We start from the raw sequence: 56,179 nt of genomic DNA on the forward strand, positions 1-56,179 counted from the left end.
TGAAGACTCCGAAATTGAATCTTAGAAGTGGCTTTCTCGGCGTAGCATCCCAACATTCGCATGCCACTCCACGGGGTTTCGCATCGAGAGAACTGGTTTTCGAGATGTGCACACGGGATCGGGGAATCCTGTGTGAACAAGGCGTTGGGTAGATTGGCGGCTTCACTCATTCAGACGCTGTTTTGCGATGATACTGTGTTGCGAACAGGACTTGTTCACATGACAGGGAAGACTGCGAGTAGTTCAGCCACCATTACCTTAACCAACACTCATGGGTAGAAATCCCAGTTGTTGGTTAGCTAAGGCACCGGAATAGAACCGGAGCGTGTGGCTAAGGTTACCGGTCCAAAACACCCCGTACCACCTTTCAACCATCTTAACGAAATCAGGGACAGGCCGAGCGAGATTTACTGAAATCCAATTGTAGTAAAGCCCCGACAAATATTAGCGGGTTTCTCGTGTATCTGGGGTAGCGACACATGATCACTAGAGATAATTTAGAGAAACTACCCGATCATACGGAGCAGGTTGAACAGATCGCTTCAAGATCTAATGTCCAAAAAGTCATCCCGCAACACATGGGCGGTGACGAGAAAGGGCGATTCTGCATCTCATTCTTTGTTGTGCTCGAAAATAGCGTGAATGTGTTCTCTCTTACAGAAGAGGACGCGAGTCCCGGATTTGAGAAGGTTTATTCATTCCCCCTCCAGAGCGATGTTGACCTCTCCGGTGAAGTCTGGGACGCTTACGCAGTATTCCAGTGGGAAGACCGAGTTGAAGCAGACAAGGCGAAAAAGACCAGTAATCTGTACGCTCGACAGTTCACTCTTGACGAAAAAGTTCCTGAGTCACGGATTCCAGACATTGTTGAGAATGCCTCATGGGGGGAGGAGAAGGAAACGCTTCCAGAGTGTGACTGCCACCAGCAACCGACGACAGAGAAGCAAATTGACCAGTTAGGACTGACTGTCGGGGTTTGCTCAAACTGCCAGCGGGCGTACCGCCTCCAATTACCTCAGGGAAGTGCGTCAACGTATGAATCTTCACTGGACTTCGAGTGGTTAGACGGGCCGTTCGCGCCCGGAACCACACCGTATGCGGACGAAAATCTACGATTCTACGAAACTTCGCCTGGGTCTGAAACGGTAGGTGCTGATGCCACCTTACACGGACTATCTCGTGAATCTCATGCCGAGTTCCCGAACTTTGGATTTTACCCCGGCGAGGGAAGTTCTGGCCTGCTAATTGGAGACCAGGAAATTGAGCGCGTTGTTGGGTATCTACTGTGGAACCGTCCCAGGGAAGTAGATCATCCCTGCCTTCAGCAACTATACATCCGCCCGGACCATCGTGGGGAGGGATATGGAAAAGCACTCCTCACAACGTGGTTTGAAGAATTTATCTCGGAGAGTCGGTACTATGCGATTGAAGTGAGCGACCGAGGCGAGCAATTCCTTCGGCAAGTTGGTCATCTCTCTGATGGCAAAGACTGCTCGGCGATCCCCGCCCGCCCGGTCGGTGCTTGGGACACAGAAGGCTCTGAGATTAGCGACCGAGCGGTGACCGAGAGAATGCGAAAACAGGGGTATTAGGCAAGTTAATCCAAGTAAACACGCTTTGAACATCTTACCCCTCTGACCCACGGGTTTGCGCGTCGTTGCCAGCGATTTCTGGTATGTACACACGAAACCACGAGTTTCGTGTGAACGAGGTACCTCGTAGATCGTCCTGAGGATACGCCGTAACTCCTGTTTTTACGTTGTCAGCGATGGCGCGGTGGAGATCAAGGCCGCCAACGGCGAACTCGAACTGTCGTTCGTCACCGACGGTGGTCGTGAGGTCACAGTTGAGTTCCAAGGGGACGCGCGGGAAGCCATCGAGGATCGACTGAACGAGTAGCCGCGTTACTCCGTAATCCAGTCGTCTAAGTATTCCGTCCGAGATTGGAACGCTTCTCGTGACGGATACGCTTCGACGATATTCTCTATTGCTTCGGCGACAGCGTGCGGTGGGTGGGCGTGGTCAGCGATGAGCACAATTCCGCGGTGGTCGTCTGCATCGATGGCCGAGAAGTCAGAGTAGTCCTTCGTGACGATTACGTGACCACGCTCGTGCGCGTAGGGGAGGACATCCGGGAGGTCATCGACCCCTGGATTTAGGACGTCAACGACGAGCTCCACGAGATAGCCGCGACTGTCTAACTCGCGTGCGACGTCGCGGCTAACGTTCTCGTCCAGGAGAAAGCTCCACTGCGAGGCGCCCATATCAGGACGGCGGATTGATGCCGTCTGGGCGGTTCGAGGCGATATTATCGCGCAGGTCCCGCAGGTCGCTTTCACGACGTGCTCGGGCAGCCTGCATCTCTTCCGGGTTCTCGTAGTAGTACGCTAACGCCCGGTAGACGTCAGCAACGTCCAGAGCGTATTCGTCGGCGACGTCCTCCGGGTCCGCCCCGAGCTCCTTGACGCGGTCGTGCAGCTGGAGCACCGAGATTCGGCGACCCTCGATGTGGGGTTCATCGAGGAGCTCCTGTGTGACACGTGGGGCGTGCTGAGGCATCTGTACATCCACGCTTTGGGTGCCGACACATATAATTCCTGAGGCTCCGCACACGGCGGTGTTCACATAAGGATGAAGAGTGAGGCGGAACGATTTTTGAGTGGTCTATGCTCGAAATCGCCCGCCTCGACGGTGGTAGCGACTGCTTCGAGTTAGATTTTCTGGAGCGAGAGGCGACACCCGAGCCGGCGATGAAGCTCGGTATCCGACTCCACCTGGCCGGACTATCACTTTCGGATACCGTTTCAATTCTCGATAGGTTGGGTGTCGAACGCTGTCGAACCACCGTTCACAACTGGGTGCAGAAGGCCGACCTACAGCCCCTCAATGGTGCGAACCCGGATCACGTCGCGGTCGACGAGACCGTGATCCAACTCAACGACGAACGATTCTGGCTGTACGCCGCAGTCAATCCCGACACCAACCGCTTGCTGCACGTCACGCTCGCTCCGACGAGAAATCAAGCGATCACCGAGATGTTTCTTGCGGAACTCCGCGAGAAACATCTCGTCGATGACGCAGTCTTTCTCGTCGATTCTGCACCGTGGCTCCAAGCAGCACTCCATCGACACGGCCTCGATTACCGATACGAAAAACACGGTAATCGGAACAGCATCGAACGTGTTTTCCGAGAACTAAAACGCCGAACCAACCAGTTCTCAAACTGTTTCAGTCACGCCGAAGCAGATACTGTCGAAAATTGGCTGCAAGCGTTCGCCTTCGCATGGAATCAGCTAATCTGAACACTACCCCGCACACACTCGATACGTAGCCTACGTCCCGGCCGAGAAGGCGTGTCTACTCCTCGGCTGGCTCCTCTAAGGGGAGGTGGCGCTTGTGGACAATCGCGAGTTTTGAGTCGGTGTCCTCCGCTGTCTCTATCCGGTCGATAATCGCACGTACCGCCTCAAATTCAGGAATTGCTTCAAACTCATCACCGTCTATGTCTGCCCGCGTCTCGCAACGAGTCAGGTAAAACTCCAGTGTGTACGACGTCCCGACGGTCGCCCATACGGTATCTGTCGAGGCGGTCAGTTGACTTTCCCACAACTCCAGGATGCGGCGAATTTCAGCCCGTTGCTCCTCCGGTGACGGTAACTTGCCGCCCTCAGCAACGGACCCTTTGTTGGCGATTTTCCTGAGATCGTCTCGGTCGAGAAGGGGGCTTTTCTCCCAGCCGTCCGGCGTGTCACGTTCTGTTTCGAGTAGTGTGAAGAAGTCCTCGAGCTCGCTCCGATGAAGGACAATCGGGTAGCCCGGTCCGTAGGTGTCACGGGGGAATCGTTCGTTGGAATCCTGTTCAAGAGTGTCTGGTTCGGTATTGTTCGTTGTGAGGAGATCTCGAATCCAACCCATTATTTCGGGCAACACTGGTCCGATATATCAGTCTTCTGTAGGTCGCTATCCGCCGTCATCGGTGTAGGTTAGGTAAATTCTATGCAGTTTGGAATTCTTACAGTGTACGAAAATTACATAATTCCCACACACTACGAAGGGTTTATAATGTCTACAATTTCTATAAATCTGGCGATTTAGGAGCCACACCACCATAATTTCCAAAAATTATGCAAACTCCAAAATTCCCCAAAATCGCGCAAAGTTTTAAGATGGAAGGAATTATAGAAATTACCACGATGGGCAAGCCAACACCCCGCGCCGTCTCATTCGCGATGCTCAAAGGCGGCTTCGGCAAATCAATCTGTGCAAACACCCTTGGCGGCGTTCTCGGCGATCGCGGCCACAACGTCCTCGTCGCAGACCTTGACCCAGCAGGCCACCTCTCCACCGGCCTTGGCTACTACACACGCGAAGACGAAGACAAAGTCGATCTCGGAGACGTCCTCCTCAACGACGCTACCGCCGACGAAATCATCAAACACCCCGGCTACGGATTCGACTTCATCCCCGCACTCAACCTCGAACGCGTCAACGACGACCTCGCCCGCGAGGACGTCTTCGCGAGCGATATGAAACTCAAAAACGAGCTCGTCGACGTGCTGCTCGGCGACGACTACGACTACATCCTTTTCGACGTCCCCGGCTCCCGGAACAAGCTCGTGAACAACGCAGTCGTCGGCGCACCGAACGCGATTCTCCCCCTCATGCCGGCTCCAGAAGCCCTGAACGGCCTGCGGGAGACGTCGAAGAAGCTCGTGATGGACATTCGGCAAGCCTTCGATTTCGAGATTCTCGCAACCATCCCGAACAACCTCTCCCAACGGATCGACCAGCGGACGAAGGACCGCAACCTGCTTGAGTCGATGAACACTGACCCTACGTTCGCCGCCTACCTTGAAGCTGGCCGCCGCGCCTCTTGGGAAGGCAGTCAGCCCGAGCTCCACGATGGCGTCGACGTCGAGGAAGTCCTGGACGAACACATCCCGTCGTTCGCGCGAATCACACCCGACCAGTGGGAACAGATCGATAACGGGGACCTCCATCTCAAGCCGGGCATCCGGCATTCCAGCGAGTTCGGGGACGCCTACGAGGAACGCCAGCCCCTGACGGCGTACAACCCAGAGAATCCACAGCTAGAGCATTTCGAGACGCTTGCTGATATCGTCGAGAACGGAGGGATTCAGGCATGAGTGGGTTTGACCTCGGCGAGAGTGCGGAGGATGCAGACGACGACCCGGCCGAGCAAGAGCCGACCGAAGACCCGGAGCAGACGGAGGCGCCGGCAGAGGACGCCACCAGCGAGGAAGAGGAGGAAGTGAACCCGAAAGAGGAACCACAGTTCGGGACTGAGGACGTTCGCCAGTATTCGACGTACCCGCGCGAGGATACTCTTGAAGAGTTCCAGCGGGTTGATACGGCGGAGGTGCAGCCGTTTCTCGTCTCAGAAGGTGTCAAGAACGTTGAAACGCGGGAAATCCATGATGCGCTCTATCGGATGGCCATCGAGAATCCCGAGCGCCTTGGGGAGTTGATTATGGAGGGACGTGGCCTGGACGCAGACGACGAGGAGAATTAAGGGAATCGGCCAGATAGCGTTTGTATGGGCCATCCCTAACCAGCATTTGATTTTATTAGAGCACTCCCAAACGCAGAGGTAGGCGATTCAGTTTTCGTCGATTGGTGGGTGCGCACATCACTTGAAGTGGATAAATCAGACAATCTTGGGGAGCACCCTGAGGCGTGGAATCACGGACTAACACTTCCACCAGTGTTAACGGAGCTTTCTGAAGAGGAGTTCGTCAGTATTCTACCAGCGGACGACCGTCTAAACCTGAATGCGTTTGCGATTGGTCTTGGATTAGAAGATATAGAATACGAGCCAGAGAAGTTCTCTGGCGCAATATACTACCCTCAAGGGTTAGAAGCGAAGATAATCCTTTTCCCGAGGGTTGTCTTCTCCGTAGCAGATGATGAAGAAGAGAGTGTCAGAGCAATCAATAAAATTCTTGAGAAACTTGAGGGGCTTGGATTAGCCGAATTTTCGGATGTTAGTACGCAAACAGGGCGGATAGCGGACTTCATTTAGCACGATTTCGGACCGGTTCCCGCGACTGAATGACGACCTGCAGGAGAAGGAATCCCGAGCGCCTTGGAGAGTTGATTCTGGAAGGACGCGGGCGTGATCCGGACAGTGAAAGTTGTGGTCAGTAGCTAAATGCTATTGAAATATTGACGGACGTCGCCTGTACCACGGTTTAGAGTTATCATCGGCCTCTTCGTCGTTGATATGACTATTGGGGCTCGTTTCCTCTTCCTCTGAGTCGACCTCTGAGACGACATGAATCTGTTCGATGTCATCTTCAAAAAAGAGAATCTTTTCCAGACCCATCTTTGACCAGTCACTCCCATCCCATTCGGCAGGACGGCCCAGAGCAAGCTGGCGTTCATCCCCCGACTCACTCCACTCAACAATATATCCCTGATACCACGAATCAGTAGTTAATACTCGAACGACGAACGCTGTCCTCAGCGAGCCCTCCCAGGGTTGGTGTGGGTGGCTATTCACGTCAAACCGTCGCTGAAGTCTATTGCGAGCGGCATAGGTGAAATCGCCACTAATAGCAATAGCCCCCAGAATTCCGACCACTACGGAGAGAAGTGCGAGTATGAGAACACGCTCTGGTCGAAATCCGCCTTCAAAGAATAATCCGACTGCTGCTGTTGGGTCGGTGATTTCCCCGCCAAACAGTGTGTAACCCCAGAAGAATAGTGGATCGATGATGAACGCTGCTGCAATACTCGCACCGAGTAGTCGCCCATCGGAGAGGGTCTCTCTGAGACCGCCAAATATGATAAGGGTATAGACTGCGATGAAACCGGGTGCAACAACGATTAACGATAAAAGGACATTCTCCGGGGAAATTGCTGGCATTAGGGCAGGTCTCTACTCGTCTTCAGTACTCGACTTGTCGTCTGTTTCCATCTGCGTCGGGATGTGTTCCGGAGACATCGTGACGTGGTCTGCGTCTTCAGGGATTTCCCGCTCACCACCGAGAGCTTCTTGCTCACCGCGAGAACGGGAGTTAGCAATTATTTCAGAACGGTTTGTTTGTTCGTCAGTATCCTGATTTTTGCCGTCATTACTCATGCAGGGTATTTTATTACCAGTCTGGGATATTAGTTTCCCCGCTGTTGCAGAAATTTTGTATAGCGAGATGTACTTTATACCTCTGCTTATTCAGTCATAGTAGGCGTTTCAGGGCTCGAGGGTCGTGATTTCGCTCCGACGGAGTTGGTTTGGTTTAGGACAGTAAAACAAACCAGAACTAAGGGGGTGGCCGCCCTCCGGTCAACACGAACGATGGACATCCCACAGCGAGCGTCTATCTCCCACCAAAACGTCGATGCTGGCCCAATCGCGAAACGCGCCGTCGTAAACAACAGCGAAGTCGTCGCCTGTGATGGCTGCGACGAGGACCTCGATACCAGCAACTACCATCTCCATACGACCCTCAGATTCGGCGCTGGCGGTGGCCGAGGCGTCCGCTACAAATCCTTCGTACTCCACGATGCGGAGTGTTTCAACGCGTGGAAGCGTGATTTAGATGTCTAACAACGACGCTACTCCTGGGGTTCGCGACCTCGAAACCCTCCTCGACGACCGGATGGTCAGCCTCGAAAGCCCACAGACCCAGCAAATCACGAGGGTCGCCGTCAACAACCTGTTCCAGTTCCTCACCGAGAACAACGACGTCGACGCCGTCGAGGACGTCGACGAACAGGACGCCCGAGATTGGGTTATCCACCTCGTGAAAGACGACGAGCTCGCCGCGAACTCCATCCGGACGTATTTCGCGCTCGCTCGCGCCACCTTCGGCTGGTGGCAACGCAGCGGCGAAATCGACCAGAACCCGCTCGCGACGACCACCGCCGAAGAAGTACTCCCATCGAAGAGCAACGACGTCGAGCAACAATTCTGGAATGCGGACGCCCGCGAACGATTGCTCAACTACGTCGACGAACGCGCCCATGCCGCCCTTGAGGACAACGCCAGCAACGCCGCACGCGCGTTTCGGGACCGCTCCCTCGTCTACATCCTTGCGGATACCGGCGTCCGTGGCGCGGAGGTCTGTAGCGTCAGTCGCGACGACCGACGCAACGGCCTCCGGTGGGAGGACGTCGACCTTGAGAAGGGGATGATGACGGTCCTCGGGAAGTCAGGGGACGAAGAAACGGTATCGCTGCCAGGGGTGACTGCGGAGAAGCTGGGGCGCTATCGGCGGCTCATCGACGCTCCCGACGAGTGGCCCGTCATCTCGACCGGGGACGCAACCTCGAAATACCGGGCCGTTCGCGAGCAGCTACGCGAGCGTGGGTACGAGGACGAGGAAATCGAGGGCGTCCTGGAAGACTGCGAAATCGACGAGGTGCTGCGCGAGTACGAGATTGCGCCGCCCGCGTTAACTACGGAGGGCGCGAGAACGCTCTTGAAGCGGCTTTGCAAGGAGGCAGACGTCGATATTGACGGGGATTATTTGAAGCCCCACGGCGGCCGGCGTGGGCTCGGAGACGAACTCTACGGCGAGGTCGCCGCCGAAAGCGCACAGGAGGTCCTGCGACACAAGTCCATCGAGACAACGCATGCCTCCTATCGAGATCGGCACCCAGAGGACTTAGCAGCAGATATCGAGAAGGTCCGTTACAAGAGCGAGTAAGTTGGGTTGAGGGAGTGGTCTAATCTTGAAGGCACCCTTCTACTGGATTGAATAAGTCCACTCTGATATCCTATAGTAGACGTTAGAAGTAATTGCTTACTTTTGGGACGGAGAGCTGATTGAGAGCGGAGTCGATCGCTGTTGTTAGCTCGCTGAGCGAGTCAAAGAAGCGGTTACTAAGTGCCTTTTGCAGCTGTCTCCAGCATTCTTCGACCGGATTCAACTCCGGTGAATACGAGGGTAACGTGGCGAAGGCGAGGTCGTCACGGGCCGTCAGGTCCGTAACAGCCGACGCCTGAAAATACGGCGCACCGTCCAACACGACGATCAAGTCATCTTCGAATTCTTTGCATACTGCTAAAATGAAATGCTTTGCGTGTTCGGCCGTGACGTACTCGGTAAATCGAGAGAAGAAGCGATCACCGTCCTCGATGATCGCGCCCAACAGACACGTCCACTCACGTTGGCCAGACAAATCGACCGAGGGCCGCGCGCCCTGTGGAAACCACGCGGCACGCGGCTCAACTTGCACGGATTTCTTGGTTTGATCGATACAGACTACGGTGGCGTCCATTTCCCGCCGCTTTTTTGAGCTCGTCGTGGAACGCTTCGTGCTCGTCTTCATCGGCTTCGGCGGCTGAACGGCGTGGTTTCTGATAGCTCAATCCCGCTTCTTTCAGCAACCGCCGACAACTCGGGATTGAATACTGGACGCCGTAGGTTTCTTCGAGATACTGTTGGGCAAGCGCCGGCGTCCACGCCGGCGCGTCGATCCCGACGCTTCAGGTGGATCGTGAACGGTTGCTTCGAATTCTTCTTGCTGTGATTCTGAGAGTTTCCGTTTTCTCCCAGTTCGTTTATCGTCAGAAACCGCTTGCTCAAGCGAGTTGTCGGTGTCGAGTCGCTTGAGCCAGCTGTAGATGGTCCGTCGCTGCACGTCGTACCACTCGGCTAGCTCGGTCTGCGTGACACCATTCTTGTATGCGATTGCCGCTAAGAGCCGTTGTGTCGGCTTCTTTCCGTCCACGTTGTCGAGAGCGTCTTGCAATTCCTCGACGGCGATCTCGTCGAGATGATCCACTACCACTTACAACAGTCTCCGAGCGAAAAGTTCTAGCGGTTACTATATTGTATCCCTCCGTTAGTTCGGGTCTCAGGTAATACTACGTACTAACCATTCAATGCGGTTGTGCCTTCGACAGACCCTTTCTGTCGGCCGCCCTTCTTTTGAATCCCTACTTAGAACGGTCCCGAACCGAATTACCCGAAGGACAACGGGGGGTGGAATGACCTCTTCTACACTGACCGATCGTGGCGTCGGTCATTCCCTATTGCGGGTTAATTCGACATAGTCGGGTGATCTTCACCACTGCGTTCCCCGCTGCCGACTGAATCTTGTTTGTGGAGCCAGTAGAGGAACGCGAAGAACGCCGTCGCGAGGACATTCAACACGAGCTTGTAGTTGAGCTCGATGGACACTTCGGCAATCTGGGCGGAGGCTCGCGAGGGGATGAGGCCCAGGCTCAGGAACAAGAAGTGAACCACGAACCCGGCGATAACGGCGCTGACGAAGATCATCAGGGACAGCACCGCCGCGAACGTTGTTCCGTAGTACTCGTCGTAGGCCTTCATGATGGGCGGGACGATGAGGTCTGCAAAGATGTACGAGAGCACCGACCCGAAGGGATGCCCTCGCGTCCACAGAACGGTCCCGAACGGGACGTTGCCGACCGAACAGACGAAGGTGACGACGCCGATAATCGCTCCCAGCGTGGCTGTCCAGAGGACGTACACGGGTAAGCCGAGGACAGCCCCGGAGAAGGCGCTGGTCCAGACGGACTCGGGGATGAACCCGGCGATGAGACCGTCTATGCACGCATTGAGAATCGTAGTACCTTATCCAACGTTAACTAAATAGCAATACAAACAACATAAGTGCGAGGACTAATACAATAATGGCAATTGATTGGCCAATGCCTGCTCTAAAAGTACCTGGTGTTACATCTTTGTCCAGAGGCTTAGCAGTGTCTGATTGTTTCACAAAGGCTGTAATACGTCTGACTCCTAACTCGGGATTAGTAAGGAGCCATCGAGTCCCTGTGGTGAGACGCACCATAAATTGATCGATGCGAGCAAATGAGTTGGTGACTCCGCGTACTATTGCTTTGGTCCCAAAGAAAACAGCGGGATTGTAAATATCGTCGAAATCTGGAATGCGGCCAATTCGCTTGAGTGGCCGACGTAAGATAGCAAATCCAAGAATACCTACTATCGCAAGCTCAAGACCCTCACTGATATGACCCAAGGTGAATGTTTCATAATGAATCTCTGACCCAAAGGGGATGATACTGAACAATCCACTGGGGTACACTCCGAAGATCACACACAGGCCTGCTACTATCGCCATCGCAACTTTCTGTCCCCGGGTTGCGTCGTAGATCTCCCCGTCGTAGTCGCCGTGGAAAAACACATAATAGCCCAGTTTGATAAACGATAGGAACGTTCCTACGCCGCCCAGTATCAATAACCACCAGAGAGTCTCCATCTCCTCGTACTCGGCGGCTGATAGAACCATCCCTTTGCTGACGAACCCGTTAAAGCCTGGGAATCCTGCGATTGAAAGTGCCGCGATAGAAAAGGCTACCGTCGTTACTGGTAACTTTCTCGCGAGCCCGCCGACGCGTTTCAGACTTTCTTCGCCAGTTCGATAAATTACGACGCCGACGGTCATAAACAAGAGGCTCTTGTAGAGGATGTGATTGAAGACGTGACCGAATGCACCAGCGGTGGCGAGTGTTGTTCCAATTCCAACCCCTGCTATCATGTACCCGACCTGTGATTGAATATGATAGGAGAGAAGCCGTCGCATATCACTCTGCATCAGAGCCATAAATGCCCCGAAGACGGCCATTCCGCCACCCATATAGGCAACTGCGAGCTGTCCGTCCGGAAAAATTCGATACATCACATAGACTCCCGTTTTCGTCGTATAAACACAGAGAAAAACGCTCGCAGCGATGTGGGGCTTAGGATATGTGTCAGGGAGCCACGTGTGGAGGCCAATAAATCCGACCATAGTGCCGACACCCACGACAGCCAGCACTTGAGGGACAGTACCGACGATGCCATCAGCCGCAGTAAACAAAAACGAATTAACAGTTGCGTATTGCCAAGCGATCGCTGCCAATAACAGGCTCCCACCAATTCCATGCCAGAGTGCATACCGGAAGCCCGCTCGAACCGCCCGGCCGCCGTAATACCAGACAAGTAGCGTACTTCCGACCGACATTAACTCCACAAAGAAAACAAGCGTCAACCAATCACCTGCGAACACGGCCCCAATGCTAGTTCCGACGTAACTGAGGGCAAATGCTGTCTGAACGGTATCGGCATCACTCGCATATGAATAGATAATGCCGATTGAGCCAATGAATGCGAAGATACCGCCCATCAATCGAGTAAATGAGTCGACGTACAGGAAAATGGTCGAAAAGCCGAATAAACTTCCAGATATAAGTGCACCCTCTGGGAGGAGCCAAACGTACGGTACAACGACAGCAGTCGCGACCAGACCGAGAGCATGACTCGTCCGACGGGAGAACACTAGCGAAAGAATCGCAACGAGCAATATAGGCACGAACGGTGGTACTAGTGGTAATACCATTAGTTAGAACAGTCTCGATTGGCTGGGCGCGACTCGTGTACTTCATTGAAGGCGATCGTGTGCATCCTCGCCCAACGGGAGTTGGCTAAGCTCACCATTATCTTATTTTTACTTGTATATGACATGGCGTTCAATTAATTCATTTACATTATAGAAAAGAACTCCGACCGAAATAAGCGTTGTGACGAGGTAGGCAATCAGACTGAGCGGCCCACCAACTGCTGTCCCAAGGGTTCCACCTGTGAGGCCAACGATTGTGAGTTGGATCCACGTTACGGTGATCCGAGACAATAGTTGCGGTTCGGGAGAGGAATGCGTTGCAGTCATCGCACTCGTCCCCGGTTGAGCGCAATCCAATCGTTGTAGTCCCTGGGCACCATTTTGTTCCGCGATACACTGGCCGTTCGTTGGATCTGAAGTCGCCTCATTAGTATGTTTCCTCGATATTTATCGGTCCGCTGAACGCTGAATAGAGCACGACAAAGTACACGAGAACGATCGGGAGCAGCACGCTCGCCATGATCGACATGAGATTGAGCGGCAGCGTGGAGATGATCGCCTCTCGGATAGTGAGTCCCACGGTTCGATCAACGAAGGGGAACAGAAGGGTTGCGACGAGCCCGACGAGTCCGAAGACGAGTGCGGCTGTCGCTGCGAACGCTGCATAATACCGACGTCTACGGAGCGCGACGACGTAGATTCCCGTCAGGGTAGCAGTGAGCATCACAAGTGCGACGACGGTGATCGAATGGAACGAGGAGCGCAGCCCTGGCTCAGTGGCATATATCACTCCGAGAGTAATGATCGCGATACCAAGATAACCCACAGCAGCTCGGATACCGTAGTCTCGCATCTCATCTCGCAGAGCGCCACGGGTTTTCAGGCCGAGGAACGCCGCACCATCGACAATCGTGAGGACAAGGACTGTGACACCACCGAGGACCCCCACTGGGGTGATGAGGCCGGTCGCTCCGACCAGCCAGTTCATCACGAACAGCCCCAGCAGAAACGGCGTAACGGCACTCCCAATAACGAACGAATAACCCCAGAACGTTCGCCAGCGGTCATCCTCACGTTCCTCATACATCTCTGGGGCGAGTCCTCGGAGGCCAAGTCCCGCGAGAATCGCGAACATCAGCAGGTAGTACCGGCTAAAGAGGTTCGCGTACACGGACGGAAACGCCGCGAATAATGCCCCACCGAAGACGACGAGCCAGACCTCGTTTCCGTCCCAGAATGGCCCGATAGCGGCCAACAGCTGTTCTTTCTCGTGATCGTTGTCACGGGTCGCAAACAGTACACCCACGCCGAAGTCGAAGCCGTCGAGGAAGAGGAACATCCCGAAGATGAAAAACAGGAGTCCGAACCAGAGTTCGGCGAGCGGCAATCCAAATAGCGGCTTCGTGGCCAGCGACCCAACGCTAGTCACCGGATGTCACCTCTGCCTCTGGGACGCGGTCGGTATCACTCTGCGTGAGTTCGTCCCGGGATGGTGGCCCCTCACGAATGATCCGGCCGACCACGTACGTGTAGAGACCCAATAGCAGGATGTACCCGGTAACGAACCCGAGGAGTGTGAACGTTGCTTCTGTACCCGTGAGATTTGGCGACACGCCGGCACTCGTCTTCATTACTCCCTGAATGACCCATGGTTGTCTGCCGACCTCGGTGACGATCCATCCGACTTCGACTGCGACAAACCCCAGCAGTGAGGAGGCCATCAGCGCTTTGTGCAGTAAGTCGTCTTCGAAGAGTTCGCCGCGCCACCATCGATAGACGCCCCAGACGGCCAACAGAATGAACCAGAAGCCGAGTGCGACCATGATTCGGAACGCCCAGAAGACGATCGCCACAGGTGGGGCTTTCGTCGAGAAGGACTCGAGTCCTCGTATCGTTGCCTGTGGGTTTCCACCGCTCGCGAGCCAGGATGCGCCACCTGGGATGCCGATTCCGAAGAGATCTTTTGTACGGGGGTTCAGCAGGTCATTAACGTCCGTGGGGAACGCGACGATATACTCGGGGACGTAGGAGTCAGTTTCCCAAACGGCTTCCATCGCGGCGAATTTCTGTGGTTGGGTTTCGGAGACGTGGCGGGCATATTCATCACCCTGAATCACTTGCAGTGGCGCCGTGATGAGCAGGACGACGAGCGCGATTTTGAGCGTCTTCTCCCAGACATCGATGTGTTCAATCGGATAGCCCCAGACGTGGTGCCGGAACACGTAGTAGGCGGCAACGCCGGCCATGAAGAGCGCGACCGACTCGACGGCAGCGTTCTGCATATGAATGAACATATAGGGGAACCTCGGATTGAGATAGGCTGCAAGCGGGTCGGTAAGCTTCACAATTCGCTGGCCGTTCTCCACGACGATTTCGAACCCACGCGGCGTCTGCATCCATGAGTTCGCGATGAGGATCCAGACGGCCGAGAGCCACGTGCCGAGCCCGACAGCGATACTCGACAGGAAGTACAGCCGGTCAGACACCCGGTCCCGTCCAAAGACGAAGATCCCGAGGAATGTGGCTTCAAGCATGAATGCCATCATTCCCTCCAAGGCGAGCGGGCCGCCAAACAGCTCCCCTGCGGTCGTTGAGAACGCGGCGAAGTTCGTTCCGAATTCGAACTCGAGGACGAGTCCCGTTACCGTTCCAACGACGAAGCTGACCGCAAATATTCGTGTCCAGAACCGACGGAGCTGTTCGTACACTGGCTGTTTGGTCCGAACCTCTTTCCATGTGAAATAGATGAGAAACGGTGCAAGCCCCATACTCATCACTGGGAAGATGATGTGGACGATGGTGGTGAGCGCGAACTGGAGACGGCTCGCAAGAACGGGATCAACCATCGGTTTCCCCTCGACGGATATCTCTATTGGCCTGAACGATGATCCGCAGACCGAGTGAAAAATGGACCCCTATCGGATGGAATGGCATCACTTCGACTTTGCGGCTTCGGTACGTCAAATGAGGGCGGTGTCCTACGTAATGGGAATCCGCGTCAACCCCTTATTCTGGGGCCTTTGATAAGAAAGATATGGAGCGTCGACAGGTGCTCAAGACAGCCGGACTTCTCGCAACAGGTGGCATAACTAGTCTCGCAGGATGTAGTAGTTCAGGGAACGGAGATAGTGGTGAGTCGGCCACGAGTGAGTCACAGGCGACCAGTAGCTCAAGCGGTTCGAATACAGTTATGATGGTTACCGAGGGTAGCAACTATTATTTCGATCCCATCGGCCTATTCGTTGAATCCGGGGAGACGGTCACGTTCGAAATTCAGAGTGGGAGCCACTCGGCGACTGCCTACAAAGAAGGAACAAGTTCGGCATCGGTAACTCGAATACCTAACGGGGCAGAAACGTTCAATAGCGAGATATTGAGTGAACAGGGTGCGACCTACGAGCATACGTTCGAAACTACAGGTACATACGATTACTTCTGTATTCCACACAAACCTATGGGGATGGTCGGACGGATCGTCGTCGGCGAACCAGGTGGTCCTGCCGAAGGGAGGATGCCGCCGGACGGAGACGTTCCCGAAAGCCAGACCATCGTCGATCAAGGCAGCGTTTCGTACAGTTCCTTCTCCGGGTAGGCGGCCGCGTACCCTGCGAGCTGTGCGCTCCGGATTCACTTGTTCACCATATGGCCGACACTGACTGTGCTTCGGACCGCCAGTATGGAGACACACGCTGTCGATGACGCTCGCACAAGGCTCGTGGCCGACATACACGGATGCTGCCCTCGATAGTGTTCGGCGAGAACGACGCGAGGTCGAACGCGAATGTCGAGCATTCCAACGGTTTCACCAGCGTATTCAGACCGTCGACACACAGACTCCTCGGTTCGAACGGTCCGTTGTTGGTGTGGATCAGAACCTTACATCCGAAGAGAAGTCGATCCGTGATACCGTCGAGCCGTGGTATCGTGAGACCGTGATGGCAGTCGACCACTACGGCGACGTGTACGGTGATTCGTTCGAGGCGAGCCTCAGTGCCGAATTCGGAGTCGATCTGCTGGTTCTCATTTCAGAAGCGACTACGTTTTCACCACTCATCAAACAACGACTCCTCGAGGCCGCACAGCAGTGTATTGACAACCGCCGGGTCTTTTTGGAGACGCTCCAGGATGAATTCACTACCCTCAAAGACGCGCAATCTACAGGTCAAGAGATCCGAGAGGCGATTGCAGAACTTGATTCTACGGAATCACAGGGAATCTCAGATACTGAACTGACCGATCGATACGACACGCTTCACACGTTGACTGATGAATGTGAGAGTTGGATCCAGCAACGGCAGGAGGAAATCCACGCTCATCGAATCGATCGGTCGGCAGACGTGGATGCCCACACTGACCTCTGTTCGTATCTCTATGAGGGTATGGAGGTTGATTATCCGGTATTGGCGACGTTTGTCGATCTCTTGGAGATCATCTCCCAATATGAGTAGTTCTCTCTTTCACCTCCTACTCAGTCTTGATGTCCTCCCATGGCTGAACAGTAGTTGGTGATTTGGCTGCGATTAGTGCTGGCAAACTGGGCGCTGGAATCAAAGGACCCCGTGTACCGGGTGTACGGCTTTCAGAATCGGCGTGAGTGGGCGTCGAACATGTTAGATAATCGACCCAGGCAACGACTGTGAAAGGGTGGGCTTCCGCTCGCACCGTGTCAGTGCCGGTTTCCAGCAAATCTACTTTGTTAACGGTTTTGTCTATCCGGTCACAACTGTACATATGGAATTCGACTTTGTGCGCTCGGTGGCCCCCCTCGTCGTAATTGTCGCCGTCGCGGCGATTGCGCTCACGACCGTGATGACCTCCTCGACGGTCTTTATGATGGTTCTGCCCTCGATGATTATCTTCTCGGTCATCGCGTTCTTCCTGGGAATGAAACATGGCGAGTTCCGCGCCAGTCCATAATAGGCCGACTCAGTAGCCGAAATCCGCTGTGTTGCGGTCCATGCTAGCCCCCAGCTGTGTTGATTCAGATTATTTCGATGACCGGTTCGCAGTCCTAGCGGCGGCTGTTTTAGCGGGGTGATGTCGAATCAACAGGAGTCCACCAGAGCCGGGTAACCCCTATCGTTCAATTAGATCCAGTCCTGGTCGTCGCGTAGAGGGTCTCTACGTGGAGTAGCCGGCGTACTCTATAAGCTGGTTGAAAATGTCCGTATCCATGACGGACCGATAGACCACGCCGGTGAGCATCCCGCCGGGATAGAACGTGCCGTTCATGACGTGGTTGACTTTGTGGCAGTGCATCAGGTAGATGCCGGGGTCTGCATCGGCAGTAAATTCGATTGTGTGTCGTTCAGCGGGGGCGACGTTCGTGACGTCCATATCGTGGCGGGCAGCCTCCGGAATCATCCCGCCGTCCTTTTCGACACGCTGGAAGCGGTGGTTATGGATATGCATCGGGTGCGACATGTATCCGCCGTTGACGAGGTGGATGCGAACTGAGTCGCCCTCGTCGACGATGATCGGTGACCCTTCTTCGGGGTGCAGCGTTCGGGGTGCGCTCTTCCCGTTGACGGTGAATACGTCCGGATTGCGGCTGGCCGAATTGTAGGTAAAGTCAGCCTCACCGGCCCACTTCCGCGGAACCCGCGAATCCCAGTCTTTGACCGTCATGAAGTATTCGCGGTCCGCCGGTTCGTAGCCTTCGGGATCGACTCGGTAGATCCCGTACATGCCCATGTCGATATGCCGGTGGGTCTGGAAGTGACAATGGTAGAAATGCGTCCCAGGGACGTTAGCGGGGATCTCGTAGGTGTGTGTCCCCCCTGGCGGAACCTGGATGCCGGTCGTCGTCGGGACGCCGTCGTTCTCCCACGTCTTGCGAACCCCGTGGAAGTGAATCGTGTGGGGACGTCGGCCATCGGTGTTGTCGAGTGTCACCTCCATCGCGTTACCCTCGGTCGTTCTGAGAATTGGGGCGGGGACGCTGGGGTCGTTGTCGTCGGCCTGGAACGCCCAGACGCGGGGGAATTCGACGGGCCCACCCATTGTATCGAGCGGGTGGACGGCGTGGCGGGCCTGCTGAGTCCGCATCGCCACTTCGCCACTCTGCTCGTCGACGTTGACGGTTGTTGGAGGGCTGGTGTAGGGGAGATCAGGCGAGTCAGTTTGTGTCTGCGTGGGCGTATCGCTCGTTGCTGCTGGCTCGTTGGCTCCGCCCGCAGAACACCCTGCTAACGAAGCGATACCGGTTGCGCCAGTTGCCGCGAGAAACTCCCGCCGGGACAGTCCGGTTCCGGGTGCGCCGAAACGTGTAGTCATGGTACACTCGGCATTTTGGTTGGCCTAAACATAGGCCGACTGCGGTGTCCCAATTCACGGGACAGCGCGTGGATATGTTCGGCAAAAAGCGAATGGAGATGGGGCTTTTCACCTAGACTTGTTCGCTAGTAGGAGTCTGAAATTGGGCCTAGAAAGCGATCAGATTGTTAGAGTCCGCCCGTGGACGACAGATAGACTCCTGCGAACTGCACCGCATTATACGTCCCGTGAATCACAGCCGGCACTATGAGGTTGCCCGTATACTCGTACGCAGCTCCCAGTACTAAGGCTAGGACGAATGCGATACCGATGTACACCAGTTTGCCTTCCCCTGACAACGAGAAGAGATGGATCGATGCGAACAGAGCGCTTGCAAGGATAATTGCACGCGCCGGATGGAGACTTTCACGGAGGGTACCCTGGACGAGCCCCCGAAACAACAGTTCTTCTCCCGGACCGACCAATAGGAATTGGAGCGGGATGAGAAGAAGGAATACACTCGGATTTTGTCGCCCGACTTCGACGATCTGATTCTGAGCCGAGTTCAGACCGAGGGCCGTGATTACTGAGGACGCCACAAAGAGCACCCCCAGGATCGCTATACTCCCCCCGATAATCACCGCCCCATCACGCTTGTCAGGGAGACGAACTGGAACGAATCCAAATCCGAGATCACGGCCTTTGAGATAGAGGACGGCGATGCCCCCAAACGTCACTCCTTGGAGGAAGAACGTACTCACAACCAGTCTGAGGGCTGGACGTGACGTGAGGTCGACTCCGAACAACCCGACGACCGTCGCGACGGCAAGGATTACGATAGCCCCCGCGACGTATGACCCATACGTGAGACCAATCGCCGAGGCGACAGACCGGAAACGAGATATCGACGACATTAATCAGATGTGAGCATAGGGCTCCACCCTACAAGCTGGCTTCGATAGGTCGGCTCCGGCGCTGTTTATTCCAAGACATCCCATGATAGTGATTTTGTTCATAGCTGACGTTCAGGTTCGACGAGGTTCGATCCAGCGAGGACGGTAATCGTCACGAGCACGAACGCGATGAGTGAGAGATTCGGAATCGTGAGTCCGAGCACCGGAGTCTGCCACTGGACGACTGCACAGGGACCAGCAAAGGTGCATGAGGCCGTCGTTGCTTGGAGTACGGAGTGATATCCCGCGATTGAAGCGCCCACTACGGTTAGTGGAACGACCGTTCGCCAGATCGTGTTGTGACTCTCGAGAGCGGCAACGCCAAGAACGACGACGAGCGGATACATGAGGATACGTTGGTACCAGCAGAGGGTACACGGAACGAGACCAAGGCCGAGACTGAACCAGAGACTTCCGAGGGTCGCAACTGCCGCGACACCTGCCCCGCCTGCAAGCCAGAATCGTCCGTCGGACATCCATGACTCAGTTTGATCCAGCTGCATCTTCGATCAACTGTCTTGTTCGCTCTTCGTTTCCGAGTGGATTGACCGTCGTGCCATCGATGAGGAGCGTGGGTGTGGCGTCGACACCGGTATCGCTCGCAGCCCTGTCAGTCGCCCGCAGCGCGTCATCGTACTGGTTTTCTTGGATCGCCGTGCGGATTGACGCTGTCTCGGAGACGCCTGCGGCCTGAGCAAACTCGACCAATCTTTCGGCGGTCGCCCACTGGTCACTCTCGGGTGGCTGATTCCGGAACACGTATTCGTGGAACGTCCAGTACGAGGCTGGGTCGGTGTTCCAGACGGCTAATCCGGCCTGACCGGCTGCGGGTGCATCGGGGCCTAAAAACGGGTCGCCACCGATATATGCGAGATTGCGGAACTCGAGCGCGATCGTTCCTGGTTCCACGTAGTCCGTCACTAGTTGTGAAAGCATCTCCGTACTGAACTGGGCGCAGTACGGACACTTCCAGCTCCCGAAGTATGTGACTGTGACATCGGCATCAGCAGACCCCATCGTCGCATAACGGAAGTCTCCAGGCGAGTCGGGAATCGGGGCAGTGGTAACGGCACCCGCATCACCTCCAGCATTCGCACCGCCCTCCGGTTCAGTACTCGTATTGTTAGAGAGAGCGGTGGCGCCGATCACGAGACCGGCAGTGGCGGCACCACCGCCGGCGAGGAGAAGTTGTCGGCGGGTCAGTCCTCCGACAGCAGCTCCGACACCTCCTTCGGAGAGCCGCTCTGAGAACGTGCGTGAATCGACGGCTGCGTCCGCCCGTTTGTAGTCCACACGTGAGAGGTCGTCGGGATGTGCGGCGAGCCAGTGTCTGTAGAGCTGCTCGTCAGTTTCGTCACCGAGTTGTTCGCCACAATAATGGCAGGCGCTGTGGGCGTTCCATGTGTGGTCACGCGCTGCTCCAGCTGTTTCGAATTGATCTGTACAGATCGGGCAGGTGTGTGCAGTCATTCGTGATCACTACTCCAGGTGGCAGATTTCATAGGCTCCATGCTGTTCTCTCGTAGTGAGCTGAATCGTCGGTGTCTGTGGCATTGTATTATGCGCAGGGTGTCATTAGCGGCGGAGATATGCGACGAGGAAGGTCGTCAGGAGACAGAGGAGTATAAGAATTGCCACGCCGAGGTGGGTCGTCACGATGATCGGTTGGAGATCTTCCGTGACGGTCAATCCTCCGAGGATAACCTGTAACGGAAGGAGGACGAGAGCGGCCGTGGCCGACCATTTGACAATCGGGGTATTCCCGTGTGTCACCCATGCTCCAACGGTCGTGCCGACGATCAGAACCCCGGCCGTCATCGCCAGTCCACGGTGAGCCCACTCAGCGAAGATTTGGAGTGCAGAGTATGGCGAGTTAGTAATGATCTCGGGTTGAAGGAAGGGGACCCACGTCCCGTAGCAGGTCGGCCAATCGGGACAGGAAAGTCCAGCACCGATTGCACTAGTGTAGGCTCCGAGAAGCATCACGATATACGTCACTAGTAGCGTGAACCCGGCGATATGCCTGTACCTGACCGGAGTCTTTGAAATCGTGGTTCGCAAGTAGTGCCAGCGAGCTCGGGATTGAGACATAATATTGGGTAGGGACTCTGATTCGCGGTGTTATGAGTTGGTGACTTAGAGACAAAGTGTTAGGCCGGATTCCCAGTGAGTGGGACACCGCCTGCTATTCATTGAGGACCCGTCTCATGATATTGTTAAGAAGACCCACGGTTCGTAGGGAAAACCCCCTATACGCCGATATTATGATGTCTCAAGAACATACCCAGCAACGGTCGAAAGATAAACGAGACCATGAGGTGAAGTCTGCTAACGACAACACCTGTCCCGAGTGTCAGGGCCGTGTTACCCGGAACAGCGACAGCGGCGAGGCGACCTGCGAAAGCTGTGGGTTGGTTTTTGAAGATGATCCAATCGACCACGGCCCGGAGTGGCGTGCTTTCACGTCGGACGAACGCGATGAAAAAAGTCGGGTGGGTGCACCGACGACGCAGCTGATGCACGACAAGGGCCTGAGTACGACTATCGGCTGGCAGGACAAAGATGCCTACGGACAGGCTGTCTCCGGTCGCAAACGTGCTCAATTACAGCGTCTCCGGACGTGGGACGAGCGGTTCCGAACGAAGGATGCCCACGAGCGGAATCTCAAGCAAGCGCTCGGGGAGATCAGCCGTATGGCGTCCGCTCTGGGACTTCCGGAATCGGTTCGGGAAACTGCAGGCGTCCTGTACCGGCGTGCTGTAGAGCAGAATCTGCTCCCCGGTCGCTCAATAGAGGGTATGTCGACGGCGTCGTTGTACGCGGCTGCCCGACAGCACGACATGCCACGGCCGCTGACTGAGTTCGCTGACGTCAGCCGTGTCGAGAAAATCCGGATCCAGCGAGGGTACCGATATCTGTCCCGGGAACTCGGGCTGGAAATCAAGCCGGAGGATCCCACGCAATATATCCCGCAATTCGCGTCATCGCTTGACGTGAGCGACGAAGCAGAACGGCGCTCTCGAGAACTGCTTGAGGTAGCTACAAATAATGCCGTCCACAGTGGGAAAAGTCCAGCCGGGTTGGCGGCTGCCGCGCTATATGCTGCGACCCACCTCACGAACGAGCAGCTCACACAGGAGACGGTGAGTGAGGTCGCCCACGTGAGTCGAGTCACGATCCGGAATCGATACCAAGAGCTTCTCGAGGTGTACGCGCAGCATGACTGACCGGCCGGCGTTTGCGGGCGAAATACAGCTACGGATATGCCAATGACACGTTAGCTACTTTGACCGAGTTCTCAATACAGACCGAGATCGAAGTATTGGAGGTGCTCGCTGACGAGTCACCTTGCCATGTGATGGAGATTACTAATATCGTCGATGGGCACCCGATCACGATCGACCAAGCGTGTGCTCATCTCCACAGTGAGGGCTGTATTGTTCCGCGCGGGAGGGGTCTCTGCGAGATTACCGGCGTCGGCGAACAACGACTCGAAACTCCCAGGAATCATAACATATGATAACAATCTTACTATGTTCGCCCGCGCTCGTATCTGCAAACTCTCGTTACATCCGCTGACACCGGGATTCAATCGCCATGCTCCGTTGGGTGAGTTGGGCTCTCTTCACCACGGACATCTATCGTTACGTGATCAATACCGAATTCGTCGTGCAGGAGTTCCGTTATTGATCGCTTGAGCTCGTCACGTTCACTAATCGTTTCGGCGTCGCTGGTCACGTGAACTGTCGCCACATCGAGTCGACTCGACAGCGACCAGACGTGGACGTCGGAAACTGCAGTTACGTCGTTGAGGGCATCGATGCGTGCTTCGAGGGCATCGACTGAGATTGGACTGCGCTGGAAGAAAATCGCACCACTCTCCCGGAGTAGTTTGACTGCCGACCAAATGATGATAACAGCGATGAGTGCTGCCGTAATCGGGTCGGCAATGTAGTACCCGCCAAATTCTACGAATAGCATCGAGAGGATGACTGCGACCGATGCGCCCGCATCCCCGAGAAGATGATAGAATGCACCACGCTCGTTCAGCGACATCTCACCGCCCTGAACAACGTAGACTGACACGAGGTTTATGACCAATCCCCCAGTTCCGAGGAGCATAGTCATCCAAGGGTCGATGTCTACTGGAGAGAGATAGCGCTGGTAGGACTCCCAGAGCAAGAATACCACCATCGGGACGAGTAACACGCCGTTCAGGAACGCTGCGAACGGTTCGACGCGGCTCAGGCCGTAACTCCAGTATTCGCCGGGTTCGGATTTAGTTCCGATGTAGGCCGCGATGAGTGCCATCACGTACGCCAGCGAGTCGAACAGCATGTGGAACGCGTCCCCGACGAGCGCGACAGATCCAAACGCCAAACCACCCAAGAGTTCAATAACGAAGCCGGCGAGATTAATAGCTGCTACCGCACCAAGAGTGCGAACACCAGCGTCCTCGCCGTGTTCGTGACTGTGACGCTCGGAATTCATACTCTACCTCGGGCGAGATTCCGGAACGCCTTCAACCCCACCGACAGAAGAAAGTCCGAACTCTTGCTGTGGTAATCGGAATGATAGTTGCGACTGGGCATCAGCAGTTAGTACCGCCAGCAACGAGGCGTTGTCTCAGCCGAGCGTACCGTAAGCAGCTGCGTACGCGATAGCACCAACGGTAACTGCGGCGAGTCCTGTCACGAGCGTTTCACTGCGTCTGTGGCGAGCGAAGGGATGGGCTGGAATCCCAACTCCGACGATGGCGAGCGCGAGAATACTGAAGACAAAGAGTGGAGCCGTGTGAATCGTCGGCGTAGGAATAACGAAGACAGCAGCCGCGTACCCGCTTCCGGCCACGGCACGCGGGCGAAGCAACCTACGGATCGAAATCCGCTGTAACCGCGTATACGCGACTATCGCTAGCCAAATCGTCCCGAGTTCAAGGAGGAACACGGCCAGCAAGTGCACCGTCGGGTCCGGATGCAACGCAATCCGACTGGTCACCAGCACGATGTCGAACGGATAGAGAAAATCGGCAGGACCGCCCGTGAATAGATCTCCGAACGGATGCGATACCAAGCCGATCAGAGCTGCACCAAACAGCCAGCCCGTCGAACTCCTCTTCCGACGTGCCCACTCCCCGATTGCGAGCCCTGTAGCTACGTACACGACTAACACTCCAGCGTTCACGAGGCCGTCGACGACCGCGCCGATAGCGATGATGGACAAGAAGCCCCCGACAGCAGCAATTCGGCTGACGCGCGCTGGAATATTCCATGCTGCGACCGCGGCAGCAAGAATCGCACCAATCACGATCGAATGCGTGGCTCCGCGATGAACCGTATTCGCAGTCCCCCAGAACACATCAGGAGACACCGTCTGTACGGACCGTGCAAGCAATCCAATAGGTGCGTACACGATATCCACGTCAGGGACGAATGCAAACAGTCCGGCGACGATGCCCAACTGTATCGCTCGCTCACGGCTACAGCCCGCCACTGTCGCTAGAAACGCAACGAGGGCGAACGCTCCGAGGCCGTGCCCGACGAACATAGACTTCCTACTTCGCTTACGGCAATAAGCAGCGCGTGACATAGTGACACACGAATCGCTCAACGGCACTTGTCGTCCAACCGATTGTGAATCTGGATCCTCAAGCCCCCGTCTTGGTAGGTTTCTGATTACAAAATGGTCCGGCCCGTAGAGTCCACCCGTTGCCGTCAGATAGACTGCTGCGAACTGCACTGCATTATACATCCCGCCTTCGAAGTAGGCCGGTGAAGTTTAGTCACCGGGATCGTCTCACGCACACGAACTCATGGTACCTGCTCGTACTGCATTTTTCCTCGGCTGGAAAGCCAGCCGGTGAGGAATGTAGTTAGCAGGCAGAGCAGAATGAGCGTCGCGACGCCAAGATGCGTAGTCACGACGAATGGTTGGAGGTTTTCCGTCACCGTTAATCCACCCAGAAGGACCTGTATCGGAAGGAAGATCAGTGCTCCCGTCGCGGACCATGTGACGAGCCGGTTGTTGGGATACGCAAGCCACGCTCCGATCGTCGTCCCCAAGATGATGAAGCCGGCTGTCATCGCCAGTCCACGGTGTGCCCACTCCGCGAAGATTTGGAGTGCGGAATACGAGGAACTGGCAACGATCCCGGGGTGAAGAAAGGGAACCCACGTTCCGTAGCACGTTGGCCAGTCTGGGCACGATAATCCAGCGCCGATCGCGCTCGTATATGCGCCGAGGAGCATCACGGCATAGGTTACGACGAGTGTGACCCCTGATAGATGCGTATATGTGACGGGGGACTCCCGGAAGCCGTATCGAACTCGCGTGACGATTGAGGATACCTGCATAGTATCTTGAAGTGAGCGTGCGTTGTTACCGTGTCATCCTTTTTCATCTAACTCGATAAATCGTAACGGCGGGTTCCTATTTGTTGGGAATCCGCCCTGTACTCAACTAGACAGAGCCGCATTTCTAACAAAGCACGAAGACGCAGTTCTTACTGCAATCGAAGAATCAGAACCGTTTCAAACCGCCCAACAATAGTACGAGATAACTGGTTGAGGGTTATGACAACTATCCAGAATTCAGTCCCACCGAACGACTCGCCAGAGATTTGCCAGTACTGCGGTGACCCCTTCCCCACTGTGGAACGTCTCACCCTTCATCGGGGCCTCGAACATTGGCCTGACATCGATGAGGCAGAACGAACAGCCTTCCACGATGCACGAGCAGACGAACAAGATGCCTTGAGTTCGTTTCGGCTGCGGGCGCTTGCCTGCCTCGTCGCAGTATACTTCGGGTTCCTATTTCTCTATGCTATCTTCGCCATTTAACACCGAGAGCCCCGAGGCTGACGAGTCCACGGCAAAGACAACCGACCCGAAGGAGGGCCGTTCAAGCAGCGTGAGCGGTTCCGCTCTCCGCGTCGGAGTGCAGGCCCTTGCGTGGGCAGCAATATTGATTGTTCTCGTCGAGAGTGTCACCGCCGCTAACGGAATGACGCTCTCCAAACAGCCCCGGGAAACGTTAGCTGTCCCTCGCTGGCTGTATCTGGCAACAGGGGGAGCTACAATCGGTGCCTCGGCACTCCTTGCTAGCTTCGTCACCGACCGCGCATTCATCTACGCGCTGCACTCGTGGTCCGTTCAGCTGCCTGGCGTCCCAGCTATCCGGCGTGGAGCCTCCAGACTCGGCCAGCTACTTGCCCTCGCTACGCTCGGTCTCATGGTCTATGTCGGGTACAGTGGCCCCCAACTCCCAGCTGCGAGTCTCACAGTTCTCGTAACGTTTGTCGGGGTTCGTGGTGGACTGCCGGTCGTCGCGTATCTGATCGGGAATCTCTGGCCTGCGATTAACCCGTGGCGTGCTCTCACGACGTTCCTTCCAGAAGGCTTCATCGAATATCCCGACTCGTTCGCTCGCTGGCCAGCAGTCGTGGGCGTCCTTGCGCTTGTTTGGGTGGAGGTAATCTTCCCGGTCAGTACCGTCCCGCGCGTGCTGGCGAGTGCGATCCTCGGTTATTCACTGTACACGGTTACTGGGGCAATCGTCTTCGGCTCTGATGCGTGGTTCAAGCACGCCGACCCGCTGGCTGTTTTGTTCCGGTGCTACGGGACGGTTGCACCAATTCAAATCGTAGACGGCTCGTTAGAGGTGTCGCTTCCCGGGAACAACCTCGCAGATTCAGCCATCGTAACTGACGAGTCCGACGTCGCCTTTATCATCGCCCTCGTTTGGGAACTCACGTACAGTGGATTCATCACGACGACCGCTGGCGCGCAGACGATTAGCGCCGTTGTGGAGACGCCACTCGGCGCAGTACTTCCGACTGTACCGATGGCTATACTCGTCTATACAGTTCTGTTCCTCGCGGGATACGTCCTGTTCCTCTCAGCCTATTGGTATGCTGGAAAGGCCGCTCGACGACTGACAAACACGTACGTCACCAGCCGTTCGATTGCGTTGCGACTCGCTCCACCACTGTTGGCTATCGCAGCTGGCTATCACCTCGCCCACTACGCCAATCTGGTCGTCTCGTTGAGTCCCGCACTTGCGATTGCAGTCGTTTCCCCACTCACCCCGCCTGCAAATCCATTAGTGCTCGCTCCTCCTGGCTGGTTCACCGGCCTCAGCATCGCGTTCGTACTGATCGGGCACCTGCTCGCCATCTGGGAAGCACATGCGGCCGCGTACGATCTGTTCCCGAGCCGTCTCGTCGCGATTCGTAGCCAGTACCCGTTTATTGTTGTGATGATCGGATATACGGTGATCAGTCTCTGGATTCTCTCCCTCGCTGGCGCGACACCACCGTATCTTGGGTAACCGAATCCCCACCATAGACGGTCGGATTCTCGCCTCGTAGAAGAGTCGAGACAGTGCAATAGAGACCCCAAAGCTTCGACCTTCACGGGACTCCTGAGAGAACACACTCCAAACGAACGCGACAGCACCAAAGCAATCTTACTGTGAAGAACCAAACGGATAATTATCATGCGCTCTTCTAACGCTACTGAGGCGTTGTCGTCTCGAATGTCGCGGCGACAGGTCCTCGCAACGGGGAGCATCGTTGCTCTGAGTGGCTGTCTTGGTGGTGGTTCGAATAGCTCGACTGACGGGAACGTGAACGAAGACGTTGCGAATGCGCCTCTCTCGAACTCGCCAGATTCGTTGACGTACGCGACGATGGGGTCGAGTGACGGACCGACGATAACCTACTATGGAAACTGGAAATGCCCCTACTGTGCCGAGTTCAGTACCGGCACTCTCGGCGACTTCGTCACCGACTACGTCGAGAACGGGAACGTCAATATCCAGTTTCGAGCGCTCGCATACATCAACGGCGAACCGTTCCTCGGGGCCGATTCTCCTCGAGCTGCGCGTGCCGGGCTGGCAGTTTGGAACGTGAACCCCAAGACGTACTGGCGCTACCATGAGTACGTCTTCGCAAATCAGCCTCCTGAAGGTGAAACGTGGGCGACGGCTGAAAAGCTCCTCTCGTTCGCTGAATCCGCGGGCGTGAGTGATCTCGATCGCGTCCGAGAGCAACTCGACGAGGGAATGTACGAATCCGAAGTTCAGAACACCACTGACGCGGCTGCATCAGCGGGAGTCTCCGGAACACCCACGCTCGTCATCGACGGCGAAACGGTCAACCCGTTAAGCGACGAGTCACGGGCTCGAACACTGATTGAAGGCCTCACGGATGCCTCTTGACCGGGACCGAGTTGTACTCGGTGTGGCGACACTGGTTGCCACGATCGCTACGTTGGGGAGCCTCTGGTTCAGTCTCGGGTTGGGGTTAGTCCCCTGTGACCTCTGCTGGTATCAACGCATCCTGATGTACCCACAAGTAGTTATTCTGGGGGTGGCGACGCTCGAATCACGACTCAACGTCTGGCGGACTGTTTTGCCGTTGTCAGCAGCCGGAATCATCATCGCTGCGTATCAATCTTACTTACAGGCGACAACCACAACATGTGGCTTTGAAGGAGCCTGTGCCGTGGTTCAGTGGCGCTCGCCAATACTCAGAGTGACCATTCCGAACCTCTCGCTGATTGCGTTCGTACTGGTGACGGCGCTACTCCTGTCCTCACTCTTAGTGGACAGGAATGCTGGGATGCAAGTAGACGAGTGAGTGAGTGCTCGGCGGAATCAAACAGTGAACTCAACAGTGGGCATCTGCATGAATGCGGTTTCGTAACCGTCGTGGCGCGACACCTGGGGTGGTGTCTCAACGCGAACCACAATGGTATCATCCCGCCTGATGGTCTTTGCGGTCGTTCCGTAGTAGTAGCCGAGGTCGGGGTCGATTGTACCGTCAAGTCCCGTTTCCAATACAGTGTCCCCGTTACGCTTGACGACCATCGAGAGCGACATTCCAGGGAGTAGAACGCGATTATAGGGCGTACGCGGAGAGACAACGAGATACGGTCCGTCCGTCCCCGGGAATCGTCGTGCTGTGGAGACGAGACTCGCGCAGAACACGGCACCGTCAGCGGACTGCTCGCCGAGCAATCTTCCGGGGAGTTGTTCCTTGGGCGGGGCGACTGGAGCTGGCACGCCGTCCATCTGCATCAGGTCTACCGTCCCCCGCGTGCCTGCCTTCTCATCGAGACGGCGAATCGGAAGGTCGTACGTTTCAGACGGCTCGAAGGTAAATTGGAACTGTGCGGTCCGCGTCTCTGTAAACCGACGTTTGAACGGGCGGGTTCGTGCTGCCTGAACGGGCGTAATCCGAACCGTTGCCTCATACTCGCCGCTCCCCGACAGTGCCACGTTGTCCCCGTAGTGGAACCCCATATTTGGGGAGAGCATCGACCACAGATTCGTCGTTGAGACATTCCCCTCCTCATTCTGGATATCCACTGACACCGCTGTCGGGAGCACCGTTTCGGATTCGGCATCCCAGACGCTCGCCATCAAATGCAGCGAGTCATTCGACGAGACAACGACTTTTGTTTTGTTCGTCCCGGTCACCGTCCAGAATCGGTGGGGGAACGAGTGCATCAACGCGACGCCGATACCCTCGACGGTCGTAGTTTCGTAGACGTCCATCCCCTCAACAATCGCCGGATAGTAGACACCGTCTGGTCGGTTTTCGACGAGCGGTGGATCTCGCCACGCGGACTGTGTCTCGAATCCGAGTCGCTGAAGACACCCGGAGACGCCAGCCACGCCGACCAGCCCACTCGTGGTTTTCAGAAACCGCCGCCGGTCCATGTTTTGGAATGCTCTTGGAGGTTGAGTAGGTGTTGCGATTTTCGTTAGGCCGTCGTAATCATCCCTTGATATAAAGAAGACAGCGAGAGTTCCACGGGTCACCTGACCCGCGGTTGTTTAGTTCACGTGCGAATAGAGCTCCCAGAAGTGCTGAATCCCGGGGAAGCAGCAACATCAGCGGGGTCCGTTGGGTAACGTGCCAGCCGAATCAAACCAGAGTGACCTCGGCGGCTAGAATGTGTAATCCCACTCGTCTTCGTCGTCGAATTGCCCCGGCGGATGCTGGGTGTCTTTAAGCTTCGCCAATACAGCTGGACGGACCGGACTTGCTCGGGGGGCTTCATCCACGACGCCTCCGAACCGAATCCCCGGCATCGTCTGCTGTAATTGCCGTATCAAGCTGAGTGCCGGTGCTCGTGCCAACGTCGGTGTCCCAGCACCCCCGTCTGCGACCATCCCGACCGGTCCTGTCGCACGGAACGACCGTGAAAGTGAGCCGTCGCCGTCGGTATCGATACCGGGTGCGCCCCGCCAGTAGTTCCCCTTCCAGACGTGTAACACGTTGAACCGTGCTGTCGCGGCGTACCGCCGGTTATACGCGATGTCGTTGTCGTTGACGCGGTTCGTCGGGAACAACGACATCGCTCGAATGCCGACCCGGTTGAATGCCGCGACGTTTTCCTCATACACTGAATATTGGCCTTGCACGACGACGCCGTGCTGGTTATGCGTCACAACATTCTCCGCGACGTAGCTCGACCGCCCGAACACAAGAACGCCGTTCTTGCTGTTCGTGACGGTATTCCCTGTCACAACGTTTCGGTTCGATCGGTCGTGGATGTAGACACCAACGTACGTATCCTCGATATCATTGTCAGCGGCGAACGCGCCCTGAGCGAACACGCTGAACACGCCGATCATCATCCCCTCCATCGAGGAGTCTCGGACAGTGAACGACTGCGTGTCGTGGGCAAACACGCCGACTTTCCCACCGTAAAACGTCGAGTTCTGGACGAGTGCGGGCGCGCCGAGAATCGAGACCCCGAGGAACCCATCCTCCCAGTCTCGCGTTCCCCGAACCGTGAGGCTTGAAACGGTGAGATTCGGGCTATTTCGCGCGATAACTCCATTTGAGCGCGTCCGTATGCGAACGTCAGAGACCAGCGATCGGGAGGACTCATCGAAGACGATACCCGCGTCACCGTAGCCATGCGCCGTCCAGTAGCGTTCCCGGAACGACTCATTCTGGACCGGAACACCCGTAATGTTCGCTCGGTCGCGGGTCCGCACTGTACCGATGCCGGACATCGAAAGATCCGTAATCGCAACGCGTGATGCGTTCACATAGACGACACTGCGGTTTTCGTTCCCAATGATGCGCGTTTGGTTGACCCCATCGCCACGAATCGTCAGGGGTTTGTCCACCGTGACATCGGAGACAGAGTAATTCCCGCTTGCCAGCTGGATGGTCGTATTGGGTGCGGCACGCCGAATCGCTGCAGTTAGCGACTCGTTTGGCTCCACCGTGCTCGAAACCGGTCGTTCAAGTAGTGCCCGCGCACGGGCAGCCGTTCTGTTCGCACGCTCGCTTCGTGCTTCACTCGTGCGCACCCATTCCGCTGAACCACGGCCCGCACCGCCGACATCCAACTGTCGGACGGCGTCCCACTGCTCGATCCGACCACCGTACTGTTGAACGAACGCCGTCGCATCACTCCGCTTCGAGAACGGCACCAAAGCCCGTTCTCGCGTCGGAATACGGGCAGTACTGTTGACGACGAAGTACGCCGCACTGGCTGGCACCCACTCAGTATCTGCGTCCATCGGTGTTCTGAGCAATCCCTCTTCCCCGACATAGACGCCAGTACCGGAGAAATCCGAGACGTACACAGCCATCGGCCGCCCGAATTCGCGCTCCGTGCTCTCCTGCAGCCCTGCGACCATCGACGTGATGCCGTAGTATCCAACGGTGAATTTGAATTGGGAGAACGAGACTTGCCCGGTCGGCAGCGCGATCGTCGATTCGTAGGCACTGACGACGACACTTTCTGGAACACCCGTTGACTTCGTATCTGACATCGGGACCGCAGCCGCCTGCTGGCCACCCCCGCTCACGGCGAATGGCCCGACGACCGCCGCGAACACGAGGAGGCCAGCAGCAGCCACGTGCCAGAATTCCATAGACGGCAATACGGGAGGAGCCACAAAGAATGCTGGGGCAGTACACTTTTTCGAGTGGCACGGAAACCATAATACGTAATGGGTAGTCGTGAGGCTCCTAACCGCGGTGACAACGATGCTGCGACGGCCGCGTCAGCCGTCGTCGAAGCGTCGGAACTCTCGAAATCATTCGGTGACGTCGAGGTTCTCTCGGAACTCTCCTTCTCAATTCCAGATGATGCAGTTACGGCGATTATTGGGCCGAATGGCTCCGGAAAGACCACGCTCGCAGAACTCGTTACGGGCGTAGAGAGCCCGACAGCTGGCGAACTCGCGCTCCATGCTGAGGGTGAGCGGCCTGTCGGGTATCTTCCCCAAGACCCGCGGTTCCAGCCCTCGGCCACGGTCCGAGAGACGGTTGCGTTCTACGCAGCACTGCTCGCCGGAGAGACCGACGTCGATGCCGCACTCGCTCGGGTCGGCCTCGAAGCCGCGACCGACCGCCGAACGGATGCGCTCTCCGGTGGTATGCGCCGCCTTCTGGGAATTGCGGTGAGCCTCCTGGGGGCACCAGACCTAGTCGTTCTCGACGAACCGACAAGTGGCCTCGACCCGGAGATGACTCGCCACGTGTATGACGTGATCGGGGGGTTGACCGAGCGCGACCAAGCCGTCGTGTTGACGACCCACGACCTTTCGCGCGCAGCAGACGCCGATTACATCCTCGTGGTGTCCGATGGCAGCATTGTCTCGGCCGGGTCCCCAGAAGAAGTGCTTGCGGACACGGAGACAACCACCTTAGAGGACGCATTCGAGGCCGCCGTTCGTGGCCGCACGGTCACCGCCGAGGGAGGGGATGGTCGTGAGTGACGCTACCCAGCAGTTTACTGCGATCTTCGAACGGGAGTTGCGAGCACTTGCACGGTCGCGGTCAGTCTGGCTGCTTGCCGTCGGGTTCTTCGCACTCATCGTGGCGATTGCAGTACTCGGCGGGCAAGCCGGCTACGTGCCGCTCGTACTCGCGTTACTCACGCCGGTCGAGGTCTTGATCCCAGTGTTGGTAGTGGCGCTCGGATATCGAGCGATTCTCGGCGACCGATTGCGGGGTGAACTGAAAGTCCTCGATACGTTCCCGATAACGCCCATTCGGTACGGGCTTGGCGTCTATTGTGGCCGACTCGCAGTCGCACTCGGGATTATCGTCGTGACGCTGCTCGTAGCAGGGTTCGTTGTACCACTCTCGGGGGGGACGCCGAACGTGCTCGCACAATCAGGCGGATTAGACTCGCCAGTGTACTACGCGCGGTTCGTCGCGTTGACAACTGTATTCACGGGCGTTGTTCTCGCCATCACGCTATTGATTTCGTCGGTAGCTCGGTCTGCGCGTCGCGGGCTTGTGTCGGCGGTCGGCTTGTTGCTCGTCGTCGTCATCGGCTTTGACCTCGTGGTGATTGCTGGGGTCGGGCAAGGCTGGATCGTTGAACGAGGGCTGAGCGAAGCGCTCGCAGCTAGTCCGCTCAGTGCGTACCGTGGGCTCGTGATGACGTATGCTGTCGAACCAGCCGTGACGATGACGGTTCAGGCGGCCTCGCCGATTGCAAGCGTGTTCTCGCTGGCTGTGTGGACGTCCCTATCTCTCCTCACTGCCTCAGCGCTGACCGGAATTGAGTGATTACCGAACGGCTCAGCGCTGACGAGGGCGCGTCAATCCAGCGGTAGTATGCAGTGACTGTAGAGAAGGTTAGGTGAACGTGAGATACGCGATTGCGAACTGGACGGCGTTGTACGTGCCGTGAACGACGACCGGCGCGAAGAGGTCGTCTGTCTGCTCGTACGTAGCTCCGAGTACGAGTGCGACTCCGAAGACTCGGGCGAGCGTGACGAGGATAGCGCCCGGTGTGGCACCCGTACCGCCGTACGCGAGGATGTGGCTGGCAGCAAACACGAACGACGCAGTAATGATGGCACTCCGACGCGAATACGCACCGTATAGGTACTTCTGGAGTGCATTTCGCGCGAGTAGTTCCTCACCCGGGGCGACAACGACGAACGACAGGATGATTAGCGGAAGCAGGATCTCGGGAGTTGTTTTGGCCGCCTCGATGAGAGAGTGCGACGTTTGCGGCAGTAAGAATACAGCGACCGCGGCAGCCATCAGTACGTGGAGCGTGAAAATCGCGAGTATTCCCGCTGCTGCCACGATAAGGTCGCGGCGGGTTACCGTACTCACGTCGATACTACTGTTGATGTATTTAATGAACACGACGCCAACTATCGCATAGGCGATACTGGCGACAGCAGTGGACACTGAAACGCGGACCATCGGTGTCGAGGGGACAATAGAGATAACTATACTATTGAGGAGGCCTCCCACGACGAGTGCGAGCGCGGAGACGGCGAGTGCGAGGAGAGTTCGACGCTCCCGTATTTTGACTGCCGACTGGTTCAATTCAGTAATGGCAGCACCACCCACTCCCAGCGCACTGAAGCCAGCCAGCAGCGAGACAATCGGTCCGAGTACTGTTGCTGTTTGAAGCTCGATGACCGCAGCCGCTGCTCCGAGCGTCAGTCCAGCGGTGGCTGCCGTTGCGACAGTGTCGACCCACGGCGGAGCAAGTCCGTGACGTCGGACAGTGAAAGCTAGAACGGCGACCACTCCGAACACACGAGTAGCTTGTACCGTGAAGTCTGTTGTTGCAGGCCACGAGAGGAACGTCCCGACTAGTCCGATCCCAGCAAGTACAACCCCAACTGAGTGCGCGTACTGTCGTTTCACAAGACGAGGACTACCTCGTTTTCCGGTAGCACTTCCGCTCAGTATTCATTTCACTCATTCTTCGTCAGGCGAGTCGGAGGACGAATCCGGTGAGGAATAGTGCGAAGACGATCCCTCCGAGAACCACCATCATGAGGAATTTATCGTTCACAGCCCCTGGTTAGGGCTCCATGTATCTCTTCCTTCCGAAATGGTGAAAACCGAGCCGTTTTTGCTGTTGTACGAGGGGAATCGCTAAAGCGGCTGGCAAAAATGTGCGCAGGGAAACCGCCTATCAACACGGCGAGGATTAGGGCTCATTCCTGAGCCGTTCAGAGAAGAACCTAGACGCTACGAACTAGTACGGTATTCGCCGTGTTTCATTCCGAGGAAGAACGCCAAGACCGAGAAGGCAATCATCGAAGGAAGAACCATCATGAAGACTGTCGAGGTAGTCATCACTGACGTAAGGGCGACCGCAGCGATAGCGACGATCGCGACGAGCGGGACTGCCGAGCGCGGGAGGTCAAACTCCATACCCACGTTGTGACTGGACGAACTAAGTCGTTAACATAGATTGGTAACTACTGATATCGGCTAGTAATTCTGTCGTTGTCTGGCGGTAGCGTCGTCGTATCGGCTGGCATGCGAAATGGCAAGCAGTCCGAGTCCGAGAAGTCCACCTACTGCCACTAAGCCGAAAATCGCCAAGTTTGGCGGGTTCAGTTCGAAGACGATTGGGCCGATTTTACCGTACTGTGCTGCTGGCCCACCGTCGGTAAGGGGTCCCGACGGCCCACCATTCCCGTAGATGATGATCCCCAGCACGTACCCGAAGATACCCGCGACGGCAACCGCGCTGAGATACATCCACATCACGACTCCGCGCCCGTTGGCCTCCTGACTGTCCACCATTCGTCTAGACCTATCGTCGGGTTCCAGATGCAACAATAGCCCGGTTTCGTTTAACGCTCGACAAAACCCGGCAAGCGTCTCCCGGGATATTCATCTCGTTACTGAAAGCAGGGTATTAGCCTGTCTCAGACGTAGATAGTGTAAGGATGAAATGGATGTGCTTGAGGAACCAGATTGGAGCGAGAAACGCAAGTAATACACCAAATAGAAAACTGCCAGTTACTGCCCAAGCAACCTGTGCGATAGCGATACTGGGGATTAACACACCATTATACGCAAGGGCGCTGACAGCAACTCGCGTTCGTTTTCGGGGCCAGATGGTTACGTTAAACTGTCTGCTGTCATTTCGACTATTCTTAATTGCCGCAATAAGTCCTGCAGTTCCGACGAATGCCCAGCCAAGCAGTCTAGTAGGACTTATCTCAAGTAACCAGGTAACAACGAGAACCCCTGTAGTTGGAACGGTGAGGAAAAGAACGTCTGCCGTTGGTTGCTGTTGTAATACTCTCGTCAGATGCATTAATTTATGCTTTCAAGATGGCTATTCTGAATATCCGCAACCTCGGGACTGAGCCGCCGTAGTTATGATTGAGAGTCAGCCGATTCCGTGGCTAAATCCCGGGTTACCATTGCTATAAGTGTGAATAGTAGTACTATCAACATGACGATACTAGCCAGGACGAACATGCTAGCTAACCCACCCTGGGTGTATCCGGGGGTCCTAACGTATATAAATGTAATTGCAACCAACAGAATCAGCATCGTGACGACAATACCGTCTCCTAGTCTCTTTCTCATATTCGGACAAGGACGGTCAATCAGTATAATAGGCTCGGAAACGGGTGGCGAGAACACTGAAGTGTAGTGATAATCATACGATTGTCGGGCGAAGTTTTGCCGCCAGCGTTGTCGTGAGCAGACAAAGAAGAATGAGGATGGCGACGCCAAGATGGGTTGTGACGATTATTGGTTGGAGTTCTCGCGTAACGGTCAGCCCGCCTAGTAGCACCTGAATTGGAAGCAGAATGAGAGCGGTCATCGCTGACCACTTGATGAGCGATTCTTGTGGACGAAACAGCCATCCTGTAACTGCTGTTGCCAGAATTAGCAGCCCCGCCAAGAAAGCGAGTCCGCGGTGTGCCCACTCGGCGAAGATTTGGAGCGCGGAATACGGCGAATTGGCGATAAGCCCGGGCTGGAGAAACGGAATCCAAGTTCCGTAACAGGTCGGCCAGTCAGGACAAGACAGCCCAGCGCCAATCGCGCTCGTATATGCGCCGAGAAGCATCACAATATAGGTTACCACCAGTGTTCCTCCAGCAAGGTGTACGTATCGTAGTCGAGAACGCCGTATACGACGCGGAATTGTAGTTTGTCTCATCTTTCTTTGAGCGATTTTCGATAAACGAGGGTTAGAAGGGGCTACTGAAACGTCTGAACCGGTGTCCCAAATTCTGGGATACCGCCCCACACTCATTAGCTAAGACTGCTTGTTCCTGAATCAGAGCAACACTACTGTTGAAACCGAGTAATGCCGAGGAATGATGGAGAACCGGAAGATTCCCACACGAATGAGATGACAAAACCGCCGCAAAATCAGGGAACAGAAAAACGATCAGTCTGCCCGGAGTGTGGTGGGCAGATTCGTTACGACGATTCGCAGAGAGAGGCGGCGTGTCAAAGATGTGGCCTAGTCACCGACGAACAGACGATCGACCATGGTCCAGAGTGGCGGTCGTTTACTGACGAACAACGACAGAATAAGAGTCGGGTCGGGGCACCGACGACGCCGTTGATGCATGATAAGGGCCTCAGCACGACTATCAGTTGGCAAGACAAAGACGCACGCGGACAATATCTGTCCAGTCGCAAACGAGAGCGACTGCAACGTCTACGCCGGTGGGACGAACGATTCCGCACGAAGGATGCCTCTGAGCGGAATCTCAAACAGGCATTCGACGAAATTGATCGAATGGCATCGGCTCTCGGCTTGCCTGAGGCAGTTCGTGAGACGGCGGGTATTCTCTACCGGCGTGCCGTCGAGGAAGGGCTACTTCCGGGCCGTTCTATCGAAGGTATGGCAACCGCTGCACTGTACGCGAGCGCGCGACAGCACCAAACTCCGCGATCCCCTTTCGTCGTTGAAACGGTAAGTCGAGTTGAAAAGAAACGATTTCAGCGAGCATACCGCTACCTCTCCCGGGAGCTTAGCCTTGAAATCGAACCGGAATCCCCGGATCAACATCTGCCGCGACTCGCGTCGTCACTTGACGTGACCGACGAGGCACTCCGACGTGCGCGAGAACTGCTCAACGTTGCCCAACGCAACGCCGTCCACAGTGGGAAAAGCCCAGTAGGCATGGCGGCATCCGCGCTGTACGCAGCAACGTATCTTACAAACGAGAAACTCACCCAAGAGACTGTGAGTTCAGCGGCAAGCGTGAGCAAGGTCACGATTCGAACTCGCTACCAAGAACTTCTCGATGTCTACGCCGAGCACGAGTAATGAACAAGCATACGAGCCAAATAGAGACGGAAATCGTGGAGTTACTTGCTGGTGAATCAGGGACTCACGCGGTTGAAATTGCGGCTACGATAAATCGACACCCAGTGCACGTCGAGCAGGTATGCATCCAGCTTTGCGAACAGGGAGTTCTCAACTCGAACCGACGCGGATTCTACGAACTCACCGATGGTAGCTCCCAACAGTTCGAATGCCGGTAACTCGGATGCCGGTGGGCGATGCGCTACCAGTATGCGTATCAACCAGACTGCCACGAAAAGGCGAAATTATCGACTCACGGCGAACAGTTGTGTCACGTGGAACGGCGGCCGGGAATCACACAACGTATCCCACGAAAAACCGAGGGATTCAGCATGGTGGATGATACAGCGATGTCGGACGATCAGCCATCCCCTGAACTCGTCCTCGACGCGCTGGATGATCCTGACTGTCAATCAATACTCCGCGAAACCGCCGATCCAATGACTGCTACCGAACTCGCTGAAGCGTGTGACATCCCCCGTTCGACGTTGTACCGGAAGCTTGAACAGCTCAGTGACGCCGCACTCCTGCGGGAACACGACAAAATAAACCCTGACGGCGGGCGAACGTCGTACTATCAGCGAAATTTCGAGAACGTGAACATCACGATTGACGAGGACGACACATTCTCCGTGACAATCGAACATGGACGGCAAGGAACTGACGAACGACTTCGAGATATCTGGTCGAAGATGGGTGACGAGCTATGAATGAGATCATGGCTGCGGTTGTCGCCGTGAAAGCGCTCATTCTGGGCCTTGGAGGTGCAATTACGTATATTGCGCACAGAGCGTACCGGCGGACGGGTGACCCCTCACTCGGACTGCTTCGGGTTGGATTCGGGATTGTGACGTTCGGTGCGCTGTTCACTGGTATCGCTAACGTGGTCTATTCGGTATCGCTCGCGGTCGGTGTCCTCGTCAACAGCACCTTCGTGGCCGCCGGTCTTGCTGTGATTCTGTATTCGCTGTACGTCCAGGACTGACGACACTTGCATACAATCATGCTCCAGGAACCTTTCCAAACCGAACGAATTACCGCCGTTACACAAAAACTGAACGAGGGGATTTCAACTCCCGCACAAAGTGGGGACAATCGAGGAACGGCTCGCTTCGGCTCGCTTCTCGCATTGGTCGTGCTAATAGTTCTGGCACAGATTCCGGTTGCATCAGCTCATGGCGGCGAAGGCCCGCTCGTTATCTCACAACAGGCGAGTATCGCGGTAACTCTCAGCGGAATTGGTCTTGTCGCTGGCTGTGCATTATTGAAGCGTCACGAACACGTCTCGCCCACAACAGCGCTATACGGAATTGGAGTCGGACTGTTCGTCACGGTCCTCGGGATCACCATTTTTGACGGGGTCACACCAGATCCGATCTATACAGCCAGTTCGATGCCGTTCCCCCGCTCGTGGTATGAAGTGCTCGGGCTCGGTGTCGGCGTCAGTGTTGTGATGGCGAGTTTCGGTATTGGGTTACGCCGCTGGCCGACTCGACCCCGGTACACGTTCCTTGGCATTCTCATGGGTTTATGGGTCTTGTATCCATACGTAATCCGTGGATCCGCGAGCTATACCCACCCGCTGGGATATCTCATCGTACTGGGTACACCGGTTCTCGTCACATATGTTATCTGGACGGATCGAGGGGATGTCGTCCGTGCTGCTCTCCAGGATCGTGTTGCACGTCACTTCGGAGCTATTGTTACACTTCTCTCTGGGATATTTTTCCTTTCGTCGAGTGGGTATCTCTCATTCTTCTGGGAGGAAGGATTGCCGCGTGAGCGCGTCATCACGGTCTTACCAGTCAATTATCAGCTTGTCCAGTGGGACACACTCGAAATCGTGCTCCCGCAGATTCCCCTGACGATGGCTCTCTCAATCGGGGTAGTTACGATTGTCGGGTTGTTGAGCGTCCTAATTGGAGTGAACGCCCTCCTGATTGCTTGGCAGTGGCGACTTGAGAAAGCCGCGGGGGTGGCCCAGGGAACAGCCGGTACAGGGTCTGTTATTGGTGCTTGCACGTGTGGCTGCTGTGGTCCGCTCGTCGCCAAAATCGCCTTGCTTGCAGCTGGTCCCTCTGTCGCAGCACCGCTATACTGGGTGTTCGTCGATTCATCGTCCCCACTTAGCGCGTTGTTTATCGTGGCTACGGTGGTCATCTTCACTGCCACGCTCATCCACTCAACTGAAAATATGAACCCGGTAGTGTCCTAAACACGGCTTCCACCAGAACGCACTTACACCGAAAACCTTCCTCAACCCGACTGGTTCTTGTCCTGCCCCAGCATCCCCTGAAATATGATGTAGGCGGTTAGCGTTCGGAGGTCAAGCATCGATGTGTTATGCCCCCTGCATGTCCATCGGTCGGAGCCAGTGGTACCACACGAATAGTATCATCCCACCGTAGCCCGCCGCCCAGACGATCTGGCCGAGCGTATCCGCGCCAATCTCGGAGAGGAAGTAACTAGCCACGCCTGGGATAGCGACACCTGCGAAGACAATTGCGCCGAATACGACTCGGTCGTCAAGATCCATCAAGCGCCACCTCGTCTCCGAATCAGACGAGGGCCGATACTCGCCATGCCGATACTGATGCCGCCTGCAATCAATAATGATACCCCACGGAATGCCACGTTGTAGCGGACTAACAGTAGGCCGGCAATTGCTGCGAGTGCGCCGAGCGTAGCCACCGTATGAAATGGACGCGTAATATGCCGTGACTCCGTTAGAATCCCGGCGATAGATCCAATAAACAGCAGCAAGCCGCCGACGGTTACTGGGCGCAATCCGAACACAACACCCAATTCCGAGGTGACGAGACCGAGTGCGACGAGGGGAGGCCACGGACTTGCGCGCTGATAGACGTCACTTAGTCCTGCTTCACTCATGCTGACACCTCATCAGAATCCGACTCAGTAGGTGTGATACGGGAGAGCCGCATCGCATTCCCGGTAACGCCAAGTGTCATGCCAGCATCCCCGATCAAAACAGCAGCCCAAATCGGGACCAACCCGAACGGCACTCCGAGTGCGAGTAGTCCTTTTGCGCCCAGACTCGTCCAGATGTTCTGCCGGATGACACTGTTCGCGTCGTGTGAAAGTTCGTAGAGGTACGGCAGCTTCGACAGGTCGTCGCTCATGAGCGCGATGTCTGCGGTTTCGAGGGCAGTATCCGTGCCAGCTGCACCCATCGCGGTGCCCACGGTCGCCGTCGCGAGCGCGGGTGCGTCGTTAACCCCGTCGCCGATCATCGCGACCCCGTCATACTGTTCGTCGAGTTCTTTGATTGCCTCGACCTTTTCATCTGGCAGGAGTTCCGCGCGGAATTCGTCGACGCCGACCTCGTCGGCAATCGCCCGAGCGGTCCGTTTGTTGTCACCTGTGAGCATGATGATGTGCTCGATGCCGAGATCGTGAAGCTGTTGGATTGCCAGCTTCGCTCCGCGCCGAATCTCATCAGCAACGGCGATCACACCTTCAATCTCGTCCTCGGTTCCCACGAGGATAACGGTCTTCCCCTGTGACTGGAGTTCGGGGACAGTCTCTTCAAGAAGGTCGAGGCAGTTATTCTGCTCACACATCTGCTGGCTCTTCGTCGTAACGACACCGCCGTCGGTCGTCGCGTGGACGTGTTCGAGATCGAAGCCCAACTCCTCGAAGAATCCAGGTTTGCCTGCATAGTGTTGCTTGCCGTCGAGAGAGGCCTGGACGCCCTTCCCGGTGATACTATCGAAGTCATCGACTGATGGCGCTCCGATATCACTATCCTCAGCGAACTCGACGATTGCATCGCCGATGGGGTGTTCGGACCTTGATTCCAGACCACGGGCACACCGGAGGACATCGTCTTCAGTGTTATCGTTCAACGGAACGATATCGGTGACGGTGAGTTCGCCCTTGGTAATCGTGCCAGTCTTATCCATCGCAATCGCCTCGACCGCACCCATTGCTTCGAGATGGTTGCCTCCCTTGATGAGTACGCCGTTCTTCGCGGCACTGGTGATTCCCGACACAACGGACACGGGCGTGGAAATGACGAACGCACAGGGACACGCCAGCACGAGCAGCGTGAGCCCATAAACGATGAACGTCGGCCACGATGCCCCGAACAGAAGCGGCGGAACGACCGCAACCAAGACCGCGAAGCCGACGACAACCGGCGTGTAGTACGAGGAGAACCGCTCGACAAACTGCTCACGCTCGGTCTTGTTGGACTGGGCGTCTTCGACCATCTGGATGATACGCGAGAGCGTGTTATCACCCGCTTCAGAGGTGACCTCAACCTCAAGATACCCCTGTTCGTTGATCGTCCCAGCGTACACCTCATCACCTGGTGTCTTGTCCACTGGCACGCTCTCGCCTGTGATCGGGGCCTGATTGACAGCACTCTCCCCGTCGAAAACCTCGCCGTCCATCGGGATTTTTTCGCCCGGACGCACGACGACGATGTCGCCAACAGCCACGTCATCGACTGGAACCGTCACCTTCTCACCGTCTCGTTTGACCGTCGCCTCATCAGGCGAGAGGTCCATCAGCTCTTGGAGTGAGTTCCGGGCGCGGTCCATCGAGTAGCGCTCGAGCAGCTCCGCGATGCTGAACAGGAACGTAAGCGTGGCGGCCTCGAAGTAGAGCGCTTCCCCGAAGACGAGGCTGGCGATGATAGCACCGCTGATGGCGATGCTCATCAATAGGTCGATGTCGAGATTACGGTTCAGCGCGGAGTAGTAGCCGTTGCGGAAGATGACCTGGCCAGCGGCCCCAACAGCGACGAGGAAGAGGATATCGGCGAGAAGTAAATCGCGACCGACAAGTTCAGCCACGAGAACGTTCTGGCCGGTGAGGAAGAACTCAAAGAGCAGGCCGAGTGTGACGAATCCTCCGCTAATCCAGGTCTTGATCGCCCTTGAACTGGTCCAGACGCTCCCCCGGTCGTCAGTAGCACTCTCCACAGTGTCTGCGTCGGTCGCAGTTGAGTCAGTCACCTCGTAGCCAGCATTCTCGATCGCAGCAGTGATCTTCGATGGTGAAATGGAGTCACCATTATAGGTTGTAACTACCTTACCGGTCGTCGGCTGTGTCTCGTAACTTGAGAGTCCCTGGATGTCGTCAAGCGCATTCTCAATTTTCCCCGCGCAGGAGGGACAGTCCATCTCCGGAACAGTGAACGTCGCAGTCGTTTCACTCCGGTTCTCGATGGTATAACCGGCCTTTTCAACGCGTTCGGCAATCGCGTCCGGCGACGTTTGATCTTCCTCGTAGGCAACCGAGAGCGTTCCTGTCGTTACCTTTGGATCGACACCGGTGATCCCGTCAAGCTTCTCGACGCTATTCTCGACTTTCCCCGCGCAGGAGGGACAGTCCATCTCCGGGACGGAAAACTGGACAGCGCTGGCCTCTTGGAACGAGTCGTGGTCGTGGTCGTGGTCGTGGTCGTGGTCGTGGTCGTGGTCGTGGTCGTGGCCACCTTCTTCTGGTGGTGTCATTATATAAGGAGAAGGACCCCAGTCTTATTAAATCAGCTGCTATAGAACACCCATTTGTTAATAACTATTATTAAATAATGGCGAGTGAGATAATATATAGTGTTTAATAATTGGTCACGGCACGCACTCCGAAGCTTAATTCTACAATTACAGCCGGCAATTCGAAGATAAACTACGAAGCAAACCCGTTCATCGGTGTCAACACGATCATTCCACTTGACAGAACCCATTCAGGTATGAACCTCGGAGAAACGGTTGACTTCCTCACCGAGGAATTCGACCTAGAGCGAAGTAAACACGTTCGTGAGGTCCGTCAGTCGGTTGCGGAGCTTCGCGACTGCCAAATCAGTCCGGCCCCCGCCGGGGTTGATCGTATCCTATTCATGGACCAGCGAGGCGTCGCTGAGGCGGTCCAGTTTCCGGTACACCATCGATTTGGGGATGTCACACGCGTCGATGAGTTCGGGTGCAGTCATAGGTTCAGCTGTTTCGCGAAGAATCGCTCGACAGCCGGCGTCGTCCAGCGAATCAAGAATATCTCGCAACGATGGCGAGTCCTCAGATGACGCTGAATCGCGCACCATTATCTGAACTTGGGACGTATCTGGGATATGCTATCCGGTTGATGTACCTAGCGGCGAGACGAGCAAGCCTGCGACTCTTCTCACCGCTCGATTTCTACCTCGGACTCATCCTCGAGCAAGCGACGTCCGGCGTCGGTCAGATCATATCATCCCCGACCGACTGGACGGAACAGCCCATGCCCGTGGAGTCGCACACACGTTTGGTCGACCGTAATCGGGTAGCGTTCCGCAGTGCTGGCGATGTCCATAACATCGCGGGGTGACGCAGCGACGAAGCACGCGAGGATTTCCCGGTCGGTTTCGCGACCGAGCACCCGCAATCCGTCCCTCCCTTGACTATCGGCCGCTACCTCTGCGTAGCCGGGTTGTCTAGGCTCGGTCATCACGCAGACTCCCCGTGTTCCGCGTAAACGTCGAGCAGTTCCTGGTAGCGATTCCGGATCGTCACCCGGCTCACGTTGGCTGCGTTACTCACTGTCTTCTGCGTCAGTTGCTCGTTTGTGAGATGGGTTGCAGCATAGAGGGCGGCCGCTGCGAGACCTGCCGGGCTCTTGCCACTGTGTGCGCTCTGTGCTTTGGCAGTGGTGAGCAGATCCCGAGCTTGACGCGTTGCTTCGTCGCTCACATCGAGTGCGGACGCGAACTGGGGCACGTATTCTAACGGATCCGCCGGTTCAATTTCGAGGGCGAGTTCACGGGAAACGTACCGATAGGCCCGCTGAATCCGGAGCTCTTCGACGCGACTGACTTCAGCGAATGCGGCCAGCTGCCGTGGCGTTCCGTGTTGTCTGGCTGCAGCGTACAGGGCAGCTGTTGCCATGCTCTCAATTGACCGACCTGGGAGGAGGTTTTCGTCGACCGCTCGGCGGTAGATCGCCCCTGCCGTTTCTCGAACTGGGTCTGAAATATTGATAGCAGATCCCATCCGATTGATCTCGCCAAGTGCTTGTTTGAGATTCCGCTCGTGGGCGTCTTTCGTTCGGAATCGTTCGTCCCACCTCCGTAGCCGCTGCAGGCGCGCTCGTTTCCGATCGGGGACCGATTGCCCATATGCATCCGTGTCTTTCTTGCTAATTGTTGTGCTGAGCCCCTTGTCGTGCATGAGTTCCGTGGTCGGCGCACCGACGCGACTTTTTTCGTCCCGTTCGTCGCTGTTGAACGCTCTCCACTCGGGTCCTCGGTCGATTGACTCTTCGTTGAGGACTAGCCCGCAGTCTTCGCAGGTCGTTTCCCCGTGCTCATCGTCGCGAACGATCTGGCCGTCGCACTCCGGACACGACGACTGTGACCGGGACTTGGCGGTCGAATGCTGTTCGTCAGTGTCCGCTTGCCGAATGTCGAGTGATGTGTTGGACATACGTGCTGGACCTTGAATTTCTGCTCTCGGTGCATCCGAGTGGTTCTCGCTAGCATACTGTGGGTGGCCATCCGAAGAACTCGCTGCGGGTTCCCACGTTCTGGGAATCCGCCAATCTGGTTTTGGGCGTGCCGAGTACGTATGGAAATAGAGCTACCGAGCGTCCGCAATTCGAGAAGAATGATCCGGATGGATTCGATGTTGACGCAGATTCGGGAGCGTGTTAGAATCTCTCCAGTCTCATACGTCCATTTCTCGGCCATTACGCTGGTTGTCACCTTTCTCGTGATGCTCCTCGGTGCGTATACGAGTGCGATCGGGGCTGGATTGTCGTGCCCGGACTGGCCGATGTGCTACGGAACGTGGGTTCCGTTTCTTCATCCCGATATCGTCGCCACCTCCTCGTACTCGCCCCTCCAGATCTTCGCCGAGTGGGCACATCGTGGACTCGCGATGATCGCTGGCTTCCTCATCCTGGGTACTGCGCTGGGAGCGTGGCTTTGCTATCCAGAGACGGTGATCGTCAAGTGGTCGGCAACGATGGCACTGATCCTGCTGCCGACCCAGGTTCTTCTCGGTGGATTGACGGTCACAGCAAACCTCCAACCGATCGTCGTCACCAGCCACATTGGGGTTGCCACAGTCATTTTGCTGAGTTTCCTGACGGCATCCTTGACATCGTCGGTTACTCACGAAGCCTGATATCCATCTAGGCTGACAATATTGTGAAGTGCTAGTCTGTCAAGAGCCGGCATCGACTTTTTCGATATCAGGATGCGCGATGACTTGCATCATGTTCGTTTCTCCCGGACGCCCTCGCGGCTTCGGGTCATGTCCTCGCAGTTCGGACACACACGTGGCTCGTCGATAGAGTCCGGCGTGAATACACGAACGTAGACGTCTGTGACGTGGCTGCCACAGTTCTGGCACTCCGGCATACCAGTAGCAGTCATCTTATCGGTCATAGGCTTTCTGTCAGCGACGAAACGAACGAGTAAAAATGTAGGTAGTGTCCACAGCCGTTCCAGACTTAGTCTTGGGAAGCTCACAACTCAATACCTTGTCGCATAGATCGCCTGGCTATGGAGTGACACATTTGGCGCTGTTGAAATCCTATTGATCAGATACTATGTGCGGTGAAACAGCCGGTAAGTGAGGATGCGCTTTCAGCGTTACTTCTCCAGAAGAGAGAATTCAGTTCCGTCACAGTTAGGGCAGGAATTATAGCGTTTCGGCTGAGGAATTCTCTTCTCTGACGCGAAAAACACGAACTCACAATTTTCACACTCACAATATCGCATTATAGTGATATATGCACAACTAACCCTCAACTAATTTTAATCTATTGTGATTCTTCCCGTGACAACAGTTCTGCTCTACGTCCACCTAACGCCGAAAATACCGGTCAGTTAGTCGCTTGGTCGCTGTCCTCGATGAGTTCCCACTCGATAACGTGGTTGTCGCCGTAGGTGGCTTGATGGGTGTCGCGGAACTCGAATACACCGTCTAATTCGTCAAACTCGCGCTGGAATTCACACAGCGTACAAGTGACGGTATATGTCACTGACAGGATTACTACTTAGTATAAGGGCATCAAAATGGATAAACCCCCATATTCACCCTGAGAGTTACAAACGCGGTCTAACTGCCGCTCGTCAAATCCTACGTTGTTCACCTGTACTTAGCGACCTATGCTCGAATCTATCTTGGAACAGCGAGAGAATCTCGCCGTTCATGGCGCGGAGGATGTCGTTAGCCGTTGGGGGTCTCTCCAGGGTCACACATTTCCATCCGCCGTACTTTAAGTGATTTGTCCGACGAGTACCCTGTATGAGCACGCTGGCGGACACCATTCATATCGAGAATGTCGTTGCATCCAGTGATATCGGCCAAGAACTCGCCCTCGAGCAACTCGCAACGGATCTGCCTGGCGCCGAGTATAACCCAGAGGACTTTCCTGGAATTGTCTACCGCCTCCAGGACCCGAAATCAGCCACGCTGATCTTCCGGTCGGGGAAAGTCGTCTGTACCGGTGCGAAAAGCGTCGACGATGTCCACGAAGCTCTCGGTATCGTCTTCGATGACCTCCGTGAGTTAGGGATTGACGTTGCGAGTAATCCGCCGATTGAGGTGCAGAATATTGTCTCCAGTGCCGATCTCAAGCAATCGTTGAACTTGAACGCGATTGCGATCGGTCTGGGGTTGGAGCAAATAGAGTATGAACCCGAACAGTTTCCTGGCCTCGTCTACCGCCTTGAGGACCCCGACGTCGTCGTTCTCCTCTTCGGGAGTGGGAAACTCGTGATTACTGGCGCAAATGAATCTGAGGACGCCCAGCACGCGCTGGCACACGTCAAAGACCGCCTCACCGAACTCGGCTTGCTTGAGTAATCCCCCGTTTATAGAACGACTACCACGCGAAAGGAGCTGTGTTGCTGGGGCGAGTAGCATCCACCTGGCTCTGAACGCTGGGAACAGGGGTGTTACTCGCTGAAGTCCACGTACTGGGATTCCCAGTCACGACGAGCAGCAATTTCACGGCGGCCACGCTGTGTGAGCGTGTACACGTTCGTGCGCTTGTCGAGTTGCCCCTTCTCGACGAGGCCTTTGTCGACAAGGTCGTCGAGATTCGGATAGAGTCGGCCGTGATTGATGTCTTGCTCGTAGTAGTCCTCGAGTTCATCCTTGACTGCGAGTCCATGTGGTTCGTCGAGCCCGGCGATCACGTACAAGATGTCCCGCTGGAATCCAGTTAAATCGTGCATTCGTCTATTTCTCTTCTTTTCGCGGGTTGATTAAGTGTTCTCTGGTGCTCGGAGGGGAATATTCGAGACTATTTGGCGGGAATCCACGGTGAGAACTTTCGAACCTTTATCTGGTGGGCGGGCGAAACCTGCGATGGAATGTCTGACCTCATCGTCAAAGCAGCCGTAAAGGACGAACTTTCGGAGCACAACGTCTCGGCAGATTTCTACGACGCCCTCAACGAGGAAGTCGCTGAACTGCTCGATGACGCCGCCGAGCGTGCCGAAGCGAACAACCGGAAGACGGTCCAGCCTCGCGACCTGTAGGCCTGTGTAACGCAGCCAACCCGGCACTCGAACGTAGCTTTTTGAGGTTCCTGTTCAGAAGTTAGGAAACGGAGATGGCGGACGCACCGGACACCGGCCGGTAGGCGGTCGAACCCGATGCGAGAGAGATCCTTAGCGTGCCCCAACTGAACGACCGGATCGCGTCGGTTGTCCAGGACACGCCTGCCCTCAACGGCGTCCGCTGTATCGGGGAGGTCACTGACCTCCATCAGAACAGTACGGCGCTTTACTTCACGCTCACCGACGGCGACGCCGAGCTCCCCTGTATGATTTGGGCGCACCGCTACCGGGAGATGGACGCCGACCTCAAGGACGGGACCGAAGTCATCCTCGAGGGCGATATCGACTACTGGGTCGAAGGTGGGAAGATCGACCTCAAACCGTGGGAGGTGATCGTCGTCGGCGACGGCGACCAGGCGGCTGCCGTCGAGCGACTGCGAAGCGAACTCGAAGAGCGTGGCTGGTTCGACGACGAGCAGAAACAGCGACCGCCGGCGTTCCCGGAGCGGGTCGGCGAAAGATGCCGAGGTCACAGAATGACTGGAACGCATTAAAGAGATTATCTATCCGCTCAACGAGGCCGAATGCAACTGTGACGAAGGAGGGGATCTCTACGAGGAGGGGCATCGACTCCTCGCGGAGGTTCGTGACCCTCTCGATGACGGTAGTGGAGACATCGTGGACTTGAGTAGCACAGTTTTGACGGCAAAGACTTAACCAACAGATTCGGTAGAATCTCACGGTTTGTTGGTTAAGCCCTACCTGGCGCACCCCGAGGGTTATTCAGACAGCGGACGTACTCCCACCATGACAATTCTCGTCGGCACTCGAGACGGTGTCTACCGCACAGCAGCAGTCCCCGTCGAGGACGCCAACCAGGTTCTCGACAGCGGTGACACCCCCCGTATCTGCACGTTCCCCGCCGTGGACGGTGTGTTCGCCGCGTCGGAGTCAGGACTGTACCGCTCCGTGGACGACGGCCAGACGTGGGAAAATCTAGGTATTCCACGTGAGGAAGTCTACTCGGTCGTCGCGAGTGCAGATGGTGAGCGCCTCTATGCGGGAACTCACCCGGCGCATCTCTACGTGTCGACCGATGACGGCGATTCGTGGGCCGAACTCGAGGGCTTTCAGGACCTTCCGTCCCGTGACCAGTGGCATACGCCGCGCCACCGCAACGAGGCCCACATCCGGAATCTCGGTGTGCATCCCGAGACACCCGACCGCGTGGTCGCCGGTGTCGAGGTCGGCGGCGTCCACATCAGCGACGACAGCGGAGCAACCTGGACCGAGCGTCGCGAAGGCGTCCACGACGACGTCCATCACGTTTTTATCCTGGACCCCGACGAGTACGTCGCGTCGACCGGTGATGGCCTCTACCGAACACGCGACACAGGTCAGTCCTGGACGCGCCTTGATACGGACCTCGATCATCGGTACTTCCGCGAGGCTTTCGCACTCGATGGCCGGCTCTACGCAGCGGCAGCACGAAGCTCGCCAGGGACGTGGAGCGGGAAGAACCGTGCGGACGGGATACTGGTCGAGTCGACGGACTCCGGCGAGTCGTTAGAGGCGGTCTCGTATCCGGGTGAACCGGAGGAAGTTGTCCTCGCGTGGACGGCTATCGACGGGACTGTACTCGCAGGGACGAACGACGGCAGACTCATCAACCGCGATGCCAATGGGATGTGGACCGATGCGGGACAAGTGCCAGCGGGGATTCGGTCGTTGGCAGTCTACTAAATTGAGTCCAGTACTGGAGCTCCGTGACTTGAGCGCGTCTAAGCTGTATTATGCGTATTGATCGAGCACGGCCCACTCGTCACAGTGGGGGCATTTGTGCTTGGTTACGATTAGCCCCTTCGTGGGGAGATATTCGAAACAATCCTCACAGGTGAAGTTCCCGCAATTTTCGCAGCGATAGCCATCGAGGATTCCACTGCCACAGTCACCGCATCTATCCATCGCATGACGAGTTTCTCCTCCGGCATCTTAATCTCACTGTGTAGACCAACCCGCAGAAGTTAGAGTCATTCACTTCGTATTGCTGTGTTGCGATTATGTTATTGTAGAACTACCACAGTAGTGTTTCTTATATAACTGAGAGTATGTATTATTCACCGGAATACAACCCGCACAAAAAGCATATATGACAGCACGGAACAACACACAATATCGGCCAATCACACATACTCAGCTGACAAATGTCACGGAACACCGTCAACACTACTGTATCGATCAAGCCCGCCGATGCCTTATTCCTCAGCTGGGCGACCGGCATCAACGCATCCGGGCTCTTCCGTGAAGCATTGACCGAGCAGATGACGTATCGAGACATCGATCGGGACGAACTCTCGACACTCGCCGAGGAGGCGCTCACCGATACCAGTCGAGACCTCGATGACCTTCTTGAACAGACCTCCAGCATTGATGACCTGAACGCCCTGCTCGAGACAGATCCCTCCACCGACTAGCAGACAAATCCCGCATGAACGATTCACCCTCTGACCCGGCGAGCGATGCATCGGCCACTGAATCGCCCTCCACCGACGACCACCCGACAGAGTCCTCGGTCAGCAGCCGTCTCAAACCGACGCTCACCCGCGTTTCCCCACGAGTTGTATCCCTCGCGATGGGGCTCGCGTTCCTCGTCGTCGCTGTCGGTCCAGCCGCTGCCCAGAATCAGGTCGGCGACGTGTACTGCAACACTGGCGTCGCAACCGGGATCGACCTCGTGTTCGGCGCGGTCGCTGGCCTTGGCCTCCCTGCAACCGGCTTCTACACCGGGAAGGCTGGCCTCTCGTACATGCGCGCCGGCGGCAACCCCGAGCGGAAGAACGAGGCCAAGGAAAAACTCGTCATGTCCGGCATTGGCTTCGGCATCGTCGTCCTTGCGCTCGTCTCGCCCGAACTCATCGACAAGGTCGGCAGCCAGATGGGCTTTGGCTTCTCGGACTGCGTGAAGCCTTTCTAACCCCATCTGGGATCGCCAGTGAACTGTCCCCGCAACCCTCGCAGGAATAGAATGCACGCCCCCCGCCCGATGGCCTCCGTGCTTGCCCTCCTCCTCGTGAGTGGCACCGCTGGAATTGTCGTCGCCGGAGGGATGGACGTTGTCACCCCCTCGGATCCCAGGGATTCTGTTCCTGACGACGGGCCCGCCTACGGCGTGAACAACAGCACCTTCCAGCGGCTCTGGTCGGAAGACGTCGACAACGGCAACCTCTCGGTCGACGATTTCGACGACACAAACGTCTCATCGCGTGCTGAGTTCGCACATCGGCTTGCCCGGTCAACGGACATCCCGTTCGCCCGCCCACCTCAGGCTGTTTCGGACTGGAACAGCGGCGATTTCGGAGATTACAACCCCGGTGGTCGAGGTTCCTCGGTCCATCCTGCCAGTGCATCCCTCGAAGACGGTGTGTACATCAAGGATGCGTATGTTAGCATCTTCGGCGTTCAGCCGTCGACGATTCTCCATCACGCGAACGGAACGACGCGATACATTGCCCCGGACGGCCAGGTCCGCACGATCAGTGACTACCGCGTTGCTGTTCCCCAAGATGATACAAACGGATCGCATCGAGAACGCTGGTCGATCGAGCGAACGAGCATCGAGTCCGTTGAACTCTCCGCTGATGGGCGAACTATTGACTCGGGGAGCGGACATCAGACCACGCTCCAGTACACCGATTTTTCGGGTTCGCCGCAGCTGACTGTCGAGGCTAATATCACGGTACGGCTCCGTCACATAACGCTTGACTGTCCGGACTGGAACTCATCGACATCCGGGTGTGACGGCGACTGGACTCGCGACGCCGAAACCCTCGAAGCGTCGAAAACGGTGTCGACGTCACAGTCCGTCGTTGTCAACCAATTTTCGAACGTCACAGGAAAACGCGTCCAGTTTGAGGCACACCAGAACTGAGTCGGCGCGGTCGTCCATCCGAACACGGAGTGGTCGACGATCACGGTTGACGGCGACGTTCGGGCCCGGAGTAACTGGTGGTTCTACACGGCCGGGCGATCCGGCTGGCAGACGATGGTCACCAGCACCGCGACCAACACGTCTCGTGCTGAGTCGTCGGTGCGCCCCGTCCAAGTTCACGCGTTCCCGAGCCGGCAAGCACCGTACGTACCGACTGAACTGACCGACGATGGTGAGCGCCCGCTCACTATCGAGGAAACGTGGGGAACCGAACAGACAGGGCCGTCACTGCCGTCGAACATCGACCTTGAGTCTGCGGATCCGTACGTGAACGCAGATTCGATTGCGCTGAGTTCCACAACCCTCGACGGGAGTGCCTTCCACGAAGTCACGGTGTATGGCATCGTCCGCGGACAATTGCGAACAGTTACCCTCGCCGAGCAGCAGACCGTCCGCGAAACGAATCTCACCCTTACCGTCACCGAAACCAACGCGACCTACGCGGTCGTTCGTGCGGTGGTTACGGAGAGCGCAACTGGTGACGCTGTCACGACCGGCCGTGTGACAATCGCGAACCAGACCACGGCGCTCAACAGCAGTGGGATGGCCGTCGTTACCATCTCGGACCCAGCGGTTGTCGTTCGGGGCCAATACACCCCGACCGCTTGGTGGCGGACTGACCAGCCCTACGCTGCGTCGGAGGATGTCACGAAGACACCAGCGAACTTCCCCGACCTCCAGACGCTCATCCAGCTCGTCGTCGTAACGGTTCTCTGGTTCATCCCCGTTGGGGTCCTGGTTTTCGGCTTCGACTACATGTCCGACGGGGCGCTGCTCGGACTCACAAACCGAACATGAACGACAACACAACAGCTCCCACTCACGGCAAGTGTATTGACCGTCGAACAGTTCTCAGTGGCCTTAGCGCTACTCTCGTCGCGCTCGCTGGGTGTTCCTCATCGCCATCCGAACCCACCAGTCCGGGTTCTGAGACGTCGCCCTCACCGGGAGATGAGAGCGACGCCTTCGAACGCGTCGCAATGACCGGGATCGATCTCGTCGTCGAACTTGCCAGCGACTCCAACGCTGATTCGGTGAATCTCATCAACCCGAATGGTGAGATGAACTCGCTTCAGCGAGTGCATGAGGGAGCGACACAGGTTACATTCCAGCTACTCGGCGAAGCCGAAGACGGGTACACTCCCGGAGAGTACCGAGTCGTCGCCGTCGCTGGTGACAAGACCATCGGCGAGACGACGATCTCCCTTGAGCCCGAACTCACGATTACAGACGTCATGTGGGCCCAGAATCACCCGGACATGGACTGGGACAAAGACAGATCGACATGGCAGCAACTCGCCGCGTTCTCTATCGAGAATACGGGGAATGCTCCGTCGTTCCTCACCATGGCCCGGTGGACGGACGCCCCGCTCTGTCGAGTGAAGTCACAGGAGACGATGGAATTCGGCCACAATACACTCCTTCCGGCCGGTGAGACGACGACCGTCTACTCGTCGGCTCCGATCTACCAGACCGAGGGGCGTCTTGGAATGGGGGCACACGTCAACTGTAGCGACCTCGGAACGGCTCCACTCACAGTAACTGGAGCCGTCCAGGCCGGGGCGAACCCGTCGTACTCACAGACGATTGAGTACGGTGGAACGAACAACTCGTGCGAGCTCACCATCGTCGACGGTGGCCCGACTGACTCGACCCAGACGACGTCGAACGGGGAGGATGCCTGAATGGGATGGCTTGAGGAACAGGTACAGGACGCCATCGAGAACGTCATCAACAGCATCAAAGAGGCACTCCTCGGGTTCGCGAACGACATTTTCAGGGCCCTTCTCAATCCGATTGTCGGTGTCCCTGCGCCGGAATCCAACTCCCGGTACATCGTCGTCGGCACCCCTGATAATGCGCCATGGCAGAGCCTGTACGCAGATTTCTATCTCCAGTATATCCTGCCGTTGACGGTAATGTTGCTCATCGTCGGGCTCGCCTACATCGGTCTGCGGTCAGGGTCGATCAGTCCTTACCGACGAAAGCGTCTTCTCCGACGTATCGGGCTCGTATTCATGGGATCGTTCGTCTGGTTCCCCCTTGTGTCGATCCCGCTCCAATTCGTCAATGCAGTTGGCCTCACGCTTGCCCCAATCAACGATATGTCGGCAGGGTTTGGGAGTCTCATCGAGTCAGCAGTCGGTGGCCTCTTCGTCGTTCTCGCCATGGCTCTCGTCTCGAACTTCCTGCTCATCGTTGCTGGCCTGGTCTACGGCCTCCGCTGGCTAGGTATTCTCGTGCTCACCCCGTTGATGCCGTTGCTCGGCGTCTTCTGGGCCCTCGACGTGTGGCCCCTCACCCCGGCCTCGAAGATTGCTCGCCGTGCCGCCGGCATTTACCCAGGTCTGGTTCTCGCGGGACTTCCTGCTGCAGTCCTCTTCCGGATCGGCTGGCAGATGGATCTCACAGCGAGCGCAAGTGGAATCTTCTCGCTGTTCCTCGGACTCGTGCTCATTCCGGCGGCCTGTATCGCCTCGATTATGACCGTCTACTGGTCTGCCCCCGCGATTCAGACAATCGCCCGTCGGGGAGCAACCCATACGAATCCGGCAGCTGCCGCCTCAGCCGCGAAGAAAGGAACTGGGAAATCGGTTCGCGGTGCCCGGAACGTGCATCGAGGATACGCGCAGAACAAATCTGGTCCAGTGACAAAGAGCGGACAAGCCCAGCTCGGGGGCGGCGACTCGAACGCCTACAAACTGGGTTCCTCCGCCCAGTCAGCGACGGATCACGCAGGCCGCTACAACAACCTGCGGCAATCGAAGACCGGGCGGATGCGCGATAAGGCGAAAGAAGACGCAAGTCGGGCATCGCAGGCGGCGAAGGCCCGGTCGAAGCAGGCGTTCAAGAATACGAAAGAGAAAGTCTCACGGTGGTAATTTCATGAGTACGAACACTGACGATCAGGAGTACAGCGCCCGACGGATCCATCAGTCACTCGGCGGCACGACAGCGTTCTTCCAGGGGTACACGATCGGCGAGATCATGCTGTTCGTCGGCGTGGCGTTCGTCACGCTCGTCGGTGCAG

Annotated in this window: 60 protein-coding genes and 3 pseudogenes (2 of these 63 only partly in view); 32 read left to right on the plus strand and 31 right to left on the minus strand. The window is 56.4% G+C overall.

Translation table 11 applies throughout. The features are described 5' to 3' along the window. The 3 genes from ABSL23_RS16985 to ABSL23_RS16995 form a co-directional block, all read left to right on the plus strand. On the plus strand, window positions 1–25 hold the 3' end of the coding sequence (locus ABSL23_RS16985; protein ID WP_353635637.1) for a hypothetical protein. Its footprint begins 776 nt before the window's first position; only the last 25 of its 801 coding nucleotides appear in the window; the start codon falls outside the window, past its left edge; the stop codon is at window positions 23–25. A 553-nt stretch (window positions 26–578) separates the two neighbouring features. Then, a complete protein-coding gene (locus tag ABSL23_RS16990) occupies window positions 579–1,592 on the plus strand; it encodes a GNAT family N-acetyltransferase (RefSeq protein ID WP_353635638.1) in 1,014 nt (337 codons plus the stop codon). Between the two features lie 184 nt (window positions 1,593–1,776). Beyond that, a complete protein-coding gene (locus tag ABSL23_RS16995) occupies window positions 1,777–1,899 on the plus strand; it encodes a hypothetical protein (protein WP_285255079.1) in 123 nt (40 codons plus the stop codon). Between the two features lie 5 nt (window positions 1,900–1,904). On the opposite strand, the gene ABSL23_RS17000 is transcribed toward ABSL23_RS16995, so the two are convergent. Then, window positions 1,905–2,264: a DUF5615 family PIN-like protein gene (locus ABSL23_RS17000; protein WP_353635639.1), complete on the minus strand. Its 360-nt coding sequence runs from the start codon at window positions 2,262–2,264 to the stop codon at window positions 1,905–1,907. 1 nt (window position 2,265) lies between these two features. Beyond that, on the minus strand, window positions 2,266–2,559 hold the full coding sequence (locus ABSL23_RS17005; protein WP_353635557.1) for a DUF433 domain-containing protein: 294 nt from the start codon (window positions 2,557–2,559) through the stop codon (window positions 2,266–2,268). A gap of 107 nt (window positions 2,560–2,666) precedes the next feature. Here ABSL23_RS17005 and ABSL23_RS17010 point away from each other — a divergent pair, with 107 nt between their 5' ends. Beyond that, window positions 2,667–3,302, plus strand: a complete 636-nt coding sequence (locus ABSL23_RS17010; protein ID WP_353633913.1) for an IS6 family transposase — start codon at window positions 2,667–2,669, stop codon at window positions 3,300–3,302. Window positions 3,303–3,357: 55 nt separating this feature from the next. Here ABSL23_RS17010 and ABSL23_RS17015 read toward each other — a convergent pair whose 3' ends face one another. Then, window positions 3,358–3,915 (minus strand): hypothetical protein, encoded by a 558-nt coding sequence (locus ABSL23_RS17015; RefSeq protein WP_353635558.1) that lies wholly within the window; start codon window positions 3,913–3,915, stop codon window positions 3,358–3,360. Between the two features lie 278 nt (window positions 3,916–4,193). On the opposite strand from ABSL23_RS17015, the gene ABSL23_RS17020 reads away from it, so the two are divergent. From ABSL23_RS17020 to ABSL23_RS17030, 3 genes are all read left to right on the plus strand, one after another. Further along, window positions 4,194–5,147 carry a ParA family protein gene (locus tag ABSL23_RS17020; protein ID WP_353635559.1) on the plus strand — a complete coding sequence of 318 codons (954 nt, stop codon included), beginning with the start codon at window positions 4,194–4,196 and terminating at the stop codon, window positions 5,145–5,147. Continuing rightward, window positions 5,144–5,533: a hypothetical protein gene (locus ABSL23_RS17025; RefSeq protein ID WP_353635560.1), complete on the plus strand. Its 390-nt coding sequence runs from the start codon at window positions 5,144–5,146 to the stop codon at window positions 5,531–5,533. Before ABSL23_RS17020 ends, ABSL23_RS17025 begins: the two co-directional genes overlap by 4 nt. 126 nt (window positions 5,534–5,659) lie before the next feature. After that, window positions 5,660–6,043, plus strand: coding sequence for a hypothetical protein (locus ABSL23_RS17030; RefSeq protein ID WP_353635561.1), 384 nt, complete (start codon window positions 5,660–5,662; stop codon window positions 6,041–6,043). Window positions 6,044–6,175: 132 nt separating this feature from the next. Here ABSL23_RS17030 and ABSL23_RS17035 read toward each other — a convergent pair whose 3' ends face one another. From ABSL23_RS17035 to ABSL23_RS17045, 3 genes are all read right to left on the minus strand, one after another. Continuing rightward, complete coding sequence (locus tag ABSL23_RS17035) at window positions 6,176–6,889, minus strand: DUF6338 family protein (protein ID WP_353635562.1); 714 nt, start codon at window positions 6,887–6,889, stop codon at window positions 6,176–6,178. A 12-nt stretch (window positions 6,890–6,901) separates the two neighbouring features. After that, a complete protein-coding gene (locus ABSL23_RS17040; protein WP_353635563.1) occupies window positions 6,902–7,105 on the minus strand; it encodes a hypothetical protein in 204 nt (67 codons plus the stop codon). A 201-nt stretch (window positions 7,106–7,306) separates the two neighbouring features. Then, on the minus strand, window positions 7,307–7,525 hold the full coding sequence (locus ABSL23_RS17045) for a hypothetical protein (protein ID WP_353635564.1): 219 nt from the start codon (window positions 7,523–7,525) through the stop codon (window positions 7,307–7,309). A gap of 97 nt (window positions 7,526–7,622) precedes the next feature. On the opposite strand from ABSL23_RS17045, the gene ABSL23_RS17050 reads away from it, so the two are divergent. Then, window positions 7,623–8,672 carry a tyrosine-type recombinase/integrase gene (locus tag ABSL23_RS17050; protein ID WP_353635565.1) on the plus strand — a complete coding sequence of 350 codons (1,050 nt, stop codon included), beginning with the start codon at window positions 7,623–7,625 and terminating at the stop codon, window positions 8,670–8,672. Window positions 8,673–8,754: 82 nt separating this feature from the next. On the opposite strand, the pseudogene ABSL23_RS17055 reads toward ABSL23_RS17050, so the two are convergent. The 5 genes and pseudogenes from ABSL23_RS17055 to ABSL23_RS17075 all read right to left on the minus strand — a co-directional run bounded on the left by ABSL23_RS17055 (window position 8,755) and on the right by ABSL23_RS17075 (window position 15,182). Then, a pseudogene (locus ABSL23_RS17055) lies at window positions 8,755–9,753 on the minus strand (IS630 family transposase). A 257-nt stretch (window positions 9,754–10,010) separates the two neighbouring features. Then, window positions 10,011–10,538, minus strand: a pseudogene (locus ABSL23_RS17060) (permease); the annotation flags it as partial. Window positions 10,539–10,578: 40 nt separating this feature from the next. Beyond that, complete coding sequence (locus ABSL23_RS17065; RefSeq protein WP_353635566.1) at window positions 10,579–12,336, minus strand: Na(+)/H(+) antiporter subunit D; 1,758 nt, start codon at window positions 12,334–12,336, stop codon at window positions 10,579–10,581. Window positions 12,337–12,763: 427 nt separating this feature from the next. After that, window positions 12,764–13,765 (minus strand): cytochrome d ubiquinol oxidase subunit II, encoded by a 1,002-nt coding sequence (gene cydB, locus ABSL23_RS17070; RefSeq protein ID WP_353635567.1) that lies wholly within the window; start codon window positions 13,763–13,765, stop codon window positions 12,764–12,766. Next, window positions 13,758–15,182, minus strand: a complete 1,425-nt coding sequence (locus ABSL23_RS17075) for a cytochrome ubiquinol oxidase subunit I (RefSeq protein WP_353635568.1) — start codon at window positions 15,180–15,182, stop codon at window positions 13,758–13,760. The genes cydB and ABSL23_RS17075 overlap by 8 nt, the downstream gene beginning before the upstream one ends. 188 nt (window positions 15,183–15,370) lie before the next feature. Here ABSL23_RS17075 and ABSL23_RS17080 point away from each other — a divergent pair, with 188 nt between their 5' ends. From ABSL23_RS17080 to ABSL23_RS17090, 3 genes are all read left to right on the plus strand, one after another. Then, window positions 15,371–15,928 carry a plastocyanin/azurin family copper-binding protein gene (locus ABSL23_RS17080; RefSeq protein WP_353635569.1) on the plus strand — a complete coding sequence of 186 codons (558 nt, stop codon included), beginning with the start codon at window positions 15,371–15,373 and terminating at the stop codon, window positions 15,926–15,928. A 271-nt stretch (window positions 15,929–16,199) separates the two neighbouring features. Then, window positions 16,200–16,784: a hypothetical protein gene (locus ABSL23_RS17085; RefSeq protein WP_353635570.1), complete on the plus strand. Its 585-nt coding sequence runs from the start codon at window positions 16,200–16,202 to the stop codon at window positions 16,782–16,784. Window positions 16,785–17,067: 283 nt separating this feature from the next. Beyond that, on the plus strand, window positions 17,068–17,253 hold the full coding sequence (locus ABSL23_RS17090) for a hypothetical protein (protein ID WP_137685088.1): 186 nt from the start codon (window positions 17,068–17,070) through the stop codon (window positions 17,251–17,253). A 204-nt stretch (window positions 17,254–17,457) separates the two neighbouring features. Here the strand turns inward: ABSL23_RS17090 and ABSL23_RS17095 are convergent, their stop codons facing one another. The 5 genes from ABSL23_RS17095 to ABSL23_RS17115 form a co-directional block, all read right to left on the minus strand. After that, window positions 17,458–18,612 (minus strand): multicopper oxidase domain-containing protein, encoded by a 1,155-nt coding sequence (locus ABSL23_RS17095; RefSeq protein ID WP_353635571.1) that lies wholly within the window; start codon window positions 18,610–18,612, stop codon window positions 17,458–17,460. A 167-nt stretch (window positions 18,613–18,779) separates the two neighbouring features. Further along, window positions 18,780–19,352, minus strand: a complete 573-nt coding sequence (locus ABSL23_RS17100; RefSeq protein ID WP_353635572.1) for a type II CAAX endopeptidase family protein — start codon at window positions 19,350–19,352, stop codon at window positions 18,780–18,782. Window positions 19,353–19,603: 251 nt separating this feature from the next. Then, a complete protein-coding gene (locus ABSL23_RS17105; protein WP_353635573.1) occupies window positions 19,604–20,020 on the minus strand; it encodes a disulfide bond formation protein B in 417 nt (138 codons plus the stop codon). Between the two features lie 7 nt (window positions 20,021–20,027). Next, window positions 20,028–21,014, minus strand: a complete 987-nt coding sequence (locus ABSL23_RS17110; protein ID WP_353635574.1) for a thioredoxin domain-containing protein — start codon at window positions 21,012–21,014, stop codon at window positions 20,028–20,030. A 105-nt stretch (window positions 21,015–21,119) separates the two neighbouring features. Next, complete coding sequence (locus ABSL23_RS17115) at window positions 21,120–21,605, minus strand: COX15/CtaA family protein (protein ID WP_353635575.1); 486 nt, start codon at window positions 21,603–21,605, stop codon at window positions 21,120–21,122. 203 nt (window positions 21,606–21,808) lie between these two features. Here ABSL23_RS17115 and ABSL23_RS17120 point away from each other — a divergent pair, with 203 nt between their 5' ends. After that, window positions 21,809–22,771 (plus strand): TFIIB-type zinc ribbon-containing protein, encoded by a 963-nt coding sequence (locus ABSL23_RS17120; RefSeq protein ID WP_353635576.1) that lies wholly within the window; start codon window positions 21,809–21,811, stop codon window positions 22,769–22,771. A gap of 361 nt (window positions 22,772–23,132) precedes the next feature. Here ABSL23_RS17120 and ABSL23_RS17125 read toward each other — a convergent pair whose 3' ends face one another. The 3 genes from ABSL23_RS17125 to ABSL23_RS17135 form a co-directional block, all read right to left on the minus strand. After that, window positions 23,133–24,035, minus strand: a complete 903-nt coding sequence (locus tag ABSL23_RS17125) for a cation diffusion facilitator family transporter (protein ID WP_353635577.1) — start codon at window positions 24,033–24,035, stop codon at window positions 23,133–23,135. 135 nt (window positions 24,036–24,170) lie between these two features. Beyond that, the gene (locus tag ABSL23_RS17130; protein WP_353635578.1) at window positions 24,171–25,091 is read right to left on the minus strand and encodes a metal-dependent hydrolase; all 921 of its coding nucleotides are present in this window, start codon (window positions 25,089–25,091) and stop codon (window positions 24,171–24,173) included. A gap of 263 nt (window positions 25,092–25,354) precedes the next feature. Continuing rightward, the gene (locus ABSL23_RS17135) at window positions 25,355–25,897 is read right to left on the minus strand and encodes a COX15/CtaA family protein (RefSeq protein ID WP_353635579.1); all 543 of its coding nucleotides are present in this window, start codon (window positions 25,895–25,897) and stop codon (window positions 25,355–25,357) included. 466 nt (window positions 25,898–26,363) lie between these two features. On the opposite strand from ABSL23_RS17135, the gene ABSL23_RS17140 reads away from it, so the two are divergent. The 3 genes from ABSL23_RS17140 to ABSL23_RS17150 all read left to right on the plus strand — a co-directional run bounded on the left by ABSL23_RS17140 (window position 26,364) and on the right by ABSL23_RS17150 (window position 29,184). Further along, on the plus strand, window positions 26,364–27,872 hold the full coding sequence (locus tag ABSL23_RS17140) for a hypothetical protein (RefSeq protein WP_353635580.1): 1,509 nt from the start codon (window positions 26,364–26,366) through the stop codon (window positions 27,870–27,872). Window positions 27,873–28,169: 297 nt separating this feature from the next. After that, entirely contained in the window at window positions 28,170–28,763 is a 594-nt protein-coding gene (locus tag ABSL23_RS17145; RefSeq protein ID WP_230889859.1) for a DsbA family protein, read from the plus strand. Next, window positions 28,753–29,184, plus strand: coding sequence for a disulfide bond formation protein B (locus ABSL23_RS17150; RefSeq protein WP_230889858.1), 432 nt, complete (start codon window positions 28,753–28,755; stop codon window positions 29,182–29,184). The genes ABSL23_RS17145 and ABSL23_RS17150 overlap by 11 nt, the downstream gene beginning before the upstream one ends. 17 nt (window positions 29,185–29,201) lie before the next feature. On the opposite strand, the gene ABSL23_RS17155 is transcribed toward ABSL23_RS17150, so the two are convergent. Both ABSL23_RS17155 and ABSL23_RS17160 read right to left on the minus strand, forming a co-directional pair. Further along, on the minus strand, window positions 29,202–30,269 hold the full coding sequence (locus tag ABSL23_RS17155) for an iron transporter (protein WP_230889857.1): 1,068 nt from the start codon (window positions 30,267–30,269) through the stop codon (window positions 29,202–29,204). Between the two features lie 231 nt (window positions 30,270–30,500). Next, window positions 30,501–32,450: a NosD domain-containing protein gene (locus ABSL23_RS17160; RefSeq protein ID WP_353635581.1), complete on the minus strand. Its 1,950-nt coding sequence runs from the start codon at window positions 32,448–32,450 to the stop codon at window positions 30,501–30,503. Between the two features lie 78 nt (window positions 32,451–32,528). Here ABSL23_RS17160 and ABSL23_RS17165 point away from each other — a divergent pair, with 78 nt between their 5' ends. Beyond that, a complete protein-coding gene (locus ABSL23_RS17165) occupies window positions 32,529–33,299 on the plus strand; it encodes an ABC transporter ATP-binding protein (protein ID WP_353635582.1) in 771 nt (256 codons plus the stop codon). Next, complete coding sequence (locus ABSL23_RS17170; protein WP_353635583.1) at window positions 33,292–34,101, plus strand: ABC transporter permease subunit; 810 nt, start codon at window positions 33,292–33,294, stop codon at window positions 34,099–34,101. Before ABSL23_RS17165 ends, ABSL23_RS17170 begins: the two co-directional genes overlap by 8 nt. A gap of 69 nt (window positions 34,102–34,170) precedes the next feature. On the opposite strand, the gene ABSL23_RS17175 is transcribed toward ABSL23_RS17170, so the two are convergent. The 4 genes from ABSL23_RS17175 to ABSL23_RS17190 form a co-directional block, all read right to left on the minus strand. After that, window positions 34,171–35,205 carry a CPBP family intramembrane glutamic endopeptidase gene (locus ABSL23_RS17175; RefSeq protein WP_353635584.1) on the minus strand — a complete coding sequence of 345 codons (1,035 nt, stop codon included), beginning with the start codon at window positions 35,203–35,205 and terminating at the stop codon, window positions 34,171–34,173. Window positions 35,206–35,535: 330 nt separating this feature from the next. Further along, window positions 35,536–35,721: a hypothetical protein gene (locus ABSL23_RS17180; protein WP_353635585.1), complete on the minus strand. Its 186-nt coding sequence runs from the start codon at window positions 35,719–35,721 to the stop codon at window positions 35,536–35,538. A 60-nt stretch (window positions 35,722–35,781) separates the two neighbouring features. Next, the gene (locus tag ABSL23_RS17185) at window positions 35,782–36,099 is read right to left on the minus strand and encodes a hypothetical protein (RefSeq protein WP_353635586.1); all 318 of its coding nucleotides are present in this window, start codon (window positions 36,097–36,099) and stop codon (window positions 35,782–35,784) included. Between the two features lie 871 nt (window positions 36,100–36,970). Continuing rightward, entirely contained in the window at window positions 36,971–37,405 is a 435-nt protein-coding gene (locus ABSL23_RS17190) for a COX15/CtaA family protein (protein WP_353635587.1), read from the minus strand. Between the two features lie 270 nt (window positions 37,406–37,675). On the opposite strand from ABSL23_RS17190, the gene ABSL23_RS17195 reads away from it, so the two are divergent. The 4 genes from ABSL23_RS17195 to ABSL23_RS17210 all read left to right on the plus strand — a co-directional run bounded on the left by ABSL23_RS17195 (window position 37,676) and on the right by ABSL23_RS17210 (window position 40,859). Next, complete coding sequence (locus tag ABSL23_RS17195; protein WP_353635641.1) at window positions 37,676–38,605, plus strand: TFIIB-type zinc ribbon-containing protein; 930 nt, start codon at window positions 37,676–37,678, stop codon at window positions 38,603–38,605. Window positions 38,606–38,976: 371 nt separating this feature from the next. After that, window positions 38,977–39,354 (plus strand): helix-turn-helix domain-containing protein, encoded by a 378-nt coding sequence (locus tag ABSL23_RS17200; RefSeq protein WP_353635588.1) that lies wholly within the window; start codon window positions 38,977–38,979, stop codon window positions 39,352–39,354. Next, window positions 39,351–39,629: a hypothetical protein gene (locus ABSL23_RS17205; protein WP_353635589.1), complete on the plus strand. Its 279-nt coding sequence runs from the start codon at window positions 39,351–39,353 to the stop codon at window positions 39,627–39,629. The genes ABSL23_RS17200 and ABSL23_RS17205 overlap by 4 nt, the downstream gene beginning before the upstream one ends. A gap of 18 nt (window positions 39,630–39,647) precedes the next feature. Next, a complete protein-coding gene (locus ABSL23_RS17210; protein ID WP_353635590.1) occupies window positions 39,648–40,859 on the plus strand; it encodes a hypothetical protein in 1,212 nt (403 codons plus the stop codon). 126 nt (window positions 40,860–40,985) lie between these two features. On the opposite strand, the gene ABSL23_RS17215 is transcribed toward ABSL23_RS17210, so the two are convergent. From ABSL23_RS17215 to ABSL23_RS17230, 4 genes are all read right to left on the minus strand, one after another. Next, window positions 40,986–41,180: a hypothetical protein gene (locus ABSL23_RS17215; RefSeq protein ID WP_232590470.1), complete on the minus strand. Its 195-nt coding sequence runs from the start codon at window positions 41,178–41,180 to the stop codon at window positions 40,986–40,988. Window positions 41,181–41,529: 349 nt separating this feature from the next. Then, window positions 41,530–44,007: a heavy metal translocating P-type ATPase gene (locus tag ABSL23_RS17220; protein WP_353635642.1), complete on the minus strand. Its 2,478-nt coding sequence runs from the start codon at window positions 44,005–44,007 to the stop codon at window positions 41,530–41,532. Window positions 44,008–44,504: 497 nt separating this feature from the next. Continuing rightward, window positions 44,505–44,603, minus strand: coding sequence for a hypothetical protein (locus ABSL23_RS17225; protein ID WP_353635591.1), 99 nt, complete (start codon window positions 44,601–44,603; stop codon window positions 44,505–44,507). A 490-nt stretch (window positions 44,604–45,093) separates the two neighbouring features. Next, entirely contained in the window at window positions 45,094–46,068 is a 975-nt protein-coding gene (locus ABSL23_RS17230) for a TFIIB-type zinc ribbon-containing protein (protein ID WP_353635592.1), read from the minus strand. A gap of 141 nt (window positions 46,069–46,209) precedes the next feature. Between ABSL23_RS17230 and ABSL23_RS17235 the strand changes: the two genes are divergently transcribed. Then, window positions 46,210–46,770, plus strand: coding sequence for a COX15/CtaA family protein (locus ABSL23_RS17235; protein ID WP_353635593.1), 561 nt, complete (start codon window positions 46,210–46,212; stop codon window positions 46,768–46,770). Window positions 46,771–46,859: 89 nt separating this feature from the next. Here the strand turns inward: ABSL23_RS17235 and ABSL23_RS17240 are convergent, their stop codons facing one another. Beyond that, window positions 46,860–47,006, minus strand: a complete 147-nt coding sequence (locus ABSL23_RS17240) for a hypothetical protein (protein WP_353635594.1) — start codon at window positions 47,004–47,006, stop codon at window positions 46,860–46,862. 892 nt (window positions 47,007–47,898) lie between these two features. On the opposite strand from ABSL23_RS17240, the gene ABSL23_RS17245 reads away from it, so the two are divergent. Continuing rightward, window positions 47,899–48,459, plus strand: coding sequence for a TATA-box-binding protein (locus ABSL23_RS17245; RefSeq protein ID WP_353635595.1), 561 nt, complete (start codon window positions 47,899–47,901; stop codon window positions 48,457–48,459). Between the two features lie 92 nt (window positions 48,460–48,551). On the opposite strand, the gene ABSL23_RS17250 is transcribed toward ABSL23_RS17245, so the two are convergent. Further along, a complete protein-coding gene (locus tag ABSL23_RS17250; protein ID WP_353635596.1) occupies window positions 48,552–48,833 on the minus strand; it encodes a PadR family transcriptional regulator in 282 nt (93 codons plus the stop codon). Between the two features lie 138 nt (window positions 48,834–48,971). Between ABSL23_RS17250 and ABSL23_RS17255 the strand changes: the two genes are divergently transcribed. The 9 genes and pseudogenes from ABSL23_RS17255 to ABSL23_RS17295 form a co-directional block, all read left to right on the plus strand. Continuing rightward, entirely contained in the window at window positions 48,972–49,139 is a 168-nt protein-coding gene (locus ABSL23_RS17255; protein WP_353635597.1) for a DUF1931 domain-containing protein, read from the plus strand. Between the two features lie 137 nt (window positions 49,140–49,276). Then, a complete protein-coding gene (locus ABSL23_RS17260; RefSeq protein WP_353635598.1) occupies window positions 49,277–49,714 on the plus strand; it encodes an exodeoxyribonuclease VII large subunit in 438 nt (145 codons plus the stop codon). 253 nt (window positions 49,715–49,967) lie between these two features. Further along, the gene (locus ABSL23_RS17265; protein WP_353635599.1) at window positions 49,968–50,903 is read left to right on the plus strand and encodes a glycosyl hydrolase; all 936 of its coding nucleotides are present in this window, start codon (window positions 49,968–49,970) and stop codon (window positions 50,901–50,903) included. Between the two features lie 461 nt (window positions 50,904–51,364). Further along, entirely contained in the window at window positions 51,365–51,634 is a 270-nt protein-coding gene (locus ABSL23_RS17270; protein WP_353635600.1) for a hypothetical protein, read from the plus strand. Between the two features lie 14 nt (window positions 51,635–51,648). Continuing rightward, window positions 51,649–52,134: a pilin gene (locus ABSL23_RS17275; RefSeq protein ID WP_135830707.1), complete on the plus strand. Its 486-nt coding sequence runs from the start codon at window positions 51,649–51,651 to the stop codon at window positions 52,132–52,134. A gap of 51 nt (window positions 52,135–52,185) precedes the next feature. After that, window positions 52,186–53,946: pseudogene (locus ABSL23_RS17280) on the plus strand (hypothetical protein). Window positions 53,947–54,128: 182 nt separating this feature from the next. Then, entirely contained in the window at window positions 54,129–54,833 is a 705-nt protein-coding gene (locus ABSL23_RS17285; protein ID WP_353635601.1) for a hypothetical protein, read from the plus strand. After that, window positions 54,834–56,030: a hypothetical protein gene (locus ABSL23_RS17290; RefSeq protein ID WP_006183472.1), complete on the plus strand. Its 1,197-nt coding sequence runs from the start codon at window positions 54,834–54,836 to the stop codon at window positions 56,028–56,030. It begins immediately after the preceding gene. A gap of 4 nt (window positions 56,031–56,034) precedes the next feature. Next, window positions 56,035–56,179: the start of a conjugal transfer protein gene (locus ABSL23_RS17295; protein WP_353635602.1), read on the plus strand. 3,113 nt of this gene lie beyond the right edge of the window; the window shows 145 of its 3,258 coding nt (coding positions 1–145); its start codon is at window positions 56,035–56,037; the stop codon falls past the right edge of the window.

Source organism: Halobacterium sp. NMX12-1, from assembly GCF_040435975.1.
Lineage (GTDB): Archaea > Halobacteriota > Halobacteria > Halobacteriales > Halobacteriaceae > Halobacterium > Halobacterium hubeiense.

Excerpts from the sequence above, each read along its gene's own strand:
- ABSL23_RS17285 (WP_353635601.1), top strand. The coding sequence starts at position 54,129 with ATGACCGGGATCGATCTCGTCGTCGAACTTGCCAGCGACTCCAACGCT.
- ABSL23_RS17040 (WP_353635563.1), bottom strand. The coding sequence starts at position 7,105 with ATGAGTAATGACGGCAAAAATCAGGATACTGACGAACAAACAAACCGT.
- ABSL23_RS17150 (WP_230889858.1), top strand. The coding sequence starts at position 28,753 with ATGCCTCTTGACCGGGACCGAGTTGTACTCGGTGTGGCGACACTGGTT.
- ABSL23_RS17155 (WP_230889857.1), bottom strand. The coding sequence starts at position 30,269 with ATGGACCGGCGGCGGTTTCTGAAAACCACGAGTGGGCTGGTCGGCGTG.
- ABSL23_RS17195 (WP_353635641.1), top strand. The coding sequence starts at position 37,676 with ATGACAAAACCGCCGCAAAATCAGGGAACAGAAAAACGATCAGTCTGC.
- ABSL23_RS17135 (WP_353635579.1), bottom strand. The coding sequence starts at position 25,897 with ATGCAGGTATCCTCAATCGTCACGCGAGTTCGATACGGCTTCCGGGAG.
- ABSL23_RS17165 (WP_353635582.1), top strand. The coding sequence starts at position 32,529 with ATGGGTAGTCGTGAGGCTCCTAACCGCGGTGACAACGATGCTGCGACG.
- ABSL23_RS17050 (WP_353635565.1), top strand. The coding sequence starts at position 7,623 with ATGGTCAGCCTCGAAAGCCCACAGACCCAGCAAATCACGAGGGTCGCC.
- ABSL23_RS17000 (WP_353635639.1), bottom strand. The coding sequence starts at position 2,264 with ATGGGCGCCTCGCAGTGGAGCTTTCTCCTGGACGAGAACGTTAGCCGC.
- ABSL23_RS17160 (WP_353635581.1), bottom strand. The coding sequence starts at position 32,450 with ATGGAATTCTGGCACGTGGCTGCTGCTGGCCTCCTCGTGTTCGCGGCG.
- ABSL23_RS17250 (WP_353635596.1), bottom strand. The coding sequence starts at position 48,833 with ATGCACGATTTAACTGGATTCCAGCGGGACATCTTGTACGTGATCGCC.
- ABSL23_RS17225 (WP_353635591.1), bottom strand. The coding sequence starts at position 44,603 with ATGACTGCACCCGAACTCATCGACGCGTGTGACATCCCCAAATCGATG.
- ABSL23_RS16990 (WP_353635638.1), top strand. The coding sequence starts at position 579 with ATGGGCGGTGACGAGAAAGGGCGATTCTGCATCTCATTCTTTGTTGTG.
- ABSL23_RS17095 (WP_353635571.1), bottom strand. The coding sequence starts at position 18,612 with ATGACTACACGTTTCGGCGCACCCGGAACCGGACTGTCCCGGCGGGAG.
- ABSL23_RS17065 (WP_353635566.1), bottom strand. The coding sequence starts at position 12,336 with ATGGTATTACCACTAGTACCACCGTTCGTGCCTATATTGCTCGTTGCG.
- ABSL23_RS17110 (WP_353635574.1), bottom strand. The coding sequence starts at position 21,014 with ATGACTGCACACACCTGCCCGATCTGTACAGATCAATTCGAAACAGCT.
- ABSL23_RS17080 (WP_353635569.1), top strand. The coding sequence starts at position 15,371 with ATGGAGCGTCGACAGGTGCTCAAGACAGCCGGACTTCTCGCAACAGGT.
- ABSL23_RS17205 (WP_353635589.1), top strand. The coding sequence starts at position 39,351 with ATGAATGAGATCATGGCTGCGGTTGTCGCCGTGAAAGCGCTCATTCTG.
- ABSL23_RS17275 (WP_135830707.1), top strand. The coding sequence starts at position 51,649 with ATGAACGATTCACCCTCTGACCCGGCGAGCGATGCATCGGCCACTGAA.
- ABSL23_RS17025 (WP_353635560.1), top strand. The coding sequence starts at position 5,144 with ATGAGTGGGTTTGACCTCGGCGAGAGTGCGGAGGATGCAGACGACGAC.
- ABSL23_RS17200 (WP_353635588.1), top strand. The coding sequence starts at position 38,977 with ATGGTGGATGATACAGCGATGTCGGACGATCAGCCATCCCCTGAACTC.
- ABSL23_RS17290 (WP_006183472.1), top strand. The coding sequence starts at position 54,834 with ATGGGATGGCTTGAGGAACAGGTACAGGACGCCATCGAGAACGTCATC.
- ABSL23_RS17090 (WP_137685088.1), top strand. The coding sequence starts at position 17,068 with ATGGAATTCGACTTTGTGCGCTCGGTGGCCCCCCTCGTCGTAATTGTC.
- ABSL23_RS17075 (WP_353635568.1), bottom strand. The coding sequence starts at position 15,182 with ATGGTTGATCCCGTTCTTGCGAGCCGTCTCCAGTTCGCGCTCACCACC.
- ABSL23_RS17185 (WP_353635586.1), bottom strand. The coding sequence starts at position 36,099 with ATGGTGGACAGTCAGGAGGCCAACGGGCGCGGAGTCGTGATGTGGATG.
- ABSL23_RS17270 (WP_353635600.1), top strand. The coding sequence starts at position 51,365 with ATGTCACGGAACACCGTCAACACTACTGTATCGATCAAGCCCGCCGAT.
- ABSL23_RS17105 (WP_353635573.1), bottom strand. The coding sequence starts at position 20,020 with ATGTCCGACGGACGATTCTGGCTTGCAGGCGGGGCAGGTGTCGCGGCA.
- ABSL23_RS17210 (WP_353635590.1), top strand. The coding sequence starts at position 39,648 with ATGCTCCAGGAACCTTTCCAAACCGAACGAATTACCGCCGTTACACAA.
- ABSL23_RS17120 (WP_353635576.1), top strand. The coding sequence starts at position 21,809 with ATGATGTCTCAAGAACATACCCAGCAACGGTCGAAAGATAAACGAGAC.
- ABSL23_RS17220 (WP_353635642.1), bottom strand. The coding sequence starts at position 44,007 with ATGGACTGTCCCTCCTGCGCGGGGAAAGTCGAGAATAGCGTCGAGAAG.
- ABSL23_RS17015 (WP_353635558.1), bottom strand. The coding sequence starts at position 3,915 with ATGGGTTGGATTCGAGATCTCCTCACAACGAACAATACCGAACCAGAC.
- ABSL23_RS17005 (WP_353635557.1), bottom strand. The coding sequence starts at position 2,559 with ATGCCTCAGCACGCCCCACGTGTCACACAGGAGCTCCTCGATGAACCC.
- ABSL23_RS17140 (WP_353635580.1), top strand. The coding sequence starts at position 26,364 with ATGCTATCTTCGCCATTTAACACCGAGAGCCCCGAGGCTGACGAGTCC.
- ABSL23_RS17245 (WP_353635595.1), top strand. The coding sequence starts at position 47,899 with ATGAGCACGCTGGCGGACACCATTCATATCGAGAATGTCGTTGCATCC.
- ABSL23_RS17215 (WP_232590470.1), bottom strand. The coding sequence starts at position 41,180 with ATGGATCTTGACGACCGAGTCGTATTCGGCGCAATTGTCTTCGCAGGT.
- ABSL23_RS17240 (WP_353635594.1), bottom strand. The coding sequence starts at position 47,006 with ATGCCGGAGTGCCAGAACTGTGGCAGCCACGTCACAGACGTCTACGTT.
- ABSL23_RS17230 (WP_353635592.1), bottom strand. The coding sequence starts at position 46,068 with ATGTCCAACACATCACTCGACATTCGGCAAGCGGACACTGACGAACAG.
- ABSL23_RS17020 (WP_353635559.1), top strand. The coding sequence starts at position 4,194 with ATGGGCAAGCCAACACCCCGCGCCGTCTCATTCGCGATGCTCAAAGGC.
- ABSL23_RS17235 (WP_353635593.1), top strand. The coding sequence starts at position 46,210 with ATGGAAATAGAGCTACCGAGCGTCCGCAATTCGAGAAGAATGATCCGG.
- ABSL23_RS17125 (WP_353635577.1), bottom strand. The coding sequence starts at position 24,035 with ATGAATTCCGAGCGTCACAGTCACGAACACGGCGAGGACGCTGGTGTT.
- ABSL23_RS17035 (WP_353635562.1), bottom strand. The coding sequence starts at position 6,889 with ATGCCAGCAATTTCCCCGGAGAATGTCCTTTTATCGTTAATCGTTGTT.
- ABSL23_RS17255 (WP_353635597.1), top strand. The coding sequence starts at position 48,972 with ATGTCTGACCTCATCGTCAAAGCAGCCGTAAAGGACGAACTTTCGGAG.
- ABSL23_RS17010 (WP_353633913.1), top strand. The coding sequence starts at position 2,667 with ATGCTCGAAATCGCCCGCCTCGACGGTGGTAGCGACTGCTTCGAGTTA.
- ABSL23_RS17180 (WP_353635585.1), bottom strand. The coding sequence starts at position 35,721 with ATGGAGTTTGACCTCCCGCGCTCGGCAGTCCCGCTCGTCGCGATCGTC.
- ABSL23_RS17130 (WP_353635578.1), bottom strand. The coding sequence starts at position 25,091 with ATGTTCGTCGGGCACGGCCTCGGAGCGTTCGCCCTCGTTGCGTTTCTA.
- ABSL23_RS17265 (WP_353635599.1), top strand. The coding sequence starts at position 49,968 with ATGACAATTCTCGTCGGCACTCGAGACGGTGTCTACCGCACAGCAGCA.